Genomic DNA, 48,711 nt, shown 5'->3' with positions numbered 1-48,711 from the left:
GCCGCTGCTCGAGCACTGCATCAAGACCCCGGGCGTGCACGTGATCGACTGCCCGGTCGATTACAGCGAGAACGACCGCATCCTCAACAGCGAGCTGCGCGAGCGTGCGCTGGCGGTGTAAGGCGTAACGGCTTTATTGACATCAACCCGGCCACCATAGATCTCTCACGATCCTGTGGTGGCCGGTTGGTACTAATTAACAACCTCCTCACGCATCTCTTGATTGATCATTCTCATGTTCCCAACTCATTGAGAACACGAGACCATGACCATCGGCTCAACACACAACCATCCTGCTGATCTGGCTATCGTGCCATCCCTGTCCGTAAAGCCGTGGGCTGCGCGTTACCCTAACCCTCCTGATCTTTGCTTGGTGACTTTGGCGGGCTAGGCATGAGTGGCGACGAGTCGGCCATCTTCTATGCAATCGGTATTGGAGATGGTAGCTGGGGAGCGTTTTATGACGTCTGCTGCCTTTACCCGCTGCGTACAGCAATCTTTGGCTTCAGCAGTCACTTGCAGTTGGTGCATGGGCGTGTTGACCAGGACGGTGTGCCTTACGCTGCGCCCCATCTTGAAGCCAGCAGCGTCCCTGACAGTAAAGGATTGATGTTTCAGGGGCCAGCCTATATCGGGCTTGCGGCGATGGACGAAAGCCTCATGTTTTTGGACGCCGGGATGGGCGGTTCCTCGCTGTATGACCACCTGCTGCAACGAGATGATGGGTTACTGACTGACACTTCGGTCTGTTCCCTACAAAAGCTGGAGGATGGTCGCGTACGGGTCGGATACCGTTGGCATTGCAGTGATCCGGTGCAGGGGAACGTCCAATACGAAGACTTCGACAGCGTGATCTTGACCATCCCTTCCTGGCCGATCGAAACCAACATCCGCCTCGACGGTTTCAGCCGTCAGATATTGCCGCAGACGATCATGGATGCCTGGAAGCATGCTCATTGGGAGACAAGCTGCAAGGTCTATGCTCCGCTGAAGAAAAGCTTCCTGGACCGCAACCCAGCTTTTCCGCAAATCCTGGTCACTGACAGTTTCGTTCACGATGTCTATGCCTATCGCTACAACGACCATTACGCTGATGATTGCATCCTGCTCAGTTACACTTGGGAAGACGATGCAACGAAACTGGCCGCGTTCTCAGATGAAGAACTGGGCGACAAGTGCGTGAAGGAACTCGATCGGATCCTCCTTCGCTGCAGCAACGTGGCTGAACCCATATCGCCTTATATCGATACCCGAAACATTCGCATACAGCGTTGGATGACTGATCGAAACGCGCTTGGCTGCGCAAAGTTGTATCGGGCTGGGACCTATTACGATGCAGTGAGCCTGATGAAGTACAACCGTGATCTGAGTGCCAGTTCAGGGTTGTATCTGGCTGGAGAGTCCTTCTCTGTTGACGCCGGCTGGACCGAGCCGTGTTTACGCACGGCGCTTGATGTGGTCATCAACCTGTGCGACAGAACATCGGCATCGTTCAATGGTGGCTTTACCCTGAACCACTACCCACATTATCAAGCTGGGAAATAGCTGCATCCGGGAGTTTTTGTGGGGAATTTCCTACTGGAACACTTCTCTTGTCCTTCGATCCCATAGGAACTCCCCGACTGTCACTCCCCCGCCCAACCCCGCTTTACTGGCGCCCTTCCAAAACAACCATAAAAGGAAGCCGCCATGTCTGAACACTGCACGCCCGTCAGCCCCGTACGTATCGCTGTCATCCAGTACGACCCTCAGGTCGGGCTGGAGCATTGCGATGGCAACCTGAGCAAGGGCCTGGCATTGGCTCGGTGCGCGGCGCGTGAAGGCGCCAACCTGATCGTGCTACCCGAGCTGGCCAACACCGGCTACACCTTCCACACGCGTGCAGAGGCCTATGCCCATGCCGAAACGCTGGAGGAGGGGCGCAGCCTGAAAGCCTGGGCGGATTTCGCCAAGGAGTACCAGGTATATCTGGCGGCGGGTTTTGCCGAACGCGAGGGACTGAAACTTTTCGACAGTGCCGTTCTGTTCGGTCCGCAAGGCTTGCTCGGGCATTACCGCAAGGCCCATCTGTGGAACCAGGAAAAGCTCTGGTTCACCCCTGGCGACCTGGGCTTCCCTGTGTTCGAGACACCGATCGGCCGTATCGGCCTGCTGATCTGCTGGGATATCTGGTTCCCGGAAGTGCCGCGGCTGATGGCTGCGCAAGGCGCCGACATCATCTGCAGCCTGAACAACTGGGTATGGACGCCACCACCACTGTTCGATGAAACAGGGCGCTGCATGGCGTCCTACCTGACCATGACGGCGGCACACACCAACAACGTCTACATCGCTGCCGCCAATCGCATAGGTAGCGAGCGGGGCGGTCGCTTCCTGGGCTGTTCACTGATTGCCGGTACCAATGGCTGGCCCATTGGCGAGGTGGCCAGTGCAGAGGAGGAGGGCATTCTCTACGCCGATGTCGACCTCAGCAGCGCCCGCTCGGCGCCGATCTGGAACAGCCTCAACGACTTGCCGCGAGACAGGCGCACCGACCTTTACGATGCGACGCTTGGCTATCGCCTTCATGCACCTATGCCCCGCTGAGGAGTTGCACATGAAAACGCTACTCTTCCCCAACCGGCAGCATTTGTCGGTGTTGATCCTTGCCTGCCTGCTGGTGCTCCTGGCTGCCAGCCTCGTACAGGGCCAATGGCCGGACTACACGCAACTGGCCGCGACGCTCGATCAGCCGTTAAGCCGCCTGCGCTGGATAGTTGGTGATATCAGCGAAGTGGCCTTCTACAAGCATGAGTTGCCCGCCCTGGGCTTGCTGCTGGGAGCTTGCCTGGCGCACTGGGCCCATGTGCATGGGTATCGCTGGCACGGCTTTGCCATCTGCTACGGCAGCGGATTATGGCCGTGGGTGTTCACCAGTTCGCTGCTGGGCTTGTTGCTCAGTCACGCGTTGTGGGGATGGACCTTGGCCAGTGGCACCTGGCAACCAACCTTCGTTGCTTTCGTATCATTGCCAGCAGCCATGGTGCTGTTTTTTGGTGCGGGTTGGCAGGTGACCATCAGCGGCGCACTGCTGGGAGCGCTGTTGGTAACGCCAGCCAGCCTGTTCATGGTCAATTACCTGTGCTACCCCCTGCAGTTGCCGGTGGTAGTCGGCAACGTAAGCGGCATGGCGCTGGCAAGCGTGGTGGCGTTCATGCTGTGCTGGCGCTTTCCATCATGGGTACGGCCCAGCCAACCGCCCGCCGCACCTGAGCCCGTTGCGGCCCAACCCGATTACGGTGTGGCCTGGACCTTGCGGCGTGTACTGGCCGATTTCAGCGAAGCGCCATTCTTTGGTAATGAACTGGCCAGCCTCGGGCTGCTGTTGGGGGTGTTCCTGGCATACATGCTGGCACCCGCTGCGCCAGTCTACGGTTCGCTGCTGCTGATACCGATGGTTGCCGGGCAGGCGCTGGCATCACTGGTGGGAGTCGTGCTCTGGCGTCGCCAATGGCAAACGCGAGGCTGGTACCCCACTTACATTCCCATCGTCTCTATCGTACCTGCCGCTGTGCTCACCCACGGTGGAGGCTGGCAAGTGGTTGTAGCCAGTGCAGTGCTTGGCGCGCTGGTAGCGCCACCGTTGGCGGTGGCCATCAGTCAGCGCTTGCCGGCCTACATGCATGGTTACATCGGCAATGTAGTGTCGATGGCCATCAGCACACTGGCGATCGTTCCACTGGTCGGGCTGCTTGCTGGAGGTGGCGTATGAAAGCGCATGCAAACCTGCCCAGGTTGTCGATCGCCAGCCTGGGAGGGACGGTGAGCATGCGGGCAAGTGCAAGCGAATGCGGGGTGATACCCAAGCTTGACTGCGCTGAGCAACTGGCCGAGTTGCCACAACTGCGTGAGATGGCCCAGCTTGAAGCTGCCACTCTGGGTCTGCTCCCCAGTGCCTCGCTGGGCCTTGCGGCGATGCTCGAGGTGCTGGCCTGGGCCCGGGGCGAGGTGGCTCGCGGAGCACACGCGGTGATACTGACCCAAGGTACCGACAGCCTCGAGGAAACGGCGTATTTCCTCGATCTGCTCTGGCCGTTCGATGCGCCATTGGTAATGACCGGTGCCATGCGCGCGGCCAGCCAGCCGGGCAACGACGGCCCGGCCAACCTGCTGGCTGCGGCGCAGGTTGCACTGGCGCCGGGCAGCCGTGGACGCGGCGTTCTGGTGCTGATGAATGATCAGGTTCACTGTGCTGCAAGGGTTCGCAAGACGGCAAGCCTCGCGATGGCTGCATTTGAATCACCCGGGTGCGGAGCGCTGGGCGATGTTGTGGAAGGTGCCGTGGTATATCGTCAACCGCCTGGCCCACGGGAGGTGCTGCCGTTACCGCATCGCACCGAGCATCGGGTTGCAATGCTGGAAGCTTGCCTGGACGCAGATACGGCGTTGTTGAAGGCTACAGCGACACTGGGCTACGAGGGGCTGGTCATCGCCGGTTTTGGTGCTGGCCACGTTTCCGGTAGCTGGTCCGAAGTGCTTGGCCATCTCGCGCCCACCTTGCCAGTGATTGTTGCTACCCGCACAGGCAGTGGCCCAACAGCCACGGCCTCTTACGGTTTTGCCGGTGCCGAGATCGATTTGCAGAGCAAGGGGGTACACATGGCGGGGCAGTTGTGTCCGCGCAAGTGTCGCATTCTGCTATGGCTGTTGATCGGAACTGGCAGGCAGCAGCTGCTGCATGGCTGGTTGCCACGTTAAGCAATCTGCCCGCAAAGCTATAAGCGCGGGCAGCCCTTCGGGCGTTGCTGTGCTAGGGTGCACACACTTTTGCTTCCCAGGATGTTCACCCATGCTCCCCGCACTCAGCGAAAAAGAACTCGACCGCCTCGAAGACCTGCTGATCACCTACGGCAATGACTACTCGGTACTCAACCTGGCCGAGCTCAATGGCTTTTTCACTGCACTGGCCAGCTCACCGACCACTGTCACTCCGGAACAGTGGTTGCCCGCGGTGGCTGGTGGCAAGGTGCCGAAATTCAAGAAACCGGCACATGAAGAGGCGTATACGGCATTGATGCTGCGTTATGCCAGCCAGGTGGCGGAGGAGTTGGGCGACGATGTCGACCACTTTGAGCCGCTGTTCGAAGAAAGCGAAGGCGAAGAGGGCAGTGTGATCATCATGGAGGAGTGGTGCTTTGGCTACATGCGCGGCACTCAGGTCGCTGGCTGGGCCGAGCTGCCGCCAGAGCAGGACCGACTGCTCAAGGCCATTTCGCTGCATGGGCTCGAGGACAACTTCGAACTGCTGGACCAGATGAGCGAAGCGGACATCCAGGCTTGTGTGCCACAGGTGATCGAGGCTGCGCGCGGGTTGTTCCGGTATTTCAACAAGCTGCACTGATCTTGCACCTGCCTTTGTAGGAGCGGCCTTGTGTCGCGATAGGGCCGCAAAGCGGCCCCAGGATTTCAGCAGCGATAAACCATAGTCGGGGGCCGCTTTGCGGCCCTATCGCGACACAAGGCCGCTCCTACACAGGGGATACGCAGATCTGGATATTTCCATTGTTTCGCCTTGCGAAATTATGGTTTCCCCGCCACACGGATTCTGCTGCCAGCCGAACCGGTGCAGCATGTGCTCCACCAGCCCACCCCGGTGCTGATCAGGAGCCAAGCCCATGTCGAACCCGATCAAGCTTTACAACTTCCCCAAGTCCGGCCACGCCCATCGCATCGAGCTGATGCTTTCGCTGCTGAACCTGCCCACCGAGCTGGTGTTCGTCGACCTGGCCAAAGGCGCGCACAAGCAGCCGGACTTCCTGGCCCTCAACCCGTTCGGCCAGGTCCCGGTCATCGACGACAACGGCACGGTGGTCGCCGACTCCAACGCCATTCTGGTGTACCTGGCCAAGAAGTACGACAACGGCACCTGGCTCCCCGAGGAACCCGCTGCCGCCGCCCGCGTCCAGCGCTGGCTGTCGGTCGCTGCCGGCCCGTTGGCCTTCGGCCCTGCTGCCGCGCGTCTGGTCACGGTGTTCGGTGCCTCGTTCAACACCGACGAAGTGATTACCCGCGCCCATACCCTGCTGAAGGTGATCGACGCCGAGCTGGCCAAAACGCCCTTCCTGGCCGGTAGCACACCCACCATCGCCGATATCGCCAACTACTCCTACATCGCCCACGCACCGGAGGGCAATGTGTCGCTGGAGCCCTATGCCAACGTACGCAGCTGGCTGGCGCGGATCGAGGCGCTGCCGGGCTTCGTGCCCATGCCACGCACCGTGATCGGCCTGCAGACCAGCGCCTGACATCCCGCCATTGCGAGGAACGCCGCCATGCAACAGAACCCGGATCACCACTCCTCGCCCTGGCATGCGGGGGAGAAGACCCTGCAGGAAAAAGCCGGTGTCGCGGAGCGCATGGAGGCGTTCGGGCAGAAGGTCATTCGTGACTACATGCCCGACCAGCATCGTATTTTCTACCACCAGTTGCCGTTCATGGTCGCCGCCAGCGTGGACGCACTGGGGCGGCCCTGGGCAACGCTGTTGGAAGGGCCGGAAGGTTTCGTCAGCTCGCCGGACCCGCGCCAGCTGACGATCGACACTCAACTGCCAGCAGACGATCCCGCCACCCCGGGGCTGGCTGCCGGGCAGGCGGTCGGCCTGCTGGGGATAGAACTGCACACCCGTCGGCGCAACCGCATCAACGGGCAGATCCACCAGGCCGGCGACGGGCAACTGCAGGTGACTGTGGAGCAGTCGTTCGGCAACTGCCCGCAGTACATCCAGCTGCGTGACTACACCCGTGTCGCGGAACCCGCCCAAGGGCGTGTCGATGCGACGACACTCGAAGCCTCGGCTGTCAGCATGATCCAGGCAGCCGACACCTTCTTTGTCGCCAGCTATGTCGAGCATGACGACGGCCAGCGCTCGGTGGATGTCTCCCACCGTGGCGGGCGGCCCGGGTTCGTCAAGGTCGAAGGCAACCGCCTGACCATTCCCGACTATGCTGGCAACCTGCACTTCAACACCTTGGGCAACCTGCTGGTGAACCCGCAAGCAGGGTTGCTGTTCATCGATTTCAGCAACGGCAACGTGTTGCAGCTATACGGGTATGCCGAGTTGCTGCTGGACAGCCCCGCCATCCAGGCATTCGAAGGTGCCGAGCGCTTGTGGACGCTGGAGGTCGAGCAGGTGGTGTGGCGCCCGGCTGCCGTTTCCCTGCGTTGGGCCTTCAAGGAGTACTCGCCGACCAGCCTGATGACCGGCACCTGGGCCGAGGCCGACATACGCCTGCAGCAAAGCCAGCGGCAGCGCCAATGGCAGGCCTGGCGTGTGCTGCGGGTGGAGCAGGAAAGCCGTGATATCCGCTCGTTCTACCTTGAGCCTCCTGCTGGCAGTGCGATGGCCTTTGCGCCGGGGCAGCATGTTCCGGTGCAAGTCCAGCTCGACGGTGAGGCGGCGCTGATCCGCACCTACAGCCTGTCCAGCGCGCCTTCCGACGGTTACCTGCGCATCAGCGTCAAAGCTCAGGGTCCGGCCTCGCGGCACCTGCATGAGCGCGTCGTGGCAGGCGATATGCTGAACGTGCGCCCGCCAATGGGCAGCTTCACGCTGGACCAGCAGAGCACACGGCCGCTGGTGCTGATTGGCGCGGGTGTGGGTATCACGCCGTTACTGGCCATGCTGCGCGAGCAGTTGAGCAAGGGGCAGGCACGGCGCATTCATCTGTTTCATGGGGCGCGCAGCCTGGCCGACCTGCCGTTCCGTGAGGAGCTTGCAAGCTTGCGGCAACAGGCCGGCGGCCTGCTGCACGTGCACCGCGCCCTGAGCCAGCCGGAAACGCATGCGCTGGCGGGGCGTGATTACGAGTTTGCCGGTCGGCTGGGTATCGAGCAGGTCAAGGCCACGCTGGCGCTGGACGACTACGATTTCTATCTGTGCGGCCCGGGCAGTTTTACCCAGGACCTGTATGAAGGGCTGCGCGGGGTGCATGTGCCGGATGCGCGGATCCATGCCGAAGCCTTTGGCCCGTCGACGCTCCGGCGGCACACCGACGATGACCAGCCCACCCTGCAACAGCCACCCGCTGCCAGCGAGCCGGTACCGGTGTACTTTGCGGCTTCAGCCAAGGAGGCGCGCTGGGCGCCAAGTAGCGGGACGCTGCTGGAGCTGGCCGAGGCTCGCGGATTGTCGCCGGAGTTCAGTTGTCGAGGTGGGTCGTGTGGTACTTGCAAGACCCGCTTGGTCAGTGGTCAGGTACATTACCCGAATCCGCCGGCCGAGCTGCCGGAGGCGGGGTCGGTGTTGATCTGCTGTGCCGTGCCGGCCCGGCCGGAGGAGGGGGCGCAGGCGTTGGTGCTGGATCTGTAAGGTAGTTTGTCCCGGCCCTTTCGCGGGCTCGCCCGCTCCCACAAGTACTTCACTGCCCTCAGAGATGGTGGATAACCTGTGGGAGCGGGCGAGCCCGCGAAAGGGCCGGGGCAGGCGACACAAAACGCTCAGATGAAAGATAATCCCGGCACCTCATAGAGCTCAGGAGCCCGCATGGACCAGATCCACCTGATGAAGGTGTTCGTCGCCGTAGGCGAGCTGGAAAGCTTCGCCGCTGCTGCCCGCCGCCTGGACATCTCTCCAGCTGCGGTTACCCGTGCCGTCAGCGCCCTGGAGGATCAGCTGGGGGTCAAGCTGCTGCTGCGCACCACCCGTAGCGTACGCCTGACCGAAGCCGGGGGCCGCTACCTGGAAGACACCCGGCATATCCTCGCCAGCATCAACGAGGCCAACGAAGCCGCCGCCGGCATCAACGCCACGCCCAAGGGCGACCTGGCCGTCACTGCGCCCATCCTGTTCGGCAAGAAGTTCGTCATGCCGTGCATCGTCCACTACCTGCAGCAGTACCCCGAGGTTGACGTTTCCGCCTACTTCCTCGACCGCATCGTCAACATGGTCGAAGAGGGCATGGACGTAGCCGTTCGTATCGGCCCCTTGCCCGACTCCGGGCTCAAAGCACTGCGGGTGGGCAGGGTCCGGCGCATGCTGTGCGCCTCTCCCGAGTACCTGGCGCGCCATGGCGTGCCGAAGCACCCGTCCGACCTAGCGGAGCATGCGGTGATCGGCACCACCAACCTGTCGCCGCGAGCCGGCTGGCGTTTCGGAGTAACCGATGAGCCGACTTTGGTGCGCATGAAGCCTCGCTTGACGGTGACCAGCAATGACGGGGCAATCGCCGCTGCCAGTGGCGGACTGGGGATTGCCCGCCTGCTGTCGTATCAGGTCGCGGATGAGGTGGCCAGTGGGCAGTTGCAGGTGATCCTTGCCGAATACGAAGAGGCGCCGTGGCCAATCCATATACTGCACCGGGAGAGCAAGTACGGTTCGGCCAAGGTCCGCGCCTTCATTGACATGCTGGCGCAGGAACTGAGGGCTCGGCAGCTGGACTGATTCAACCGAGCAGGGTGAATGTAAAGCAACCTGGGCACTGCTGTTCCAGCCACTCCTTGGCCCGTTCGCTCAGGAAGTACCCACGATAGACATCCCCTTTGAAGAAATCGGCTTGCTCGTCGGCCTTGAGCACCTTGAGATACTGGCCGAGGTCGGCAGGGTCATGCTGCGGGTCCTTGAGCAGGTTGAGCTTGCCCACCACGAATGCCTGCCAGTACTCCGGCATACGCGCGGCAAGCTCAGGGTCATGCGGCAGGGAGTCGATGATCGAGCTCGGCCCGCCTTCCAGATCGAGGTAATCGGTAATGGGCTTGCTGGTGTCCCAGTGCAGCCAGTCGATGTGAACGATATGGGTCTTCTCCAGATGCTCGTAACGCCCGATCCCCTTCAGGCCGCTTTTTTCCAGGGCTTCCTTGACCGGCTGGGTGAGCACCAGCGAACCCGAACGTATGTAGGCGGCCGGGGTGTACGGGCCGGCCCGCTTGATGCTGTCTACATCGGTATCTTCGTCCCAGGCGATCATGCCCTGGAGCAGTACCGCGCCCCAGTCTCCCCAGGGAGTCGGCGCGTTGTCCAAGTGATAGATGTTCATGTCAGCCTCCGCAGCCCTTGCCATTCTTGCCGTAGCGACGCACATGGTTCCTCGTCGCCTTGGGCACATTGTATTGGCGCATCATCACCTTGATCTGCTTTTGCAGGTCCTTCTTGGTGAAGTTCGCGTTGTTGTTGAACCACTTCTTCCAGTCCTCGTTCCAACCTTTGGCGTGAATGTCGGCGTGGAATGCATTCGGAATGCGCGAGATCTGCTGGTCGATGTACCGTTTGGGGTTGCGAATTCCGGCAGCTTTCATCTGGTTACGGAAATCGCGGTCTTCCCGCCACATTTCTTGCGGGATCATGTGGTGGTCACGCATTGACGCCGGACCATGCCTGCTGCGCCAGGCTTCGGTGGTTCGCTTGATACCGCCCTTGGTATAACCGGTCAAGGTCAGCCAACCTAGTGGATCGACCCATGTCACCGGGTTTGGCGCATACCGGTACAGTTGGTGACCACCAGACAGGCCAATCGGGTCAGGCTGGGTAAAGCGGCCTACCTCCGGGTCATAGAACCTGAAGGTGTTGTAATGCAACCCGGTCTCCCGATCCAGGTATTGCCCCTGGAAGCGCAGATTCTGTTCCTGCAGGCAACTGGCCTGGCGGGACTCATCGAGGGTAGAACCCCAGCCCAGATAGCTGGCCTGCCATACCACGCGTCCCTGTTCATCGGTCAGCCACTCCGGGAGCCCCCCGAGGTCATTATGGAAGTGCAGCACCTGCTGGTTCGGCCCGCTGCCGTCGATGCGTGCCAGCGGCTCATAGCCGTCACCCTCGTACAGGTACAGGCTTACCTGGCCATGGCGCTGTTCCTGCAACAGGCGTAATCCGTCCCAGGCAAAGCGCGTCTGGCCGAGCAGCTGCCCGGCACCATCAAGTTCGCTTTTTTCCACCCGCCGCCCGAGCGGATCGTAACGCATGCGTACACTGCGTTCCCGCCCTGCCTGGCGAGTGCGTACCTCTACCAGGCGATGCTCTGCGTCGTAGCTGAAATGCTGTATGCCGCGCCGGCTGCTGCGCTTTTCCACCAGGCGGCCAAAGGCGTCGTAGCGGTAGCGCTTGTCCTGGTACGCCAGCAACCTGTCGTGCAGAACTGGCGCATTGGCCGTGGCATCCAGCAGGTTGCCGGCGGCATCGTAGCGGTAGGTTTCATGATTGCCGTTGGCAATGTCATGACTGCCCATCAGGCGCCCACCAGCATCAAGCTGGATTATCTGGTCATGCTGCACCCGGCCGGCTACCTGCCGCACGCGCCGGTTCAGGTCATCGCGCGGGTCGTATTCGAAGCGCTGCTGGAAAGGTGCGGGTAATTGCACGGGTTGGCTGGCGGGCCTGCATCTGCGGGTGCGCAAACGTCCGTTGCGGTCATACTCCTGGTGTGTGAGCAGCGCGCCCTGGGTACGCTGCACTTCCCGGTGCAGGCGATCGCGTTCGTAGTCGTTGATGACATGTCCGTCCAGGTTGATCTGGTGCAGGTGGCCGCTTCCGTAGTACATGCGGTTGATCCAGCGGCCATCGAACAACTGGGTGCGGCACAGGTTGCCCAACTCATCGTAGCGATGGCGCAGTACGCCGTTGCCGCTGTGCTCCTCGACCAGCTGTCCCAGCGCGTCAAAGCACAATTGCAGGGTTTCGCTGTTGCCGGTAGCATCGGCGAAATGAACCTCGGTAAGGTTGTCGAGCTCATCGTAGCCATAGGTGGTAACGCCATCCGCGGTCGTCTTGGTAATCAGACGACCCAGGGCATCACGTTCCAGGCGGTGGACGATCGGCTCGACCGAGCTGTTACCGGGCGTCGGGGTGTAGGCCACCTGCACCACATTGTGCAACGGGTCGTGACGGTACTCCCTGGCGGTTCCATCGAGAAACTGCTCGCGGACCAGGCGATTGGCAGCATCCCACCGGAAGTAAAAGTACTCGCCGTTTTCGTTGGTCAGCGACAGCAGTCGACCGTAGGGGTCGACCTGGTAGCCAAGCGTGCGTCCTTGCGGGTCGATGGACTGGAGCAGGACACCACGGGCATCGAAGCGGTACGCGGTGATACCACCAGCGGGGTCGATCGCTTGCGTCAGCCTTCCTGCCTCATCGTAGCGATAACCTTCACGGGTACCGTCTGGCCGTGTCACGCCAAGCAGAAGGCCATCGCTGTCGTACTCGAACTCGGTACGTTCGCTCAACGCATCGGTCACTGACAGCAAATGGCCGTTGCGGTCATAACGATAGCGTGTGATGTGGCCGGAGCAGTCGGTTTCCTGCAGCAGCAGGCCCAGGTCGCTCCAGCGCAGGGTTCGCGAATGCCCTGCGGGGTCGATGATCTCGGTCGGCTGGCCACGGTGGTCGTAGCGGTACTGCGTGACGTTACCTTGCGGGTCGGTTTCGCCGATACAGTTGCCGCGCGGATCATAGCGGTACTGCCAGCTGTTGCCGGCCGGGTCCATCGTCGAGCGCGGCAGCGACCAATGCTCCAGCCACTGCGTCGATTCGCTGCGCCCCAGCGGGTCGACGGTCTGGGTCAGGTTGCCCGAGGCATCGTAAAAGTATTGCCAGCGCCCTTCCATCGGATCGACCGCTGCGAGCAACTGACGCTCGTCGTCCCATTCAAACCGCCAGGTCGCGCCGACTGCATCAATGTATTCGGTGATCTGGTACTGGGCATTCCAGCGTCGCGTGCTGACACGTTGCAAGCCATCGGTGATCCGGGTCGTGCGCGCAGGGATGTCGTACTCGAACTGGTACTCATCACCGCCACTGCTCTTGTAATGCACCACCCGCCAGTCGTCTTCGGTCAATGCCCATTCGTAGAAGCAGCGCAGACCAGCAGCGTTCTCATGCTCGACCAGGCGCCGTTGTTCGTCGTAGACAAAGCGGCGGCGCAGCCTGCCCTGGCTGTCGTACACTGCCGCCAGGTCGCCACAGGCGTCGTACTGGTAACTGACCAGCAACTGCAGGTCGCCCTCGGCATGGCGACGTTCCAGGCGGGCGACCCGTTGAGGCCACTGTGGCGCATAGTGCAACTCGACCTGTACAAGGTCGAACGTGTCACGCAGCCGGATCAGGCGCCCGCTTTCGTCATAGTCCAGATAGATGCGGTTGTCGTTGCGGTCACCCATGGCGCTCAGGCGCCAGTGGCCCGGTTTTCCAGGGGAGGGCTGGAACAGGCGGTACAGCCCTTTGTCGATATCCTCGATCAGGATTTCGTCCTGTTGCGAGCGGCGTACGCTCAACCCTTCACCGGCGCTGAACACGGCATCGGCGCGGGCAATGTAGCCCATGTCGATGACCCGAGCCTGTTCATCGGTAAACGACAAGCGCTCGCTGCCATCGGCGTCCAGGTGCAGTTGCACGAACACCTCGTACTCGATGCTCCAACCTGCGCCGAACAGCCCTTCACGGCGCTCGTCGCGGCTGTTGTAGAGCCGTTGCCAGTCCAGGGGCAGCAGCGCCTGCAGGCTGAAATCCAGCTCGTCGGGCCCGCACAGGATCTTTGCCCCGGTAGACGCGTGCACCGGGTTGGGTGAGCCGGACGTTGCCTGAACGATGGCATTGGTAACCTGCCCGGAGACGAAACTGCTCACCCCACCCAGCAGCATGCAGCCGAACTTGCTGTAGAACTTGCCGCCACGCCCGCGTAGCAGCATCAACGCGGTCACTGCCAGGCCGATGCCCGGCGTCTTGCCGCTGCGAATCTCGCGCACCACGATCGGCTCGCCGCCGATGCGCACGTTGTTCGACACCAGGCCGCCATCGACGATCACCGCTTCGCAGGTGCTGCGGTCACCGCTGCGGCAGGCCGGGTGGCCATTGATCAGCACCTTGCTGGACCCCTCGGCCAGGTACTGCGGTGGCATCGGCGGGTGCTTGCTGCAAAGTACCTTGTCGTCCGGTGCCGGCAAGGTATTGGCGGCGGGCGTGGCCACGGTCGGCCGCCACATTTGCGAGAAAAAGCCCTTGGCCATGTCGAGGAAGGTTTCTTCCTTCGCCTCGCCAGCCTCGGCCCCGGCCTGCGCCAACGGTGCCGGCGGGCCGGTGACGACGCCGGCAGCACGTGCCGCGCGCTTGCCGTTGGTGCGAGTGTTCGACGAGCCACTGATGATGTTGGCCTGCACCGACGGCGGGAACAGGAAATTGCCTATGCCCTCGCATAATCGGCTAAGGCCTGTATCGGCGCCGGTCTTGGCCATGACCACACCGACCACCAGGCCGACCACCGCGCCCAGCACGAAGCAGCCCAGGCCGCCAGTGGCCACGGTCAGGCCGAATGCCGCCGCCACTGCGGCAGTGGCCAGGGCGCCGATGGCCACCGTGGCGGCGATTTCCAGCACACCCCCGACGATGTCGGCCAGCATCGAGGTGTGCATCAGCGCGTCGCCTTCGCGGGCGGCCCACAGAGCGTCGGACATGGTGCGCGATCAGCCCAGGTTGTCGAAGTCGAGCGACTGCTTGATGCTTGCCCAGTGCGCCGCTTCGGCCGCGCCCAGCGGGCTGGCCTTGACGTAGCTCAGGGCAAACATCTTGCGCGTGCCGGGCAGCACAAGGGCCAGCTGGTACTGATAGACCTTCTCCTGGCCCTTGCTGAACTGGCTGCTCAGCTCGATGGCGGCGATCGCCTGCCCGGCGCCTACCTGCACAGCCTGGGCGGGCTGCATGCGCAGGTCCTTGACCTGCTGCTGCAGGCGCTGCAACTGGCCATCGAAATTGCTCTGCAAGGTCTCGCCTTCGGCCAGCAGGCTGCGGCTGATGATCAGCGAGGTGGCCAGCGCCTCGAAGCGCAGGATGTTGATACTGCTGTCCTGCACGGCGGCATCGGGCAGGGCCAGGCGGAATTCGTTGACGCGATAACTCATGAAAGGTCTCGTTACTGGTCGGAGCCGGAGAAGATCGCCTTCACCGAGTCGTCGATGGTCTTTTTCACACCCTGGTTGTCGGGCGCGGTCTGCGCACCACTGCCGACGTTCAGGTCGAGGGTGCCGTCGGTATTGATCTCGCCGTTCTGCCTGGCATGGAAGCTGAACTGCTCGCAGCTGATATTGATCTGGCCGCTGGCGTTGAGCTCGATCACGCTCTTGCCGCACACCAGGCGCAGGTTTTCGCCCACTTCGATCAGGTAGCTGGTGCTGACGCTATCGGTCTTGCTGGCGCCGACCAGCAACATGTCGTCACGGCGCACGGCGCGGATGCGGTCCTGGCCGATAGTGATGGTTTCCAGCATGCCCACCGTCTGGGTACGGTTGATGCCGACCGCCAGCGTCTCGCTCTGCTCGACCACGGTGTCCATGTTGCGCTCGGCATGCACGTAGATCTGCTCGGCGCCCTTTTTGTCTTCCATGCGGATTTCATTGAAATTGGCCGGGCTGCCGCCTTTGCTCGAGCGGCTCTTCATGCCGCTTTGCGTAGCATTGGCGGGCAAGTCGTAGGGCACGCTCTGTTCGGCGTTGTAGACGCGGCCAGTGATGATGGGCCGGTCGGGGTCGCCTTCGAGGAAGCTGACGATCACCTCCTGGCCGATGCGCGGGATCTGCATCGAGCCCCAGTTCTTGCCGGCCCAGGCCTGCGATACGCGGATCCAGCAGGAGCTGTTCTCGTTGGACTGGTCGTGGCGGTCCCAGTGGAAGTGCACCTTCACCCGGCCATATTGGTCGGTCCAGATCTCCTCGCCAGCGGGCCCGACCACCACGGCGGTTTGCGGGCCCTTGACGATCGGCCGCACGGTGCTGCCCTGCGGGCGGAAGCTCTGCTGTGCGTCGATGCAGCTGAGGTTGCTTTCGAATTGCGCTGCGCTGCTGCCGGTGCCGCTTTCCAGGCGCTCCTGATGCACGTAGTAGCGGGCGCCGACGATCAGGTACTCGCGGTTCTGGTCCTGGCGGGTGAAACCGCTGAGGCTGAACAGGTGGCCACTGCCCAGGCCGCGGGCGTTGCCGCGCAGCTCGACCCGCTCGTGCTGGCTCTGCAGCGACTCCAGGCGAGTGCGCGCATAGTGTTCGCCATCCTGGCTTTGCTGGTAGGCGCCGGGGTAGTCGTACAGCGGGTAGTCACCGGCCTGGTGCGGGCGTGGCATGGCCGAGCGCACGTCGATGCGCGCGCTGGGGCGCTGGAAGTCGTAGTCGTTGAGCTCCAGGGAACCTGGCTGGACTTCCTGGGCCAGGTGCCAGTCGTTGATGTGGTCACGCTCGCGGTGCTGCCCGTCCGGCGGGTAGAAGGGTACGCTTTCGTAGCCAGGCACCTGCGGGTGCGCGCCATAGGCGTCGGCCAGCACCAGCACGTGGCGCTGCGCTTCGTGGCGGAAGAAGTAGTAGATGCCTTCCTCTTCCATCAACCGGCTGACGAAGTCGAAGCTGGTCTCGCGGTACTGCACGCAGTATTCGCGTTCGCGGTAGCTGCGGCTCAGGGCATCCTCGAAGTCGGAAAAGCCCAGGTCGCGAAACACCTGCTTGATGATCTGTGGCGCGCTCAGGTGCTGGAAGATACGGCAGTCGCTGGTGCGAGTCAGCAGCCACAGCCACGGGCGCAGGGTGACCCGGTAGCTGGCGAACTGGCCCTGGTCCACCGACTGGCTGCAGCGGGCGACGATGCCATGGAAGTAACGTGACGTGCCGAGGCCCTGCTGCACGCTCAGGCTCATCGGCTTGCCCAGCAGGGCATTGAGGTCGATGGCCGGGTCGTCGCTGGTCAGCTGCAGCTCATAGTCGAACAGGCGGCCGAGCTCGTCGCTGCCACCCATTTCGGCCAGGATCAGCTTGTCCGGCCCCAACGGGCTGTTGATCTGCGCCAGGCGCGTGAACTGCGTGAACAGCATGGTCCGTCCTGTCAGTCGGCTGCGCCGAAGTCATAATGCAAGTCGTTGTCGCGGCGGCTGATGCGCACGCTCGCCAGCGGCTTGCCTTCGAGCATGCGGGTGAGGAACTCGCGGCTCATGTCCGGCAGCAGGCCGTTGGTGAGGATGGCGTCGATCATGCGGCCACCGCTTTCGGTTTCGGTACAGCGCGAGACGATCAGCTCCACCACCCCTTCGTCGTAGGCGAAGCCGACCTTGTGCGTGCCTTCCACGCGCTTGCGGATGCGCTCCAGTTGCAGGCGGGTGATGGCCTTGAGCATGGCGTCGCTGAGCGGGTAGTAGGGGATGGTCACCAGGCGGCCGAGCAGCGCCGGCGGGAAGATTTCCAGCAGCGGCTTGCGCAGCTGGCTGGCCACCGCGTCCGGGTCGGGCAGGGCCTGTGGGTCGCTGCAAGTGCGCGCAATGAGCTCGGTACCGGCGTTGGTGGTGAGCAGAATCAGCGTGTTGCGGAAATCGATCTGGCGGCCTTCGCCGTCCTCCATCACGCCCTTGTCGAACACCTGGAAGAAGATCTCGTGCACGTCCGGGTGGGCCTTTTCCACCTCATCCAACAGCACCACGCTGTACGGCCGGCGGCGCACGGCCTCGGTCAGCACGCCGCCTTCACCGTAGCCGACGTAGCCAGGTGGGGCGCCCTTGAGGGTCGAGACGGTATGGGCCTCCTGGAACTCGCTCATGTTGATGGTGATCAGGTTCTGTTCACCGCCGTACAGCGCCTCGGCCAGGGCCAGTGCGGTCTCGGTCTTGCCCACGCCAGAGGTGCCAGCAAGCATGAACACGCCAATCGGCTTGTTCGGGTTGTCGAGGCCGGCGCGGGAGGTCTGGATGCGCTTGGCGATCATTTCAAGCGCGTGGTCCTGGCCAATGATCCGCCTGGCCAGCAGGCTGTCGAGGTTGAGCACGGTCTCGATCTCGTTGCGCGCCATGCGTCCCACCGGAATCCCGGTCCAGTCGGCCACCACCGAGGCGACTGCCTGGTAATCCACGGTCGGCAGGATCAACGGGCTCTCGCCTTGCAGGGCGCTCAGGCGCCGTTGCAGGTCGGCCAGCGTTTCGCGCAGTTCAGGGTTGCCTGGCACCTGCGCGTCCTGGTCGACCACCCCGGCCTGGTCGCGCAGCTGGGCGCGGGTGGCCAGCAATTGGTCGACCAGGGCCTTTTCTTCGGCCCAGCGGCTTTCCAGCGTGGCCAGGCGTTGGCGCTCTTCGGCCAGCAGGGTGTCGACCTGGGCCTGGCGCTGCCCGGTAGGCACACCGATGGCGGCTTCACGGGCGATGATCGCCCGCTCTACCTCCAGCGCCTCGATACGCCGGCGGCTGTCGTCGACCTCGGCCGGTACCGCGTGCAGGCTGATGGCCACGCGCGCGCAGGCGGTATCGAGCAGGCTCACCGATTTGTCCGGCAGCTGGCGCGCCGGGATGTAGCGGTGGGACAGCTTGACCGCGGCTTCGAGTGCTTCGTCGAGGATCTGCACCTGGTGGTGCTGCTCCATGGTCGATGCCACCCCACGCATCATCAGCAGCGCCTTGGCTTCGCTCGGCTCGTCCACCTGCACCACCTGGAAGCGGCGGGTCAGGGCCGGGTCCTTCTCGATGTGCTTCTTGTACTCGGCCCAGGTGGTAGCCGCCACCGTGCGCAGGCTGCCACGGGCCAGTGCCGGCTTGAGCAGGTTGGCCGCATCGCCGGTGCCGGCGGCGCCACCGGCACCGACCAGGGTATGGGCTTCATCGATGAACAGGATGATCGGTTTGGGCGAGGCCTGCACATCCTCGATCACCTGGCGCAGGCGCTGTTCGAACTCGCCTTTCATGCTGGCGCCGGCCTGCAGCAGGCCGACGTCCAGGCTGCGCAGCTCGACGTCCTTGAGCGCCGGCGGCACGTCGCCAGCGACGATGCGCAAGGCGAACCCTTCGACCACGGCGGTCTTGCCGACACCGGCTTCACCGGTAAGGATCGGGTTGTTTTGCCGGCGTCGCATGAGGATATCGACCAGCTGGCGGATCTCTTCGTCACGGCCGACGATAGGGTCGAGCTTGCCGCTTCGGGCCTGTTCGGTAAGGTCGACGGTAAAGCGCTTGAGCGCCTCCTGCTTGCCCATCGCCGCAGGCGCCACGGCGCCGCTGGCCTCGCCAGGCTGCGCAGCGCTGAAGCCGTCGGTGGCGGCCAAGTGGTTTTCCGGTGAGTCTCCCACGTACTCGTCGAAGCGTTCGCTCAACGCCTCGACCTTCAGCTTGGCGAACTCGTTCGACAGCCCCAGCAGGGCATGGCGCAGGCCAGGTGTCTTGAGGATGCCGACCAGCAGGTAGCCGCTGCGCACCTGGCTCTCGCCGAACATCAGGCTGCCATATACCCAGCCGCGCTCGACGGCTTCTTCCACCTGCGAGGAAAGGTCGGTGATCGAGGTCGAACCGCGTGGCAGCCGGTCCAGTGCATCGGTCAGGTCGCGGGCCAGGCGCGCCGGCTCGATATCGAACTGGCGCACGATACGGTGCAGGTCGCTGTCCTGCAGTTGCAGCAACTGGTGCAGCCAGTGCACCAGTTCGACATAGGGGTTGCCCCGCAGCTTGCAGAACACCGTTGCGGCCTCGATGGCCTTGTAGGCGACGCTGTTGAGTTTGCCGAACAGCGCGGCGCGGCTGATTTCACCCATGGTCCTGGTTCCTTGTATGGTGGGCGGCGGCCGGCTGGTCGGCGTAGTACCGGGCCAGCTTCAGGTCGCGTGCATCGTGCGGAGGGCGGCCGAGCCAGGTATCGAAGCCCAGGCGTAGGCCGGCATTGAGTTGCAGTGCAGGCACCTGGTCCTGCGCGAGGATCAGGTTGAGGTCCCAGTCCAGTTCCTGGCCCAGGTATTCGGCGACCCATGCCGCCAGTTCGACGAAGGCCTGTCCGCCGGGCAGCAGGGCGTGGTACTGGTCGAGGCTGAGCGGGCCGAGGCACAGCCGGAACTTGTGCTGGCGGTCCCAGGCGTAGCGGCCCAGGCACAGGTCCACGCCCAGGCGGTTGGCGCGCACGCCGAGCTGGCTGCGTTCGGGCAGCTCAAGCCACTGGCCGACGTACTCTTCCAGCGTTACAGGCACGCCGAAATACCCGCTGAGGATGCTGCACAGGCCGTCCGGGTAGCGCGTTTGCGCGCTCAGGTGGCCGGACCAGTGCAGTTTGGCGGTGTCGGCCAGCGCGCCCTGGCCTTGCAGTTCGGGTTGGCCACGGCCACTGAGCGCCGCCAGGCGCGCGGCCCAGTAGTCATCACCCGGGCGATCGTGGCTGACGGTCGGTCGGGCTTCGGCCCAGGCACGGTAGAACAGGCTCAGCAGGCGGTGATGGAAGACGTCGAGGAACGCCTTGCTGGTCGAATCGGCATGGTTGCGCTGGCGCTCGCGCATGTATTCGGTCAGGTGCAGTGGCAGGGGCCCGTTGGGGCCTCCGAGGCCGAAGAAAAACTGCTCCAGGCGCGCCGGCTGGTTGCCGTCGGCGCTGACCGAGGCCAGGGTCGACGGGGCGAACCCGCAGTCCAGGCGCTGGCCCAGGCGCACAGGCTCGTCGGCCAGGCGCAGGGAATGACCGAAGCGTGGCAGCTCGGGGTATTGCGCTTCGAGGCGGCGCAGCGCCTGGAAGAAGTCGTACGCCCAGGGCTCGTCCTGCATGGCCTGCAAGGTGTTCATAAGGTTGGCCTGCGCCCCGGTTTGGCCGACCAGCGCATGATCTCGCCGCGTTCGCTGGTGCGCAGTACCGTTTCGGTGAAGCTGTTGATCGACACGTAGCGGGTCAGGAAACGCTCGAACACCGCGCCGAGCAGGAACACGCCGGTCCCGCGGAAGGCGTTTTCGTCGAAGGTCAGGGTGATTTCCAGGCCACGCCCGAAAACGATCGGCCCGGGCATCGGCAGGCGTCGGGTGCAGGGCTTGCTGCTGACGTCGCGCAGGCCGTCGATCTGCAGGTTCAGGGCGCTGTCCTGCGGGTCGCCATACAGGCGCAGCAGTTCGCGCAGGGCGGCGGCGCCCTGGCCGCGCTCGGCCAGAGACAGGTAGTTCAGCGACAGCTGGCTGATCAGGCGCCAGGCGCGGTTGTCGTGGGCATGGCTGGCCTTGGGCCGGCTCGGGCCGGCCAGGCAACGCACGCCGGCAACCGGTGCGCTGTCGGCCAGGCTGAAGTCGCTGCGCCCGTCGCCAACACTCATGAACAGTGGCAGGTCGCGGTTGCTGCACAGGGCGCTGATACCCAGCTGGCGCAGGTCGTGGCGGTAGGGTGCCTGCTGGCCGTCGACCAGGCTGATGAACGTTTCGCTGCCCATGTAGCTGGAGCGGGTGCCATTGCGTCGCTGTTCGCTGGACAGCACCCGCGGCTCCCGGCGCACGATGTAGTAGGCCTGGTCGCGGCCGTAGCGCGACGGGTCGCGCACCGCGTAGAACGGCAGGAATTCCTGATCCGGCCCGGTGCCGTGGCCGGTGACCCGCTGCAGGGAATGGATCTCGAAATCGGTGGGCCGGGTGCGGTCGGCGATCACGTGGTGCTCATGCACTCGATCGGAAAGGTGCAGGCGGTCGACACGGCGCGGGAACAGGTTGATCGCCGGAGTGCAGAACGGCACGAACTGGCTCGCGCCGACGCTGCTCTCCAGGCTCTGGTCGAAGCGTTCGAACAATACCAGCACTTCCAGCGTCTGGCCGGTGCAGCGCTGTACTGCCTGTTCCAGCCCGGCAAAATCGACGAACAGGAAGCGCTGCGGCAGGGCGAAGTACTCCTGCAGCAGGCGGTAGCCCTGGAAGGCCTGGGGCACCACCGGCAACGCCGCTTCACGGTCATCGAAGCCACACGGGCGCAGGGCCTGTTCGACCGGAATACGTTCCACCCAATCGGCACCGGGTTGGCGCACGAACACCGCACAGGCGCTGCCCAGCAGTTGCTCGTAGAGGCGGAACGGGGTTTCGTCAGCGCCGTTGAGGTACAGCGGCAGATGGCTGAGCGGCAAGCTGGCGAACGGCACCTCGGCGCCACTGCGCAGGGTCAGGCGCAGGCCGGCGCGGGCTTGTGGCACGCTGCTGGCCAGGCGCCCGAGCACCGCGCCGGGGTTGCCGAAGTACTCGGCGCGGGCTACCTGCAAGGGCCAGAGGGTGACGTCCTGGGTGCTGCGGAACTCGCACGGGGTTTGCGAGTTGCGCCCCAGGTTGGCGCGCAGCACGCTGTCACGCGGCAGGCGGAACCCGGCGGCCAGTGAACCCTCGTCGGGGTCGGTCTGCAGTTGCACCACGGTCATCGACGGGGTCGGCGCCAGGTAGTGCGGGTAGGCGATCTCCAGCAGGTTATGGGTGAAGGTCGGGTACTCGGCATCCAGCTTCAGTTGCACCCGCGCGGTGAGGTAGGCGAAGCCTTCGAGCAGGCGCTCGACATAGGGGTCGGCACACTCGATCCCGGACAGCGTCAGGCGCCCGGCGATCTTCGGGTATTCCCGGGCGAACTCCGCCGCACTTTCGCGGATGTGCTGCAGCTCCTGGTTGTACAGCTCGAGCAGGCGCGGGTTCATGCACGCCTCCGGCGTTCGGCAGGGGCCACGCGCACATGGCCGGACTCAAGGTCCACCTCGGTCTGTAGCAGCAACGGCAAGGCCGCTGGCTGGGCCCACAGGTCGCCTTCGATTTCGAAACTCAGGGCGTTGGCATTCATCTCGCCGGGTGCGGCCTGGGCACGCACCTTCAGGGTATGGGCGAGGATGCGCGGCTCGTAGGTGGCGATGGCCTGGTGGATGATGCGCTCCAGGGCGGCCAGGTCGATGTTCGAGGCGCTGTTGCCGGCCAGGGCTGGCAGGCCGTAGTTGATCACCGAAGCCCCGGCCGGGGTGCCCAGGGTCGCGGCGCTGTCGAGCAGCGAAGTGGTGTTGAGCAACCAGGCGAGGTCGCGCAGTACCGAGGCCTTGAGCTGGTGCAGGCTGAGCACGCGCTTGTCCGGCGCTTCCTGCGGGTTGCCTGGGTCGTCGTCGGTCAGGCGGTCCAGCAGCGAGGGCTGCAGACGGTCGCGGGCGGCGATTTCGGCTACCACTCGAACAGCCCCACGAAGTTTTTCTGGTCTACAGGGCCGTTCGAGCAGCTGGCGCCACGTGCCAGGATGGAAGGCTCCAGGCGCTCGCCCAGCTGGCGAACAGCCTGGTACTGGCTTTCGCAGCGGCCGGGTTGTGACGGGTCTGGCTGCACATGGCTGACAATGATGATCTGCGCGCCATTGAACTGCTCCACGCGAGGCTTGCCGCCATCTCGCTCCGGGCTGAGCTGGCAAGGCCAGGGCATCTCCAGCTGCAACAGCGAGGCATCGGCCTTGCGCAGCGCGCAGCGGCCTTCGTGGTTCACCAGCACGAGTTTTTTCCCGGCAAGGCTGACCTCGGGCGCCGCGTTCGACGAGGGAGCGGGGGGCTGTGCACAGGCATTCAGGGCGAACGCGACCAGCAGGGCCGGCATGGCTTTGGGCGCACGTTTCATTTCAGCTCCCAGAACCAGACGGCCTTGGAACGATGGGCCTGGTCGGCGAAATAGCCCGTGACCCGGCCTCTGTCCCACAAATCGATGTGATCGCCGGTACGGTTTTCGAATGCCTGCCCGGCACGGGCGAAGCAGTCCTTGAAGAAGATGATGCCGCGCTTTTCGCCGAGCTTGAGGCGGTCGCTTGCGCTGCCGCTCAGTTGCAGCGGGGCGCCAAGATGGTGCTTCCACAGCCAGTTGGCCAGCGATTCGGCACCCCGGGCATGGCCATGGGCACAACGTGGTTCGCTGTAGGTACCGGCGTTCACCTTGATGGTGTGCTCGCCGTTGAGCGCAATACTCATGCGGATGGCGCACTGGTTGTCCCAGCCGCCGTCGCAAGGCGAGGAGTCGGTCGGGTAGGCATTCCAGAGGTTGATGAAAGAAGGCTTGGCCATGGAGTTCACCGTGAGCGGGTGAGGTGGGGGAAGGCGCCCGCGCCAGCCAAGGCGGCGCGGGCGCGGTCGGTCAGATCTTGACGTTGGAGCGGATGTTCCAGCCGTACTTGATCGGGCCGCCTTCCTTGGTGCCGTCGGCTTTCTGCGGCTGATAGTCGACGGTGACCTTGGCGAAGTTCAGGGTCACGTGCTCGGTCAGGCGGTCGTCGCTGCCCGAGCCACCAGTGCTCAGCGAGCTGATGATGACTTCTTCAAGGTTGATGATCAGGTACTCGACCTGGCTCTCGCCCCCAGCCTTGCGCACGGTCAGCTTGACCTTGTCGATGTGCTTGCCGCTGGAGCAGTGGGCCATCAGGTTGGGGCTGGCCTTGTCGATGTACTTGGTGATCGACAGGTCCTGGATGTTGACCTTGCCCGAGCCGCCGCCGCTGCCCATGTGCATGTTGCCGGACTGGGACATGCCCCAGCTCCAGTTGAGCACGTCGATTTCGTCCTTGTGGGCCTTGTCGTGGGACTCGCCCTTGATGTCGCCGATCTTGATGAAAATATCTACAGCCATGGTGTCCTCGGTATTACGCGTCAGGTTGGCGGTTTGGTGCAGTTGGGGCTGCTGCGCAGCCCTTTCGCGACGCAAGGCCGCTCCTACAGAAGCTGCGTCGGTCTCTCACTCAACACACGACGTCGGCCCTCTGTGTAGGAGCGGCCTTGCGTCGCGAAAGGGCCGCGAAGCGGCCCCGAAGTCTGTCAGGCCCCTTTGGCCGAAGGCAGCTTCGATACCAGGCGCAGTGACACGGTCAGCCCTTCGAGCTGGTAGTGCGGGCGCAGGTAGAAGCGCGAGTTGTAGTAACCCGGGTTGCCTTCGACGTCCTCGACCACAACCTCGGCGGCTGCCAGGGGGTGCTGGGCCTTGGTGGTCTCGGTAGAGTGCGCCGGGTCGCCGTCGACGTAGTTGAGGATCCAGTCCTGCAGCCAGCGCTGCATCTCGTCCTTCTCCTTGAACGAGCCGATCTTGTCGCGAACGATGCACTTGAGGTAGTGAGCGAAGCGGCAGGTGGCGAACAGGTACGGCAGGCGCGCGGCCAGGTTGGCGTTGGCGGTGGCGTCCGGGTCGTCATACTCGGCCGGCTTCTGCAGCGACTGGGCACCAATGAAGGCAGCGAAGTCGGTGTTCTTCTTGTGCAACAGCGGCATGAACCCGTTCTTGGCCAGCTCCGCTTCGCGGCGGTCGGAAATGGCGATTTCGGTCGGGCACTTCATGTCCACGCCACCGTCGTCGGTGGGGAAGGTGTGCGCCGGCAGGCCCTGCACTTCGCCACCCGACTCCACGCCACGAATGCGCGAGCACCAGCCGTAGTACTTGAACGAGCGGTTGATGTTCACGGCCATGGCATAGGCGGCGTTGGCCCAGGTGTACTTGCTGCTGTCGGCGCCGTCGGTGTCTTCTTCGAAGGCAAATGCCTCGACCGGGTCGGTCTTGGCGCCATAAGGCAGACGCGCCAGGAAGCGCGGCATGGTCAGGCCGATGTAGCGCGAGTCTTCGGACTCACGCAGCGAGCGCCAGCCGGCGTATTCCGGGGTGGTGAAGATCTTGGTCAGGTCGCGCGGGTTGCTCAGCTCCTGCCAGGAGCCCATGCCCATCACGGTCGGCGAGGCGGCGGCAATGAACGGCGCGTGCATCGAGGCGCAGACCTTCGACATTTCGCCCAGCAGCTCGACGTCGGGTGGCGACTGGTCGAAGTAGTAGTCGCCGACCAGGCAGCCATAAGGTTCGCCGCCGAACTGGCCGTACTCTTCCTCGTACAGCTTCTTGAACACCGGGCTCTGGTCCCAGGCAGTGCCCTTGAATTTCTTCAAGGTCTTGTGCAGCTCGGTCTTCGAGACGTTGAGCACGCGGATCTTCAGCTGCTCGTCGCTCTCGGTGTTGTTGACCAGGTAGTGCAGGCCACGCCAGGCGCTTTCCAGCTGCTGGAAGTCGTTGTGATGGATGATCTGGTTGACCTGTGCGGTCAGCTTGGCGTCGATGGCGGCAATGATCTGCTCGATCGAGCCAATGGCATCGTTGGACACCAGGCTGGTCTGCGCCAGGGCCTGCTCGGCCAAGGTACGCACGGCGCTTTCGACCGCTTCCTTGGCACGTTCGGTCTTGGGCTTGAATTCCTGCAGCAGCAGGGCGGCGAACTCGCTCGGGTCCTGGGTGGCAGCGCCCGGCTGGGCCTGGGCGTCGCGCAATGGATCGTTCATGGGCTGTCTCCTCAGGCCTTGGGCTCGTTGTCGACGGGTTTCGGTGCACTGGCCAGGGCTTGCAGCAAGGCCGGGTCCTTGATGGCCTTGAGGATGATGTCCTCGGCACCGGTCTTGCCGTCCATGTAGGTCAGCAGGTTGGCCAATTGGGTGCGGGCCTCGAGCAGCTGGTTGAGGGCGTCGACCTTGCGCGCCACGGCGGCCGGGCTGAAGTCGTCCATGCTCTCGAAGGTGATGTCCAGGCTCAGGTTGCCTTCGCCGGTCAGTTCGTTGGGCACGTTGAAGGCCACGCGTGGCTTCATCGCCTTCAGGCGCGAGTCGAAGTTGTCGACGTCTATTTCCAGGAACTTGCGCTCGGCCACCGCTGGCAGCGGCTCGGCCGGCTTGCCGGCAAGGTCCGACAGCACGCCCATGACGAACGGCAACTGGACTTTCTTCTCGGCGCCGTAGAGCTCGACGTCATATTCGATCTGCACCCGCGGCGCACGGTTGCGCGCGATGAATTTCTGGGAGCTGTCTTTCGCCACGTTGTTCCTCCTGGTCGCCGGTACGGCGGCGCTGTTCGTTGCGGGCGTCGGTGTTGATGCGGGCCGAGGACGTCAGTTGTCTTCGGGGCCGCGCAGGTTCTCGAATTGCGACCAGCCATCGGGGATCAGGTCGCGCACAATAGTTGCGAAATCGGCATGGACCAGCTTCTTCGCCCGGTGCAGCAGTACCGGCAGCGGGCTTGATGGTTCGTGGCGGGCGTAGTACTGCAGCAGGCGGTCAAGGCTCTGCTGCACGTCTTCGCGGCTGTTGACTTCACCAGGGCGGGCAGCCGGCCGTGTGCCCGGGGCGGCACTGGCGGTCGCCTGCCGCTCGTCATCGCGCTCGGCAGCCGGCGTGTCATCGGCTTGCGGGGCTGGGCCCGCCCCGTCGGGGCAGTAGTCAGCCAGTACCTGCTGCACCTGGCGCAGCGGCTGGCGCAAGGCTGACAAATCGATACCGCTGGCCGACCCGACCTGGTCGTTGACCCGGCTCTCGATGGCGTCCACCGCCTCGCGGGCCAGCCGCAGCGCCTCTTGGCATTGCTGCAGCTGGTCGGCGTCGGCGTCACGCAGGGCGGCGGCCAGTTCCTCGGCGCTGAGCTGTTCGCTGGCGAAATGCTGCACGCCTGCGGCGTGCAGTGCCGCGCGCAGGGTGACCGGGCCAAAGGCACGGGAGCGCACCAGCACGGCGTCACGCAGCAGCGCGATGTTGGTGTCGCAGGCTAGGCCGGCCAGGGCGTTGACCCGTACCGTAGGGTCGTTGTCGTCGGCGGCGTCCAGTTGTGGGTGCAGGTGCAGCCAGTACTCGCCGAGCAGATCGCGGATCAGTTCCAGGCTGGCGGCAAGCCCTGGGAGGCCGTGCAGGGCCAGGTTGGCCTGAAGCAGGAAATGGGTGATGCGCAGGTCCTTGCTGCGTTGCAGCAAGGTCGTGCTTGCCTGCTCGATATCGCGCCACTGTGGTGGCTCGGCAGGCTGGACGGCGTCGCCCATGACGCGCTCGGGGCGGCCCTGGGCGTCACGCTCCAGTTGCAGAAACTCGGCGTCATATTCGAGGTCATCGCCGCAGGGAAAGTCAGCGGAAACAGCGGCGAGCAGCGGCGATGCGTTCACCAGAATTCGATCTCCATATCGGCCCTTGGTGAGGGCGTGTTGTTGTGCGAAGTTGCAAGTGTGAACTGGCGCACAAACTTTCCAAAGAGTGCCGGGGTGATATCATGGTGATATTATTTTGGCACTTCGAAGTTGCGCATTTATGGTTTATTTATTCGCGAGTGTCAAGGTAAGCTACGCGCCCCCGAGTGTCAGCTGTGAATTCGTTGGCAGTTACCGAGCACCACTCGTCCGATTCCATTCGGTTAGCCTCGGCATTAGCGTTGAATAGCCGTCGTACGGTCGGTTGTGTGCACGAAGCCCCCGTAAATCAAGGGGTACAGCTGTATTTGAGTGGTTGTGGGGAAACAACTCAAATGGATGGATCGATGTTTTAAATGGATGCATGGAGGCGTGATGGCACTTTGCCTAACTATCACTAGTTACCACAAGATTACTCCCGGGCAATGCCCGGAGATGCGGCTGGAAACCGGTGCCATCACGCTTGGCCGTGCGGCGGACAATGACTGGGTACTTCCTGACCCCGAGCGGTTGGTATCGGCCCGGCATTGTGTGATCCAGTTCAAGGAAGGGCGATATTTTTTGACCGATGACAGTACGAACGGTGTGGAATTAGTTCGTGCCGGTATTCGCTTGCGTCGCGGTAACAGTGAGCAGTTGCTGGATGGCGAAGTTATCCGTATTGGGGAATACGAGATACAGGCGCGCATCGACGCGAACCTGCCTGGCGCCCTGGAGGGCGAACCCCAGGTACACAGTTTCGAGGCGCTGATGGCCAACCAGGTGGCGGCCCCGGCCGTTCCCGCCCCGCCGATTTCCGGTGCGCCGGCTGCGTTCCTGCAAGGTGCGTCGAACCACGACACGCTGCCTGACCTGTTCGACTTCCTCGGCCCCTCGAGCGTGCCGCCGGTCAGCCAGCCCGACCATGTGCCGGCTCAGCAGCACGACTTCCGCCCGCCAACCCCGGTGGTGGCGCCTGCCCCGGCCGCCGAACCGGCTGCGCCGGGGATGATCCCGGAAGACTGGAACCTGTTCGGCTCGGCACCGGCACCGGCTCCGACCCCGACCCCGACTGCGCCGCCTGCGCCAGCCGTTCCTGCAGTGCCTGCACAGCCTGCTGCAAGCGAACCAGTCGCCGCACCTGCGCCAGCTGCAAGCAGCGATGCGTTGCTGCAGGCGTTCCTGCGCGGCGCCGGTATCGAGCACCTGCGCATCGACGCCGCCGACGCCGCCGCGCAAATGGAGGCCATCGGCCAGAGCTACCGCTTGATGGTGGAGGGCCTGATCGACGTGTTGCGTGCACGCAGCAGCCTGAAGGGCGAGTTCCGCATGCAGCAGACCACCATCGCCCCGGTGCAGAACAACCCGCTGAAGTTCGCCCCCAATGCCGACGAGGCGTTGCTGCTGTTGCTGCGTCACGGTAACCAGGCGTTCATGGCGCCGGACCAGGCCGTGCGCGAAAGCTTCGATGATGTGCGCGCCCACCAGCTGGCGGTGATGGCGGGCGTGCAGGCCGCAATCAAGCACCTGCTCGCGTGTTTCCAGCCGGCGCGCCTGGAGCAGCGCCTGGCACCTGCGGCGGGGCTGGCCAAGTTGTTCGGTGGCTCGCGCCAGGCCCACTGCTGGCAGCAGTTCACTGAGCTTTACGGGCAGATCTCCCGTGAAGCCGAAGACGATTTCCAGGAACTGTTCGGCCGCGAATTCAGCCGCGCCTACGAGGCCCACAGCAGCCGTTTGCAACGTAGTTGAGCGCACCCAGGAAGACCACGGTACGTCAAGAGGACAAGGATGAAAGCAATACGACTGGTCGCAGCCCTGAGCCTGGTGCTGCTGGCTGCCTGCAGCAAGGACACGCCGGTTGCCCCTGCTGCCGACAGTGCACCGGACAGCGCAGCCGTGACCCTGTATTTCAGTGCCGCCGAGGGGCTGAACCCGGGCCCTGGCGGCACGCCTGCGCCGGTACGGGTGCGCCTGTACGAGCTGAAGAACAGCGCCGCATTTGCCCGCGCCGACTACTTCGCCCTGGCCGAGCGCGCCCAGGCCACCCTCGGCGCCGACCTGATCGACCAGGACGAAGTGCTGTTGCAGCCCGGCGGCCAGTTGCGCCTGGAACGTCCGCTCGACCCTGCCACTCGCCACATCGGCCTGGTGGTCGGTTACCGCGAGATCGACCAGGCCCAGTGGCGCAGCGTGCTGCCGGTGCCGCCGCGGGACTATCAGATCAGCCTCGATGTGCGTGCCGTGCGCAGCGCCGTGGCCACCCCACAACCTGAACCTGCCCGCTAGGCAATCGGAGTCCCCATGTCCTGGAACAATCGCGTGGTGTGGTCGGAAGGCATGTTCATCACGACCCAGCATTTCCAACAGCATGATCGCTACCTCGAACACCTCGTCGACGCCCGCAACCGGCCGCTGAGCGTGGCCGCGTGGGGTTTCTCCGAGCTGCTGCTCGACCAGGGCCTGCTTGCCCAGGGCAAGGTGGCGATTCTCAGCGCCCGCGGCTTGCTGCCCGACGGCACGCCGTTCGACATCCCCCGCGACGACCTGCCACCTGCGCCGCTGGAAGTGCCCGACGATCTGCGCGATGGCGTTGTCCACCTGGGGCTGCCACTCAAGCGGGCGGGGGCCCGCGACACCGTCGACGAGGGCGAAGCCGTCGCTGGTGCCCGCTATGTCAGCCGTGTCAGCGAGGTGCGCGACGACAACGCGCCGTTCGAAAACCGTGCCCCGCTGGCCCTCGGCAGCCGCGCCCTGCGCCTGCTGCGCAGCGAGGACGGCCTGAGCGACTACGCCGCCCTTGGCATGCTGCGCATCCGCGAAAAGCGCGCCGACCGCGCACTGGTGGTGGATGACAGCTACATCCCGCCGGTACTCGACGTGGCGGCCAGCCAACAACTGTTCGGCTTCTGCGGCGAGCTGCTGGGCCTGCTGCACCAGCGTGGCGAAGCGCTGGCGGGCAGGGTGGTCGCCTCGGCCAATGGCGGGGCGTCGGAGATTGCCGACTTCATGCTGCTGCAACTGGTCAACCGCGCCCAGCCGCTGGTCGAACACCTCAACCAGCTGAGCCCGCTGCACCCCGAGCGGCTGTACAGCGAGCTGGTGGCCCTGGCTGGCGAGTTCGCCACCTTCACCCGCGATGGCCGCCGCCCGCACAGCTTCCCGGTGTATCAGCACGACGACCTGGCGGCGACCTTCGCGCCAGTGATGGCCGCCTTGCGCGAGGCCTTGTCAACGCTGATCGACAGCAAGGCGGTGGCCATTCCCATCGTCGAGAAGGCCTACGGCATCCACGTTGGCATGCTTGCCGACCGCAGCCTGCTCGACAGCGCCAGTTTCGTCCTGGTGGTGCGTGCCGATGTGCCCAGCGAGACGCTGCGTAGCCGCTTTGGCCAACAGAGCAAGATCGGCTCGGTGGAGCACATCCGCGACCTGGTCAACCTGCAACTGCCGGGCATCGGCCTGCTGCCGTTGCCGGTGGCGCCCCGGCAGATCCCGTTCCATGCCGGCTCCACCTACTTCGAGCTCGACCGGGGCAGCGAGCACTGGAAGCAGTTGCAACACTCCGGTGGCTTTGCCTTCTACGTCGCCGGCGAGTTCCCCGGCCTGAGCCTGGCCTTCTGGGCCATTCGAGGATAACCCGCGATGCACCCGGAAGATCCGCAGGCCAACGACCGTACCCAGTTCATGCCGCGCCCCGGTGGCCGCGCTGCCCCGCAACCCACCGCGCCAGCGCCGCAGCCGCCGCCGTTGCAGGTACCGGCCGAGCCCCTGGCGCCTGGCCAGGGCGTGGGTGTCAACCCGCTCGAGCAGGCGGCCGGGCCGTTGCTGGCCTTGCTTACCCGCCTGCGCAACACCATCGCTCATTCGGCGCCGGCCAGCCTGCGGGCGCAGTTGCTGGCCTATCTGCGCCAGTTCGAGACCCGTGCCGAAGCCGCCGGGGTGGTGCGCAACGAGGTGCTGCTGGCGCGCTATGCGCTGTGCACCGCGCTGGACGAGGCGGTGCTCAGCACGCCGTGGGGCAGTGCCAGCGACTGGAGCCGCCAGAGCTTGCTGATCACGGTGCACAACGAGGCCTGGGGCGGTGAGAAGGTGTTCCAGCTGATGGAGCATTGCCTGCAGAGCCCGCGCGAACGCCTCAACCTGCTGGAGCTGTTGTACCTGTGCACCAGCCTCGGCTTCGAGGGCCGCTACCGGGTCATGAACGATGGCCGCGCCCAGCTCGAAGCACTGCGCGAGCGTACCGCTGCGGCAATTCGCAGTGCCCGTGGCGAACGTGAGCGCGAACTCTCGCCACACTGGCGTGGGGTGGCTGTCAGCCGTGACCGCCTGGCCCAGTTCGTGCCGCCATGGGTGGGCCTGGCGGTGGCCGCGGCATTGCTGTTGCTGCTGTTGTTCGGCCTGCGCCTGAAGCTGGCCGCCGATGCCGAGCCGGTGTTCCGGGGTATCCACGCGCTGGGCGAAATCCCGGTACAAGCCATGGACCGCCCGGTGCTGCAGCCCAAGCCAGTGGAGCGCCCGCGCCTGGCCGGGTTCCTCGCCGATGACATCAAGGCCGGCCGGGTTTCCGTCGAAGACGCGGTCGACCGCTCGGTGGTGACCATTCGCGGTGACGAGCTGTTCGCCAGCGCCAGCGCCAGCATCAAGGGCGATTTCCAGCCGCTGATGCTGCGCATCGCCGAGGCAGTGGCCAAGGTCAAGGGCAATGTCCGGGTCACCGGGCACAGCGACAACCAGCGCATCGCGACGTTGCGCTTCCCGTCCAACTGGGCGTTGTCGCAAGCGCGCGCCGAAGAGGTCAAGGGCATCCTCGCCGCGCGCACCGGGCAACCCGAGCGCTTCAGCGCCCAAGGGCTGAGCGACACCGAGCCCCTGGCGTCGAACGACACCGCGCAGGGCCGGGCGAAGAATCGCCGGGTTGAAATCACCGTTCTGGCGGAGGGCGTCGAGTGAAGGCGTTTTTCAGTTTTGTCATTCGCTGGGTGATCCCGCTGCTGGGCCTGATCGCCCTGAGCCTGATCATCTGGTTCGTCGGGCCGTTGCTGGACATGCTGGCGTCGCCCACGCCACGCTGGCTGCTGATCGTCCTGCTGTTCGCCCTGTGGGGCGGCTACCGCGCCTGGCGCATCGTGCAGGCGCGCCGGCAGGCGGCCAAGGTCATGCAGAGCCTGGCCGCAGAAACCGCCCCGGACCCTGCCAGCGTGGCCACCACCGAAGAGCTGGCGGCGCTGCGCCAGCGCATGGACGAGGCCTTGGCCCTGTTGAAGAAGGCCCGTCTGGGCGGTGACGAGCGTCGCAACCTTTACGAGCTGCCGTGGTACGTGATCATCGGCCCGCCCGGCTCGGGCAAGACCACCGCGCTGGTCAACTCCGGCCTGCACTTCCCGCTGGCCGCGCAACTGGGCGAGGGCGCCATCCGCGGTGTGGGCGGCACGCGCAACTGCGACTGGTGGTTCACCGACCAGGCGGTGCTGCTCGACACTGCCGGCCGCTACACCACCCAGGACAGCCACGCCCAGGTCGACAAGGCGGCCTGGCTGGGCTTTCTCGACCTGCTCAAGACCCAGCGCTCGCGCCGCCCCATCGACGGTGCATTCATCGCCATCAGCCTGTCCGACCTGCTGCTGGGCAGCGACGCCGAGCGCGCCGCCCACGCCGCGGCGATCCGCGCGCGCATCCAGGAGCTGTACAGTCAGCTGGGCGTGCGCTTCCCGGTTTACCTGATGCTGACCAAGCTCGACCTGGTGCCGGGCTTCATGGAGTTCTTCGACAACCTGGGCAAGGACGAACGCGCCCAGGTGTGGGGCATGACCTTCCCGCTGGATACTCTCGAGCAGGGCGCTGACGGCCCGTTGGCGCAGTTCGACAACGAGTTCGCATTGCTCGAACGGCGGCTCGGCGAGCGCCTGGTCGAGCGCCTGCAACAGGAACGCGACCCGGCCCGACGCGACCTTGTCTATGGCTTCGTGCAACAGTTCGCCGCCCTGCGTGGCAACCTCAAGGCCTTCCTCGACGGCATCTTCAAGCCCAACGCCTTCGAGGCACGGGCGTTACTGCGTGGTGTGTACTTCACCAGCGGCACCCAGGAAGGCAGCCCCATCGACCGGCTGATCGGCAGCATGGCCCAGAGCATGGGCCTGGATCGTGCGCACCTGGCACGCCAGAGCGGTAGCGGGCGCAGCTATTTCATCGAGCGGTTGTTCACTGCCGTGGCCTTCGCCGAGCGCGGCCTGGTTGGCAGCAACCCCAAGGTGGAGCGGCGGCGCCGGTGGATCGCCCGTGGTGCGCTGGCCGTGAGCGTGGCGTTGGTGCTGCTGGTCGGGACCTTGTGGGCCCTCAGTTACCGGGCCAACCAGCAATACATCGCCGAAGTCGACAGCCGCCTTCAGCCACTGGGCAAAAGCGTGCAAGGCCTGAGCCCTGCGCAGCGCAACGTGGTCGACGTGCTGCCGCTGCTCAACGCCGTCCGCCACCTGGCGGACGACCCTCCCAGCTGGGCTGAGGGCCTGGGCCTGTACCAGGGCGACATGCTCGAAAGCGAATCGCAGAGCCTGTACCGCAAGCTGCTGATCGCCATTTTCGCCCCGCGCCTGGTCACCCGCATCGAGGAACAGCTGTATGCCGGGGGGCCATCCGATTACCTCTACGAAGGGCTCAAGGCCTACCTGATGCTGGCCGATGCCGAGCACTACGACCCAGACTTCATCAAGGCCTGGATCACCCTCGACTGGGAGCGCCAGTTACCCCGCGACCTTGCGCCCGACCTGCGCCAAGCCCTGGGGCAGCACCTGGCGGCGCTGTTCGAGAAACGTCCGCCGAACGCACGCCTGGACCAGCGCCTGATCGACGACACCCGTCGCCAGCTGCAGCAGTTGCCGGTGGCCCAGCGTGTTTACGACCGGGTCAAGCGCCAGAAGCTGCCAGGCGGGGTCGAAGACTTCCGCGTCAGCGACGCTGCCGGGCGTGATGCCGCCCTGGTGTTTCGCTTCAAGAGCGGCAAGCCGTTGAGCGAGCCGCTGCCGGGGCTGTTCACCGTGCAGGGCTACCGCCAGGCATTTCTCGTCGCCAGCCTGGCGCAGAGCACCACGCTGGCCGAAGAACGCTGGGTACTGGGCCGCGCGCCGGGCGAAGCGGGCGATGCCAAACGCCTGGCCGACGATGTGCAGCAACTCTACTACCAGGATTACATCCGCCACTGGGATGCCCTGCTCGACGACCTGGACGTCGTGCCTGTCACCAGCGTTGGCCAAGCCGCCGACGTGCTGCGGGTGCTGTCCGGGCCGACCTCGCCGATGAAGCAGCTGCTGCAGGCGGTGGCCCGTGAAACCAACCTGGCGCAGCCGACCACGCTCGACAAGGTCCAGGACAAGGCCGAGCAGGCCGGTGTCGACCAGCTGCGCCAGCGCCTTGGCGGGCTGCTCGGCGACGCGCCGCTGCCCGTCGACAGCCCCGCGGCCCGCACGCAGGACCCGGTGACCGCGCACTTCGCCGAGCTGGCCACGCTGGTCGGCAGCGGTGAAGGCCAGCCCGCCGCCATCGACGGCTTGCTCACCGACCTCAATGCGCTCTACGTGCAGGTCAGCGCCATGGTCGGTGCCAGCGGCGACGCCTTGCTCGGCGAGGCCAAGAACCAGGCCCAGGCTGCGGCGCAACGGGTAGCCCTGGGCGCGGCGCGCCAGCCCAGGGTGGTGCAGAACCTGGTCAGTTCGGTACTCGGCTCGACCCATGGCATCGTCATGGGCGGGGTGCGCAACCAGCTCAATGCCGCCTGGGCCAGCGAAGTGCTGAATGTCTACCGGCAGTCGCTCAGCGGCCGCTACCCGCTGGTGGCTGGCAGTTCGCGCGACGCCACCCTGGAAGACTTCGGCCAGTTCTTCGGGGTCGGTGGGGTGATGGACAACTACTTCCGCAAGTACCTGCAGCCCTACGTCAATACTTCCAGCACGCCCTGGAGCTGGCAGCCGGGCGCTGCGCAGAAGCTCGGGATCAGCGGCAATGTGCTGTACACCTTCCAGCGCGCGGCGACCATCCGCGATGCGTTCTTCCGCAGCGGTAACGGCCTGCAGCCAAGCGTGCGTTTCGAGCTCAAGCCGGTGGCGATGGACGCGAGCATCACCCAGTTCCTGCTTGATCTCGACGGCCAGCAAGTCAGCTACGACCACGGCCCGAGCCGCCCGGTGGCGTTGCAGTGGCCCAACCCGAACAGCATCGGCGTGGTTCGCCTGTCGATCGCGCCGCCATCGGCCAGCGGCCGTTCGGGGCTGACCGTGGAAGGCCCATGGGCGTGGTTCCGCCTGCTCGACCAGGCCGACCTGGTGGCTGGCAGCTCGCCGGAACGTTTCAACCTGCGTTTGCGCGTGGATGGCGCCAGCGTGTCGTACGAGCTGCGTGCCAGCAGCGCCTTCAACCCGTTCCGCAGCCGAGTGGTCAGCGGTTTCAGCCTGCCGGAGCATCTGTGAACGACGTGGGTTTCTACGGAAAACTGGCCTGTCGCGGCGACTTCGTCAGCCGTGGCCTGCCGCAGACCTTCATCCAGCCCTGGGACCAGTGGCTGGCCGCCGGTATCCAGGCCAGCCAGCAGGCGCTTGGCGAGGCCTGGCTGCAGGCCTACCTGGTCAGCCCGTTGTGGCGCTTTGCCCTGGCGCCTGGGGTGTGTGGCCCGGACGCGGTGGTCGGCGTGCTGATGCCGAGCATCGACCGGGTGGGGCGGTATTTTCCGCTGAGCGTGGCGCAGGTGCTGGAGCCCGGGGTGGCGATCGCAGGCATCGTTGGTGGGGCCGATGAGTGGTTCGAAGGTGTCGAGGCGGCGTTGCTGGGCACGCTTGAAGCGGATGCGGCTTTCGAGCATTTCGAGGCAGCCTTGCAGCCTTTCGACCAACCCCGGCCGCTGCTGCAGGGGCCACGTCTAGCCGTGGGCGGGTTGCAGCGGCTCGACGGCAGCACGCCGCAGGGCAGGGCGTTGGCCCTGGCCGAATGTGCCTGCGAAGGCATGAGCCTGTGGTGGGGCCTGGGCAGCGAGCGGATCGCACCTGGCCTGCTGCGTAGCCAGGGCCTGCCGCGCAGCGAGCAGTTCGCCGCGTTCCTGCTGGGCAGCGAGGCGAGTCCAGCATGAGCCGCGTGCACTACAGCGCGGCCAGCTACAGCCATGTAGGCATGGTCCGCAAGATCAACGAAGACGCCTGCCTGGAGCTGACCTGGGATGGCCTGTGGGCCGTTGCCGACGGCATGGGTGGGCATGCCGCCGGGGACTATGTGAGCAGCCTGGCCGTGGACAGCCTGCGCCAGTTGCCGCTCATCGATGGGTTGGAGGATTTCACCCAGGCCCTGCGCGACACCTTGGCCCAGGTCAACAGCGCCGTACGCGAGGAGACCTTGCGCCGGGGCGTGGCGATGATGGGCAGCACGGTGGTGGTCCTGGCCGCACGCGGCGACCGGGCGGTAGGCCTGTGGGCTGGTGACAGCCGCCTGTATCGGCTGCGCGATGGCCGTATCGAGCGCCTGTCGCATGACCACAGCTATGTCCAGGAACTGCAGGACAGCGGCCTGCTCAACGAGGCCGAAGCGCGCGTACACCCGCGCGGCAACATCGTTACCCGCGCCATCGGCGTCGAGGACCAGCTCGAACTCCAGGCGGTGGATGTGCAGGTACAGCCGGGCGACACCTACCTGCTGTGCAGCGACGGCTTGAACAAGACCGCCGAAGACCACGAGATCGCCGACGTGCTCGGCCACGCCGACCCCTATCAGGTGGTCCGCAGCCTGGTACACCTGGGGCTGACCCGTGGCGCCCCTGACAACATCACCGCCGTGGTGGTGAAGGCGAAATGAAGAGCACCCCGAACATGCAGATTCCCGGATTCGACATCGACAGCGAGATTGGCCAGGGCGCCATGGCCAGCGTCTACCTGGCCACCCAGCGCTCGCTGCAGCGCAAGGTGGCGCTGAAGGTGATGGCCGCGAGCCTTGCCGCCGACCCTACCTTCTGCGAGCGCTTCCTGCGCGAAGGGCGCACCCTGGCGCGGCTGGCGCACCCGCACATCGCCACCATCCATGACATCGGCAACGTCGGCGAGCTGTACTACATGGCCATGGAGTACCTGCCCAGCGGCACCCTCAAGGAGCGCATCGCCGCCGGGCTTGCACCCGAGCAGGGCTTGCTGTACGTGCGGCAGATCGCCCAGGCGCTGGGTTATGCCCACGGCCAGGGGTTGGTGCACCGCGACGTGAAACCGGCCAACATCCTGTTCCGCGCCGACGGCACGGCGGTGCTCTCGGACTTTGGCATCGCCAAGTCGCTGGATGACCGCACCCAGTTCACCCAGGCTGGCTTCGCCGTCGGCACCCCGAGCTACATGAGCCCGGAGCAGGCGCGGGGCATGGACATCGACGGCCGCGCCGACCTGTATGCGCTTGGGGTGGTGCTGTACGAGATCCTTGTCGGCGAGCTGCCCTACCGTGGCACCGATGCGTTGTCGACCGCACTGGCCCACCTGACCGAGCCACTACCGGAGCTGCCCATCGAGCACGGGCGCTACCAGGACATCCTGCGCGGGCTGCTGGCCAAGGACCCTGATCAACGCTTCGCCGATGCCGACGCGTTGCTGGCCGCACTCGATCGCTTGCCTGCCGATGACCAGGACAGCACAGTGATCCGGCCGTTGCCGGTCGCGATGCCGGGCAAGGCAGACCTTGGCGGCTTGACGCCAATGTCCATCGATATTCCGCAGGCCACGGCCGAGCCGGTCGCCTCACCCGCGCCTGCCAAGGAGCCGTCCCGGCCCAGGCCCGCTGCGCCGCCGAAACCAGCCTCGGGCATGCCGGCCAAGGCCATGCTGGCCGTGGCCATAGCCGCGGCGCTGGGCCTGGGCGCGACCTTGTTCTGGTTGCGCAGTGGCAGCGACCAACCGGACGTGCAGCCACCCGTGGCGCAAACCGCGAGCGAACCGCTGACGCCAACCGCTCCACCGCCAGCGGCCAGCGAAGACGGCCGGCCTTTGTTGATGCCGGGCAAGAAAACCCTGTTCCAACGCGTGCTGAGCAAGCCCGAAGCGCAACTGCGCGCACGGCCCGGTGACAGCGCCGGTGAACCGCTGCCGGCGTTCTCGGTGCTGTACGTGTACCAGCGCAAGGATATCGACGGCCAGCCATGGCTGGAAGTTGGCGCCTCCAGCAGCGGCCAGCGCGACGGCTGGTTGCCTGCGGCACAAACCAGCGACTGGAAGCAAAGCCTGGTGCTGAAGTTTACCGAGCGTTCCGGCCGTTCACCGGTGATGTTCATGCGCCAGGCCGATGACCTGCAGCAACTGCTCGACGACACCGGCAGGGCCCGCGCCGACCTGCTCAAGGCGCAGAACGAGCCCGACCAGGTGCCCCAGGTGCTGGCCCTGGAGCCAGCCGCCAGCGCGGTGCCGCAGAACCAGTTCTACCTGATGCCGATCTTCGACTACCGCGAAAGCTTCGGCGCCGACGGCCAGCCGGTGCAGTTGCTCAACGTCGCCTCCATCGACCCCGGCAGCAGCGTTCGCAGCCAGGCGGCCACGGCTGCCGGTGCGGCCGTGGCAACGGACAACCGCTTCCGTACCGGCATCGTCCTGGTGGTCGACACGTCGGTGTCGATGCAACCCTACATCGACCGCGTGCGCCAGGTGGTCAGCGAACTGCAGGCGCAACTGGCTGCACGGGGCGAGCTGGGCAATGTCAGCTTCGGCCTGGTGGGCTTTCGCAACAGCGTCAAGCGCACCCCGGGCCTGGACTACCTGAGCAAGACCCTGGTCAGCCTGGAGGAGGGCCGCGACCCGGCGCGCTTCCTCAAGGCTGCCGCGCAGGTCAAGGCCACCAGCGTCTCCAGCCATTCGTTCAACGAAGATGCCTTTGCCGGCGTGATGCAGGCCGTGGAGGGCATGGACTGGTCGGGCTATGGCGGGCGCATCGTCCTGCTGGTCAGCGATGCCGGTGCCCTGCGCAAGAACGACCCCTACAGCAGCACACAGATGAACGAGGCCGAGGTTCGCCAGGCTGCGTTGAGCAAGCAGATCAGGATCTACGCCCTGCACCTGCGCACCCCGGCCGGTGCGAAAAACCATGGCGCTGCCGAAAGCCAGTACCGCGTGCTTACCGCCGACAGCAACCCGCAGATCGGTGACCTGTACGTGGCTGTGCCGGGCGGCGATGTGGGCGCCTTTGGCGAGCGCGTGCGCGAGATCGGCTCGACGTTCGCCGAACTGGTGCACCAGGTGCGTGAACAGCAGCCGCAGCCGTTGCCCCAGTTGGGCTCGGGCGCGAGCCTGGCGGCGAAGTCCCAGGCGATCGGTTATGCCATGCACATGGACTTCCTCGGCCGTAACGGCGCCAGCCAGGCGCCGCAACTGGTCAGCGCCTGGGCCGCCGACCATGACCTGGCCAACCCGGCGTTGCCGAGCCTGCAGGTGTGCGTGATGCTGACCAAGCTGCAGCTCAATGACCTGCAGCAGTCGCTGAAGCTGATCGTCGATGCCGCGCGCAAGACCCGCAGTTCACCGGGTGATTTCTTCAACGAGATCGCCAGCGCGAGTGCCTACATGAGCCGCGATCCGGGTGCCCTGCGCAAGGGCGCAAACCTGGCCCAGGGCGGGGTACTGGGCGAATACCTCGAAGGCCTGCCATACCGCAGCAAGTCCCTGAGCATGACCGAGGACCTGTGGCTGTCGCTGTCGGTGGCCGAACAGGAGGATTTCATCGACGAGCTGGACTCGAAGATCCGCCTGTACGAAACCTTCCACAACGACATGGCCAACTGGGTGCGCTTCGGCAAGGCCGAGCCGGGCGATGCCCTGTACCGTGTTCCGCTGTCGACGCTGCCGTGATGATCAGCCTGCACGCGGTGCACAAGACGCGCGGCCAGGGTGCCCAGCGCTACAGCCTGCAGATCGACCGGCTGCAGTTGGCGGCAGGGGCACGGGTGGCCCTGGTCGGCCCCAGCGGCTGCGGCAAGAGTACCTTGCTCGACCTGCTGGCGCTGGTGCTGGCGCCGGATGCCGCCGAGGGCTTCGTCTTCGCCGGCACCGATGTGGCTGGCCTGTGGCGCCAGCGCCGCCTCGACCAGTTGGCGGCGCTGCGCAGCCGCCAGCTGGGCTATGTGCTGCAGGCCGGCGGATTGCTCGGTTTCCTCGATGTGCGCGGCAATATCCGCCTGCCACGGCAGCTGTTGGGGCTGGGCGAGGATGGCAGCGTCGAACGCCTGGCCGAGGCGCTGGATGTGCATGACCAGCTGGCCAAGAAACCTGCCGCGTTGTCGCTGGGGCAACGTCAGCGGGTCAGCTGCGCCCGGGCCCTGGCGCATGCGCCGGCATTGTTGCTGGCCGACGAGCCTACCGCAGCGCTGGACCCGGTGAGCGCCGAGCGGGTCATGCAGTTGCTGCTGCGTGAAGCACAGGCGCGCCAGGTGACCTGCGTGCTCGCCACCCATGACGAAGCGCTGGCGCGCCGGGCCGGGTTGAGCGTGCTGCGCATGGCCTGCCGACGCGATGCCGACGGCGGCGTCACCGCCACCTTGGCGCAGGCCGTCTGATGCGCCCGTGGCTGATCGCCGGCCTGGCCTGGCAGGACTACCGCAACGATGCGCGGCTGTCGGCGTGCAGCGTGCTGGCGCTGGTCGCGGTGATCGCGCCGTTGCTGGTGCTGTTCGGTCTCAAGTTCGGCCTGGTCGGCAGCCTGACCGAGCGGCTGCAACGCGACCCGAGCGTACGCGAGATCATTCCCTTGGGCGGTGGCCGTTTCCGCGCCGATTTCATCGATGCCCTGGGGCAGCGACCGGACGTCGCCTTCGCCATCGCGCGGACCCGGCAGATCGCCGCCACTGCAGAGCTGCTGCTGCCTGCCAAGGGGCGTGCGGTAACCGTCGAGATGCTGCCGACCGCTGCCGGTGACCCCTTGTTGCAACAGGTGCCGCCGCCGCAGGGCCTGCAGCAGGTGGTACTGAGCTTTACCGCTGCCGAGAAGCTCGGTGCCGCTGCCGGTGATGAGCTACAGGCCAGCTTCAGCCGGCAGCAGGCCGGCCAGATGCAATGGCGCCAGACGCGCCTGCAGGTAGCTGCCGTGCTGCCGTTGGCGGCGTTCGAGCGCGATGGCCTGTTTGCTTCCCTGGCCCTGCTCGAAGCGGTCGAGGACTACCGCGACGGGCGCGGCGTGCCGGCGCTGGGCTGGCCGGGGGAGGCCGCAGGCAATGATGCGCAGCGGATATACCCGGCGTTTCGCCTGTATGCCCGTGGGCTGGCTGATGTCGAGACGCTGCGCGCCTACTTTGCCGAACGCAAGTGGCTGGTATCGACCCAGGCAGCGCAGATCGCCCAGGTGCAGGCCCTGAGCCGCAACCTTGACCTGGTGTTCTGGATCATCACCAGCCTGGCCGTGGCCGGTGCCGTGGCAGCCATCGCCGCTGGCGCGGTGGCGGCGGTACAGCGCAAGCAGCGTGAGCTGGCGGTGCTGCGCCTGCTGGGGTTCGGCACGGCCGCGCTGCTGCTGTTCGTGGTGTTGCAGGCGCTGTACAGCGGCGTGCTGGCGGCCGCAGTTGCCGGCGGCCTGTACCTGCTGGCCGAGCAGGGCCTCAACCGGATCTTCACGCAGGTGCCAGGCGAATACGCCAGCCATCTGTTGCCCATGCATTACTTCGTTGCGTTGTCTGCGGTGCTGCTGGCCAGCACAGCCGCTGCTGCCCTGGGTGGCTGGCGGGTGGCGCGCATCGATGCCAGTCAAGGAATCCGTGATGTCTGAACTTCGTCTCGGGGCTACGGCCCTGCTTCTGACCACGCTGGGCCTGGCGGCCTGTTCGCCGGGTACCGACGAGCCGCCTGCCAATTCGGCCAAGCCGGCCAACGCCGCTGCCGCCAGCACCCCGGCACAGCCGGTCGACACCAGCAAGCTGGACAACCCCAAGCCCTTGCCGGGCGACGTCAGCCTGCCGCTGCCATGCGGCGGCGAACTGGTACTGCGCAGCGTCTACGTGCTGGCCCAGGGTAGCCTGGACGACCGCGAGGTCAACCTCGGCTACCCGTTCAGCGAGGGCGAGGCCGGCTACCAGCAGTCGTTCATTTCCGGTTATCGGCGTGACTTCATCAATGGCCAGTTCAGCCTCCAGGACCTTTCGCCCGCCTGGCAGAAGGCTGTCGCCCCCAACCTGCCCGTACTCGACCAGGCTGGCCCGCTCAAGCCGATGATGTATTTCATCGGCAAGTACGAGGTCAGCGCCCGGCAGTATGCCCAGGTGATGGCTCAGGCCCAGTCGCTGGCCAGCGGCGAGGCGGCGCCGGCCTGTCAGCCCGATACCACGGCGGCGGGGCGCCTGCCCAAGGTCAAGCTGTCGCGCTTCGAGGCCGAGCGCTTTGCCGCGGTCTACAGTGCCTGGCTGCTCAAGCATCACCGTGACCTGCTGCCGGTCAGTGGCCGGGGCAGCAAAGCTGAGGACGGCGGGGTCGGTTTTGTGCGCCTGCCCACCGAAGTGGAGTGGGAATTCGCTGCCCGTGGCGGCTCTGCGGTAAGCCGCCAGGAACTGGAAGGGCGGCTGTTCCCGCGCAAGGTCCAGGGTAGTGACAGCGACGGGCCGCTTGGCGACTGGGCAGTGTTCAACCAGGTGGCTGGCGGCACCGGGCAGGCCGCACGCCTGATGCCGATCGGTACCCGGCTGCCGAACCCGCTGGGGCTGTTCGATGTGATCGGCAATGCCGCCGAAATGGTTCAGGAGTCGTTCCAGCTGGTGCATGCCGGCCGCTTGCAAGGCGCCTATGGCGGCTTCGTGGTCAAGGGCGGCAACTACCTGGAAGGCGAGGGCACGCTGTTTACCGGCATGCGCCGCGAGTACCCGCTGTTCGGCGCTGACGGTACCGAACAGCGCAACGAGACCACGGGCTTCCGGGTGGCCATCGGCGCCTTGTCGGCACCCCGTTCGCGTTACCAGGAACTGTTCGAGCAGTGGCAAAAGGAAGGGCGCCTGGCCAGCCTGACCGACGATATTGATGCCGTGCAGGACCCGACCAAGCGCCTGGACAGCATCATCGCCGCCACCGCCGACCCGCGCCAGCAGGCCGAGCTGGGGCTGGTCAACGAAGAACTCAAGCGCAGCGTTTCGCTGATCGGCCGCCAGCGCGAAGAGGCTGCCGGCAACCTGATCCAGTCTGCCGCGCTGGTGGCCGAGACCATCAACAACTACAACATTCGCCTGACCAACCTGCGCAACACCCAGGCCGAGGCCAAGGCGCGTGGCGACCAGACCACCGTGAGCATGTACGCCGCAGCCATCGCCAACGGCCGCGCCGCCCTCGATGGCGCCGTGGCGATCTACATCGACAACCTGGCCAGTGGTACGCGCTACACCGATGCGGTGATCCAGGCGCAGTTCCAGCGGGTCAAGGAAGAACTCAACCGCAAGCCGGTCCTGGGCAAGAGCCTGGTAAGCCGCGCGACCCTGTTCGTTCGCCATGTTGGGGAGTACCGCCAGAACCGGCGGGCCGACCCGGCAACGATCCTCAAGGAGCTCCTGGCATCGGCCGCCGCGCGGCCTTCGTAGTGGCTTCTGCCTGACGCAACCGCGGGGTGGCATGAAGCCCCCCGTTTTAACCACCCACGTGAGAAAGTGACATGTTCAAGACCATCTTCACGGCTACCCATGCCCGTTCCGCCCTGCTGCTCGCCGCCGGTTTCAGCACTGTTCTGCTGGCAGGCTGCTCCAGCTCTCCGGTGTCCAAGGTTGGTGCCACGACCAAGGTCGAGTACTACCCGAGCTGCTACGAGCCCGTGCAGCACCTGCGCTCCACCGACGGTGACATGACCCGCTCGGTTGCCACAGGCGCCGTCATCGGGGCCCTCGGCGGTGCCTTGACCGGCGCCCTGGTCGACGGTGACAACCGCGGCCGTAACGCTGCCATCGGTGCGGCGGGTGGTGCCTTGGTGGGCGGTGCGGCCGGTTACTACACCGAGCGCCAGAAGCAGATCAGTGACGACAAGCAGCGCATTGCCTCGTACGCCACCGACATCGACAAGAGCGCTGCCGACCTGGACCGCACCACGGCCTATGCCAAGGCTTCGCAAAGCTGCTACCAGCGTGAGTTCACCAGCCTGATCGACGGCCGCAAGGCCAACCGCATCAACGACACCGAAGGGCGCAAGCGCCTGGCCGAGATCGTCTCGGGCCTGCAGGAGTCGAACAAGCTGCTGGCCACCGTCAACGGCCGCGTTGCGGAAAACCTCGACAACTACACCCAGGCCTACGAGCAGGACCTCAAGCAGGTTGGTGTGGCTCGTACCGATGTGGCAACCGTGGCTGAGCCGCCAAAGACCACCACTGGCAAGAAGAAGACCCAGGCCGTCAAGGTGAACACGAACGTGCCGCAAGAGGCGGTCGCCACCGAGAAGACCCTGCAGAAGGCCACTACCAAGAAAGCCGAGGCCCAGCAGGTGGCCAATGCTGGCGTCGACCAGGTCAACAAGATGTGCCGCAGCCCCGACATGGGTGACTGGGCGCCGGTGCCTTGCCCGAACGTGTAACCCACGCTCCGTTGCGCTCGCGCCGGTGCACGTGCAGCCCCTGGCAGGTCGCCTGACCTGCACGGGGCGTGCGTGGGCCGGCGCAGCGGCTTTTCGAATCAAGGAGAGTTGTCGTGACTGATCTGATGTCCGGCGCCCTGGGCGGCTACCGGCAGCAAATGGCGCGTCAGCGGCTGTTGTTGACCGTCGACCAGCAGAAGCTGTTCAGGGCCATCGATGCCGACCCGGGTATCGTGGGTGCTGGTGTTGTCTATATCGATGCCGAGTACAACGTGATCGTGCTTCGCGAATTCAAGCCTATCTGCAGCATTGCGCCCAAGCGTGTGATTCTGCAGGAGGCAGCACCTTACAAGTCACCTGAACAGTTCATGACCCAGCTGCAAACCGGCGCGCGTGAGCGCAAGGTGATGGCAGAGGCCGTGAACGCCAGTTTGGGTTGCCTCTCGGCCTATCTTGGTTGGGTCGTCATGTTCAGTGGCACCATTGCCGTACCGTTCACTGGCGGCGCCAGCATGGTGTTGACGGCGGTCGGTTATGCCGCCGCGGCTGCGGGTACCGGGCAGTGCATGATGGGCGGGTACCGAGTGTTCAACGAAGTGTTCGACCCAGGGCAGAACGACTGGCTCGACAGTAACGACACGGTCCAGACCGTGATGAGCATACTGGACGGCGTCGCGCTGGCAGGTGTGGGCGCATCGAGCCTGAACACCGTGCGGTTCCTGCAGGCTCGCAAAGCGGCTACCGGCAAGGGCTGGAGGGAGCTGTTCCATAGCCTGTCGCGGCAGCAACGCAAGGCGCTGGCCGAGGAGCTTCTGCTCATCAAGCATCCGTCGCTCACTGCCAAGCAGCTCAAGCTGAAGCAAGCGGCGGGTACTGCGATCAAACGTTTTACCCCTACCGAAATTCAGCATGCCACGCGTACCTTGATCAAAGACTCGATAGGCGGCTTGTCGGGCTTTGGCAGCAGTAGCTTCGTGCAATCGGTTGCCGTTGGGCTTTACGAGGAGATTACCGAGTGACCCGTGACCAGGAGCTGCAAACGTTTCTTTCCCGTTATTTCGGCGTGTTCATTGCCGAGTTTTTCTTTTCCTGCATGGCGCTGGGCGGCACCGTCTCGCTGGTGTTTTCCACCTATATGCGCAGCTCAGACCCTGAACTCTCGGTGATGGTGCTGGCGGCAGCCGGTGTACTGAGCGTCGCCTCGCATATCGCCATGGTGCGTGGCTTTGCCTGGGGCGTGCGCGGTGTGATCGGCATCCTCGTGGTTGCCTTGCTCGCCGCATTGCCCAGCTACGGTTATCGCCCGCACATGGGGGCGTACATTTCCGTCCTGGTGTTCGGTTTGCTGGCTCTGCTGATTATCAACAGCCAGCGTTACCGCGAGATGCGCGTGCGCCTGGTGGAGTATCGGGGCATCCGTAAATTCAACCGTCGCGCGGCCAAAACCTCTAAATGACACCTTTCTCTGATGTAACGAGGGGATCGGGATGAATCTGCGCCGAAAGCGTACCTGGCTCGGTGGTTTGCTATTGCCCTTGCTCGTTGCTTGCAATGGCCATAAGGTCGAGCGTGTCGTGGTCTATGAGAATAACGTCCATCACTGGCGCATCGAGCACGTGGTGGAGCAGAACTGGCCGGTGGGGCCTCGCCAGTATTATCAGGTGTTTCTCAAGGACCGCCTGCTGATCCTGCCTGCCAATGTGTTCAACGACGAGCGCGACATTAGTGAGTTCGTTGCTGCGGGCGGTTTCGACATCAGCAACTGGCGCAACGACACGATCATCGTGGCGTTCGAGAACGTGCAAAAGCGCGAAGGTGGCAACGAGCATTTTGTCCGCTCGCTGATGATCACCCCGGAGTACAAGGAAGGGGAGGTGATACTGAGCGACATGGCGAGCCATATGCAGATCGTGGTGCAGCGGGTGGAGCCGGTTGGGGAGGGGAAGTAGCAGGGCAGTGGTGTTGTAGGCAAGCAAATGAACTAGCTGTGGATGTCACCGGCATTTGTGGGAGCGGGCAAGCCCGCGAAGCAGGCGACGCGGTGCATGGCACCGGCTGCGCCGGTGTTCGCGGCCACGGCCGCTCCCACAGGTACTCCGTGATCTCGAAGCCAGCGCAGTACCTGTGGGAGCGGGCAAGCCCGCGAAGCAGGCGGCGCGGTGCATGGCACCGGCTGCGCCGGTGTTCGCGGCTAAAGCCGCTCCCACAGGTACAGCGTTAACCCGAGCCAGCGCAGTACCTGTGGAAGCGGGCGACGCGGTGCATGGCACCGGCTGCGCCGGTGTTCGCGGCCACGGCCGCTCCCACAGGTACAGCGTGATCCCGAAGCCAACGCAGTACCTGTGGGAGCGGGCAAGCCCGCGAAGTAGGCGACGCGGTGCATGGCACCGGCTGCGCCGGTGTTCGCGGCCACGGCCGCTCCCACAGGTACAGCGTGATCCCGAAGCCCGCGCAGTACCTGTGGGAGCGGGCAAGCCCGCGAAGCAGGCACCTCGGTGTATGGCACCGGCTGCGCCGGTGTTCGCGGCCACGGCCGCTCCCACAGGTACAGCGTGATCCCGAAGCCCGCGCAGTACCTGTGGGAGCGGGCAAGCCCGCGAAGCAGGCACCTCGGTGCATGGCACCGGCTGCGCCGGTGTTCGCGGCCACGGCCGCTCCCACAGGTACAGCGTGATCCCGAAGCCCGCGCAGTACCTGTGGGAGCGGGCAAGCCCGCGAAGCAGGCACCTCGGTGCATGGCACCGGCTGCGCCGGTGTTCGCGGCCACGGCCGCTCCCACAGGTACAGCGTGATCCCGAAGCCCGCGCAGTACCTGTGGGAGCGGGCAAGCCCGCGAAGCAGGCACCTCGGTGCATGGCACCGGCTGTGCCGGTGTTCGCGGCCACGGCCGCTCCCACAGGTACAGCGTGATCCCGAAGCCCGCGCAGTACCTGTGGGAGCGGGTTCACCCGCGAAGCAGGCGCCTCGGTGCATGGCACCGGCTGCGCCGGTGTTCGCGGCCACGGCCGCTCCCACAGGTACTGCGTGATCCCGAAGCCAGCGCAGTACCTGTGGGAGCGGGCAAGCCCGCGAAGCAGGCGACGCGGTGTATGGCACCGGCTGCGCCGGTGTTCGCGGCCACGGCCGCTCCCACAGGTACTGCGTGATCCCGAAGCCAGCGCAGTACCTGTGGGAGCGGGCGAGCCCGCGAAGCAGGCGACGCGGTGGATGGCACCGGCTGCGCCGGTGTTCGCGGCTAAAGCCGCTCCTACAGTTACAGCGTTAACCTGAAGCCAGCGCAGTACCTGTGGGAGCGGGCAAGCCCGCGAAGCAGGCGACGCGGTGTATGGCACCGGCTGCGCCGGTGTTCGCGGCCACGGCCGCTCCCACAGGTGCAGCGCGAGCCCGAAGCCAGCGCAGTACCTGTGGGAGTGGGCAAGCCCGCGAAGCAGGCGACGCGGTGCATGGCACCGGCTGCGCCGGTGTTCGCGGCTAAAGCCGCTTGTATGGTGATACTCGAAGGGGTGGTGGGACGAAAAAGCCGAATCTGACTGTTCACAGCAGTACAGACCGTGGGAGAACTCGCCCCACCCCTTCAC

37 protein-coding genes and 1 pseudogene are annotated in these 48,711 nt (G+C 65.1%); 24 read left to right on the top strand and 14 right to left on the bottom strand.

The annotated features are described in order from the left end of the window. From CAG22_RS28820 to CAG22_RS25095, 9 genes and pseudogenes are all read left to right on the top strand, one after another. On the top strand, positions 1–121 hold a 121-nt coding region (locus CAG22_RS28820), incomplete at its 5' end, for a hypothetical protein (protein ID WP_243434162.1). A 251-nt stretch (positions 122–372) separates the two neighbouring features. Then, a pseudogene (locus CAG22_RS25130) lies at positions 373–1,545 on the top strand (FAD-dependent oxidoreductase); the annotation flags it as partial. 144 nt (positions 1,546–1,689) lie between these two features. Continuing rightward, a complete protein-coding gene (locus tag CAG22_RS25125) occupies positions 1,690–2,586 on the top strand; it encodes a nitrilase family protein (protein WP_085590781.1) in 897 nt (298 codons plus the stop codon). A gap of 10 nt (positions 2,587–2,596) precedes the next feature. After that, positions 2,597–3,751, top strand: coding sequence for a hypothetical protein (locus tag CAG22_RS25120; protein ID WP_085706388.1), 1,155 nt, complete (start codon positions 2,597–2,599; stop codon positions 3,749–3,751). Beyond that, the gene (locus CAG22_RS25115; protein WP_085706387.1) at positions 3,748–4,737 is read left to right on the top strand and encodes an asparaginase; all 990 of its coding nucleotides are present in this window, start codon (positions 3,748–3,750) and stop codon (positions 4,735–4,737) included. Before CAG22_RS25120 ends, CAG22_RS25115 begins: the two co-directional genes overlap by 4 nt. A gap of 91 nt (positions 4,738–4,828) precedes the next feature. Further along, positions 4,829–5,380, top strand: coding sequence for a UPF0149 family protein (locus tag CAG22_RS25110; RefSeq protein WP_085590774.1), 552 nt, complete (start codon positions 4,829–4,831; stop codon positions 5,378–5,380). 274 nt (positions 5,381–5,654) lie between these two features. Further along, positions 5,655–6,284 (top strand): glutathione S-transferase family protein, encoded by a 630-nt coding sequence (locus CAG22_RS25105; protein WP_085706386.1) that lies wholly within the window; start codon positions 5,655–5,657, stop codon positions 6,282–6,284. Positions 6,285–6,311: 27 nt separating this feature from the next. Then, on the top strand, positions 6,312–8,348 hold the full coding sequence (locus CAG22_RS25100) for a pyridoxamine 5'-phosphate oxidase family protein (protein WP_085706385.1): 2,037 nt from the start codon (positions 6,312–6,314) through the stop codon (positions 8,346–8,348). A gap of 174 nt (positions 8,349–8,522) precedes the next feature. Next, positions 8,523–9,419: a LysR family transcriptional regulator gene (locus tag CAG22_RS25095; RefSeq protein WP_025340328.1), complete on the top strand. Its 897-nt coding sequence runs from the start codon at positions 8,523–8,525 to the stop codon at positions 9,417–9,419. Position 9,420: 1 nt separating this feature from the next. On the opposite strand, the gene CAG22_RS25090 is transcribed toward CAG22_RS25095, so the two are convergent. From CAG22_RS25090 to tssA, 14 genes are all read right to left on the bottom strand, one after another. Beyond that, positions 9,421–10,011, bottom strand: coding sequence for a hypothetical protein (locus tag CAG22_RS25090; RefSeq protein WP_170929336.1), 591 nt, complete (start codon positions 10,009–10,011; stop codon positions 9,421–9,423). A gap of 1 nt (position 10,012) precedes the next feature. Then, entirely contained in the window at positions 10,013–14,413 is a 4,401-nt protein-coding gene (locus CAG22_RS25085) for an RHS repeat-associated core domain-containing protein (protein ID WP_085706384.1), read from the bottom strand. A 9-nt stretch (positions 14,414–14,422) separates the two neighbouring features. Continuing rightward, a complete protein-coding gene (locus CAG22_RS25080; RefSeq protein ID WP_085706383.1) occupies positions 14,423–14,857 on the bottom strand; it encodes a DcrB-related protein in 435 nt (144 codons plus the stop codon). Positions 14,858–14,868: 11 nt separating this feature from the next. Then, positions 14,869–16,806, bottom strand: a complete 1,938-nt coding sequence (locus CAG22_RS25075; RefSeq protein WP_025340323.1) for a type VI secretion system tip protein VgrG — start codon at positions 16,804–16,806, stop codon at positions 14,869–14,871. 11 nt (positions 16,807–16,817) lie between these two features. After that, the gene (gene tssH, locus CAG22_RS25070; protein ID WP_085706382.1) at positions 16,818–19,493 is read right to left on the bottom strand and encodes a type VI secretion system ATPase TssH; all 2,676 of its coding nucleotides are present in this window, start codon (positions 19,491–19,493) and stop codon (positions 16,818–16,820) included. After that, on the bottom strand, positions 19,486–20,502 hold the full coding sequence (tssG, locus tag CAG22_RS25065; protein ID WP_085706381.1) for a type VI secretion system baseplate subunit TssG: 1,017 nt from the start codon (positions 20,500–20,502) through the stop codon (positions 19,486–19,488). The genes tssH and tssG overlap by 8 nt, the downstream gene beginning before the upstream one ends. Next, positions 20,499–22,361 carry a type VI secretion system baseplate subunit TssF gene (gene tssF, locus CAG22_RS25060; RefSeq protein ID WP_085706380.1) on the bottom strand — a complete coding sequence of 621 codons (1,863 nt, stop codon included), beginning with the start codon at positions 22,359–22,361 and terminating at the stop codon, positions 20,499–20,501. The genes tssG and tssF overlap by 4 nt, the downstream gene beginning before the upstream one ends. Next, positions 22,358–22,873, bottom strand: a complete 516-nt coding sequence (gene tssE, locus CAG22_RS25055; RefSeq protein ID WP_025340319.1) for a type VI secretion system baseplate subunit TssE — start codon at positions 22,871–22,873, stop codon at positions 22,358–22,360. The genes tssF and tssE overlap by 4 nt, the downstream gene beginning before the upstream one ends. Then, positions 22,867–23,307, bottom strand: a complete 441-nt coding sequence (locus tag CAG22_RS28600) for a hypothetical protein (protein WP_075046098.1) — start codon at positions 23,305–23,307, stop codon at positions 22,867–22,869. Before CAG22_RS28600 ends, tssE begins: the two co-directional genes overlap by 7 nt. Then, positions 23,304–23,744, bottom strand: coding sequence for a type VI secretion system amidase effector protein Tae4 (locus CAG22_RS25045; protein ID WP_025340317.1), 441 nt, complete (start codon positions 23,742–23,744; stop codon positions 23,304–23,306). Before CAG22_RS25045 ends, CAG22_RS28600 begins: the two co-directional genes overlap by 4 nt. 70 nt (positions 23,745–23,814) lie before the next feature. Beyond that, positions 23,815–24,303, bottom strand: coding sequence for a type VI secretion system tube protein Hcp (locus CAG22_RS25040; protein WP_025340316.1), 489 nt, complete (start codon positions 24,301–24,303; stop codon positions 23,815–23,817). 185 nt (positions 24,304–24,488) lie between these two features. Further along, positions 24,489–25,985 carry a type VI secretion system contractile sheath large subunit gene (gene tssC / locus CAG22_RS25035; RefSeq protein WP_085706379.1) on the bottom strand — a complete coding sequence of 499 codons (1,497 nt, stop codon included), beginning with the start codon at positions 25,983–25,985 and terminating at the stop codon, positions 24,489–24,491. Between the two features lie 11 nt (positions 25,986–25,996). Beyond that, positions 25,997–26,512, bottom strand: a complete 516-nt coding sequence (tssB, locus tag CAG22_RS25030; protein WP_025340314.1) for a type VI secretion system contractile sheath small subunit — start codon at positions 26,510–26,512, stop codon at positions 25,997–25,999. A gap of 72 nt (positions 26,513–26,584) precedes the next feature. Then, positions 26,585–27,622 (bottom strand): type VI secretion system protein TssA, encoded by a 1,038-nt coding sequence (gene tssA / locus CAG22_RS25025; RefSeq protein WP_085590758.1) that lies wholly within the window; start codon positions 27,620–27,622, stop codon positions 26,585–26,587. A 396-nt stretch (positions 27,623–28,018) separates the two neighbouring features. Here tssA and tagH point away from each other — a divergent pair, with 396 nt between their 5' ends. The 15 genes from tagH (at position 28,019) to CAG22_RS24950 (ending at position 47,082) form a co-directional block, all read left to right on the top strand. Continuing rightward, positions 28,019–29,371, top strand: a complete 1,353-nt coding sequence (gene tagH / locus CAG22_RS25020; RefSeq protein WP_085706378.1) for a type VI secretion system-associated FHA domain protein TagH — start codon at positions 28,019–28,021, stop codon at positions 29,369–29,371. A 39-nt stretch (positions 29,372–29,410) separates the two neighbouring features. Next, positions 29,411–29,908, top strand: a complete 498-nt coding sequence (gene tssJ / locus CAG22_RS25015; RefSeq protein ID WP_025340311.1) for a type VI secretion system lipoprotein TssJ — start codon at positions 29,411–29,413, stop codon at positions 29,906–29,908. 15 nt (positions 29,909–29,923) lie between these two features. Then, the gene (gene tssK / locus CAG22_RS25010; RefSeq protein WP_085590753.1) at positions 29,924–31,258 is read left to right on the top strand and encodes a type VI secretion system baseplate subunit TssK; all 1,335 of its coding nucleotides are present in this window, start codon (positions 29,924–29,926) and stop codon (positions 31,256–31,258) included. A gap of 6 nt (positions 31,259–31,264) precedes the next feature. Beyond that, complete coding sequence (locus tag CAG22_RS25005) at positions 31,265–32,572, top strand: DotU family type VI secretion system protein (protein ID WP_085692538.1); 1,308 nt, start codon at positions 31,265–31,267, stop codon at positions 32,570–32,572. Further along, positions 32,569–36,078 (top strand): type VI secretion system membrane subunit TssM, encoded by a 3,510-nt coding sequence (gene tssM, locus CAG22_RS25000; RefSeq protein WP_085590749.1) that lies wholly within the window; start codon positions 32,569–32,571, stop codon positions 36,076–36,078. Before CAG22_RS25005 ends, tssM begins: the two co-directional genes overlap by 4 nt. Beyond that, entirely contained in the window at positions 36,075–36,731 is a 657-nt protein-coding gene (gene tagF, locus CAG22_RS24995) for a type VI secretion system-associated protein TagF (RefSeq protein ID WP_025340307.1), read from the top strand. The genes tssM and tagF overlap by 4 nt, the downstream gene beginning before the upstream one ends. Next, positions 36,728–37,447, top strand: a complete 720-nt coding sequence (locus CAG22_RS24990) for a PP2C family serine/threonine-protein phosphatase (protein ID WP_085590745.1) — start codon at positions 36,728–36,730, stop codon at positions 37,445–37,447. The genes tagF and CAG22_RS24990 overlap by 4 nt, the downstream gene beginning before the upstream one ends. Positions 37,448–37,461: 14 nt before the next feature. Further along, a complete protein-coding gene (locus tag CAG22_RS24985) occupies positions 37,462–40,461 on the top strand; it encodes a serine/threonine-protein kinase (RefSeq protein ID WP_305880076.1) in 3,000 nt (999 codons plus the stop codon). After that, positions 40,461–41,165 carry an ATP-binding cassette domain-containing protein gene (locus tag CAG22_RS24980; RefSeq protein WP_085692540.1) on the top strand — a complete coding sequence of 235 codons (705 nt, stop codon included), beginning with the start codon at positions 40,461–40,463 and terminating at the stop codon, positions 41,163–41,165. The genes CAG22_RS24985 and CAG22_RS24980 overlap by 1 nt, the downstream gene beginning before the upstream one ends. Next, positions 41,165–42,367 carry an FtsX-like permease family protein gene (locus CAG22_RS24975; protein WP_085706377.1) on the top strand — a complete coding sequence of 401 codons (1,203 nt, stop codon included), beginning with the start codon at positions 41,165–41,167 and terminating at the stop codon, positions 42,365–42,367. Before CAG22_RS24980 ends, CAG22_RS24975 begins: the two co-directional genes overlap by 1 nt. Further along, entirely contained in the window at positions 42,360–44,156 is a 1,797-nt protein-coding gene (locus CAG22_RS24970; protein ID WP_085590736.1) for an SUMF1/EgtB/PvdO family nonheme iron enzyme, read from the top strand. The genes CAG22_RS24975 and CAG22_RS24970 overlap by 8 nt, the downstream gene beginning before the upstream one ends. A gap of 71 nt (positions 44,157–44,227) precedes the next feature. Then, complete coding sequence (tagQ, locus tag CAG22_RS24965; protein ID WP_025340301.1) at positions 44,228–45,133, top strand: type VI secretion system-associated lipoprotein TagQ; 906 nt, start codon at positions 44,228–44,230, stop codon at positions 45,131–45,133. Between the two features lie 125 nt (positions 45,134–45,258). Beyond that, positions 45,259–46,152 (top strand): hypothetical protein, encoded by an 894-nt coding sequence (locus tag CAG22_RS24960; RefSeq protein WP_038408275.1) that lies wholly within the window; start codon positions 45,259–45,261, stop codon positions 46,150–46,152. Continuing rightward, positions 46,149–46,589, top strand: coding sequence for a hypothetical protein (locus tag CAG22_RS24955; RefSeq protein WP_085706376.1), 441 nt, complete (start codon positions 46,149–46,151; stop codon positions 46,587–46,589). The genes CAG22_RS24960 and CAG22_RS24955 overlap by 4 nt, the downstream gene beginning before the upstream one ends. A 31-nt stretch (positions 46,590–46,620) precedes the next feature. Further along, on the top strand, positions 46,621–47,082 hold the full coding sequence (locus CAG22_RS24950; RefSeq protein WP_085619128.1) for a hypothetical protein: 462 nt from the start codon (positions 46,621–46,623) through the stop codon (positions 47,080–47,082). Positions 47,083–48,711: the final 1,629 nt, after the last annotated feature.

This window comes from Pseudomonas sp. B8(2017) (assembly GCF_002113575.1).
Lineage (GTDB): Bacteria > Pseudomonadota > Gammaproteobacteria > Pseudomonadales > Pseudomonadaceae > Aquipseudomonas > Aquipseudomonas putida_Z.
Note: the sequence above shows the minus strand (reverse complement) of the source record. Positions and strands in the feature narration are given on the sequence as shown.

Excerpts from the sequence above, each read along its gene's own strand:
- tssH (WP_085706382.1), bottom strand. The coding sequence starts at position 19,493 with ATGGGTGAAATCAGCCGCGCCGCGCTGTTCGGCAAACTCAACAGCGTC.
- tssF (WP_085706380.1), bottom strand. The coding sequence starts at position 22,361 with ATGAACCCGCGCCTGCTCGAGCTGTACAACCAGGAGCTGCAGCACATC.
- CAG22_RS25040 (WP_025340316.1), bottom strand. The coding sequence starts at position 24,303 with ATGGCTGTAGATATTTTCATCAAGATCGGCGACATCAAGGGCGAGTCC.
- CAG22_RS25080 (WP_085706383.1), bottom strand. The coding sequence starts at position 14,857 with ATGAGTTATCGCGTCAACGAATTCCGCCTGGCCCTGCCCGATGCCGCC.
- CAG22_RS25100 (WP_085706385.1), top strand. The coding sequence starts at position 6,312 with ATGCAACAGAACCCGGATCACCACTCCTCGCCCTGGCATGCGGGGGAG.
- tagQ (WP_025340301.1), top strand. The coding sequence starts at position 44,228 with ATGTTCAAGACCATCTTCACGGCTACCCATGCCCGTTCCGCCCTGCTG.
- CAG22_RS24970 (WP_085590736.1), top strand. The coding sequence starts at position 42,360 with ATGTCTGAACTTCGTCTCGGGGCTACGGCCCTGCTTCTGACCACGCTG.
- CAG22_RS25045 (WP_025340317.1), bottom strand. The coding sequence starts at position 23,744 with ATGGCCAAGCCTTCTTTCATCAACCTCTGGAATGCCTACCCGACCGAC.
- CAG22_RS25105 (WP_085706386.1), top strand. The coding sequence starts at position 5,655 with ATGTCGAACCCGATCAAGCTTTACAACTTCCCCAAGTCCGGCCACGCC.
- CAG22_RS25095 (WP_025340328.1), top strand. The coding sequence starts at position 8,523 with ATGGACCAGATCCACCTGATGAAGGTGTTCGTCGCCGTAGGCGAGCTG.
- tssK (WP_085590753.1), top strand. The coding sequence starts at position 29,924 with ATGTCCTGGAACAATCGCGTGGTGTGGTCGGAAGGCATGTTCATCACG.
- CAG22_RS25005 (WP_085692538.1), top strand. The coding sequence starts at position 31,265 with ATGCACCCGGAAGATCCGCAGGCCAACGACCGTACCCAGTTCATGCCG.
- tagH (WP_085706378.1), top strand. The coding sequence starts at position 28,019 with ATGGCACTTTGCCTAACTATCACTAGTTACCACAAGATTACTCCCGGG.
- CAG22_RS24985 (WP_305880076.1), top strand. The coding sequence starts at position 37,462 with ATGCAGATTCCCGGATTCGACATCGACAGCGAGATTGGCCAGGGCGCC.
- CAG22_RS28600 (WP_075046098.1), bottom strand. The coding sequence starts at position 23,307 with ATGAAACGTGCGCCCAAAGCCATGCCGGCCCTGCTGGTCGCGTTCGCC.
- CAG22_RS24960 (WP_038408275.1), top strand. The coding sequence starts at position 45,259 with ATGTCCGGCGCCCTGGGCGGCTACCGGCAGCAAATGGCGCGTCAGCGG.
- CAG22_RS24980 (WP_085692540.1), top strand. The coding sequence starts at position 40,461 with ATGATCAGCCTGCACGCGGTGCACAAGACGCGCGGCCAGGGTGCCCAG.
- CAG22_RS25085 (WP_085706384.1), bottom strand. The coding sequence starts at position 14,413 with ATGTCCGACGCTCTGTGGGCCGCCCGCGAAGGCGACGCGCTGATGCAC.
- tssG (WP_085706381.1), bottom strand. The coding sequence starts at position 20,502 with ATGAACACCTTGCAGGCCATGCAGGACGAGCCCTGGGCGTACGACTTC.
- CAG22_RS24990 (WP_085590745.1), top strand. The coding sequence starts at position 36,728 with ATGAGCCGCGTGCACTACAGCGCGGCCAGCTACAGCCATGTAGGCATG.
- CAG22_RS24950 (WP_085619128.1), top strand. The coding sequence starts at position 46,621 with ATGAATCTGCGCCGAAAGCGTACCTGGCTCGGTGGTTTGCTATTGCCC.
- CAG22_RS25125 (WP_085590781.1), top strand. The coding sequence starts at position 1,690 with ATGTCTGAACACTGCACGCCCGTCAGCCCCGTACGTATCGCTGTCATC.
- CAG22_RS25090 (WP_170929336.1), bottom strand. The coding sequence starts at position 10,011 with ATGAACATCTATCACTTGGACAACGCGCCGACTCCCTGGGGAGACTGG.
- tssJ (WP_025340311.1), top strand. The coding sequence starts at position 29,411 with ATGAAAGCAATACGACTGGTCGCAGCCCTGAGCCTGGTGCTGCTGGCT.
- tssC (WP_085706379.1), bottom strand. The coding sequence starts at position 25,985 with ATGAACGATCCATTGCGCGACGCCCAGGCCCAGCCGGGCGCTGCCACC.
- CAG22_RS25110 (WP_085590774.1), top strand. The coding sequence starts at position 4,829 with ATGCTCCCCGCACTCAGCGAAAAAGAACTCGACCGCCTCGAAGACCTG.
- CAG22_RS25075 (WP_025340323.1), bottom strand. The coding sequence starts at position 16,806 with ATGCTGTTCACGCAGTTCACGCGCCTGGCGCAGATCAACAGCCCGTTG.
- CAG22_RS25120 (WP_085706388.1), top strand. The coding sequence starts at position 2,597 with ATGAAAACGCTACTCTTCCCCAACCGGCAGCATTTGTCGGTGTTGATC.
- CAG22_RS24975 (WP_085706377.1), top strand. The coding sequence starts at position 41,165 with ATGCGCCCGTGGCTGATCGCCGGCCTGGCCTGGCAGGACTACCGCAAC.
- CAG22_RS25115 (WP_085706387.1), top strand. The coding sequence starts at position 3,748 with ATGAAAGCGCATGCAAACCTGCCCAGGTTGTCGATCGCCAGCCTGGGA.